Here is a 43,814-nt window from a genome sequence, read left to right as displayed (position 1 = left end):
CGCGCGGACGGGCCGCAGGCCCCCCGCGCGCCGGGTCCCGGGCGAAGCCCGGGAAAACCGCCAGCGCCTCAGCCATCCATCGCCGCCAGCTGCCGCGCCTGCGCATCCGAGACCAGCGCGTCGATCACCTCGTCGAGGTCCCCCGCCATCACCTGGTCGAGCTTGTAGAGCGTCAGGTTGATCCGGTGATCGGTCACCCGGCCCTGCGGGAAATTGTAGGTCCGGATCCGCTCGGACCGGTCGCCCGAGCCGACCTGCGCCTTGCGGTCGGCGGCCATGGCATCGGCCGCCTTCTGCCGCTCCAGGTCGTAGAGCCGCGCGCGCAGCACGCCCATGGCGATCTCGCGGTTGCGGTGCTGCGACTTCTCGGAACTCGTCACCACGATCCCGGTGGGCAAATGCGTGATCCGCACCGCCGAATCCGTGGTGTTCACATGCTGCCCGCCCGCGCCCGAGGCGCGCATCGTGTCGATGCGGATGTCGGCGGCCGGGATGTCGATGTCCACCTCCTCGGCCACCGGCAGGACCGCGACCGTCGCCGCCGAGGTGTGGATGCGCCCGCCCGATTCCGTCTCGGGCACCCGCTGCACCCGGTGGACGCCGCTCTCGAACTTGAGCCTTGCGAAAACACCATCGCCCTCGATCCGCGCGGTCACTTCCTTGACGCCGCCCAGCTCGGTCTCCTGCAGGTCCACGATCTCCAACCGCCAGCCGCGGGCCTCGCAATGGCGGGTATACATCCGCAGCAGGTCGCCCGCGAACAGCGCCGCCTCCTCGCCGCCGGTGCCGGGACGGATCTCGATCATCGCGGGGCGCGCGTCGGCCTCGTCCCTGGGCAGAAGCGCCAGCTGCAACGCCGCTTCGGCCTCGGGCAGGGCCGCGCGCAGGCGGGGCAGCTCTTCCTCGGCAAGGTCGCGCATCTCGGGGTCCGCGAGCATCGCCTCGGCCTCGGCGATATCGTCCACCAGCTGCCGCCAGCCCGCGATCTGGGCCACGACCGGCTTCAGCTCGGCATAGTCCCGGCTGATCCGCGCGATCTCGCCCGTGGCAGCACCCGCGTTCAGCTTCGCCTCGAGATACTCGAAACGGTCGGTGATCTGGCGCAGGCGATCCTCGGGCAACATGGGCGTCACGTGACGCGGCAGGGCCGCGCCGTCAAGAGCCGTCAGGGGCTTGTCAGGGGCTTGTCATGCCGCGCGCACGACTGATCCAGCGGTCCACGCGGGCCGCGTTCACGCCCATGTCGGAATAGCCGAAGCGCGCGCGCGAGTAGATCTCGACCCGCGTGCCCTGCGCCACCGGCACCAGTTTCACCGAGATCGCATCGGGGTAGCCCATCAGCCGCGAGCGGACGACATAGGTCATGTGCCCCTCGGCGACCGCCCCGCCGATCAGCACGGCGCCCTCCGCCGTCGCCACCGCGTCGATGCGCGCGGCCATCACGTCAGGGGCCGCGTCGAAGACGGGCGCACGGTCGCCCAGGCGCAACTCGTAATTGGGGCTGGCGGGCGGCGTGACCGTCGCCGGGTCCACGTGCCAGGTCTCGGCCGGCATCGAGACGTTGCGAAAATAGACCCCCGCGCCGATCACGGCGAGGACGAGAAGGACGAGGAGGACGGCAAGACCGATCAGGATACGCATGCCTCTCTAGGTCGGCGCTTCGCCGTCCGCCGTCAAGAGCGCATGGGCCGCGGCGCGCGCGATGATCCGCTCTTCGTCGGTCGGCATGACAAGGATGGGCACCCGGCCCGCATGGATCTTCGCGGCCTGCGCGGCGTTGCGCGCGGCGTCCAGCTCCAGCCCCAGGAACCCCAGCCCCTCCAGCGCCTTGGCCCGGACGGGGGCCGCGTTCTCGCCGATCCCCCCGGTGAAGACCAGCGCGTCGAGACCGCCCAGCGCCGCGGCAAGCGCGCCGATCTCGCGCTTCAGGCGGAAGGTGTAATAGGCAATCGCCTCCGCCGCCTCGGGCGCGTCCGAGGCCAGAAGCACCCGCATGTCGTGAGTGATCCCCGACAGGCCCCTGAGGCCGCTTTCGGTGTAGAGCAGCGTCGTGATCTCGGTGGCGCTCATACCCTGTTCCATCAGGTAGAGCACCACCCCCGGATCGAGCTGGCCCACCCGCGTGCCCATCGGCATCCCGTCGAGTGCCGAGAACCCCATCGTCGAGGCGACCGAGCGCCCGCCCCGCATCGCGCAGAGCGAGGCGCCGTTGCCCAGATGCGCCACAATCACGCGGCCCTTGGCCAGGTCGGGGTGATCGGCGGCCAGCCGCCCGGCGATGTGGTCGTAACTCAACCCGTGAAACCCGTAGCGCCGCACGCCCGCCTCGTAGAAGCGGCGCGGCAGGGCGAAGGTGTCGTTCACCCACGGGTGCCCCCGGTGAAAGGCGGTGTCGAAGGCTGCGACCTGCACCGCGCCCGGAAAACCCGCGAGCGCCGCGCGCACACCGGCGAGGTTGTGGGGCTGGTGCAGCGGCGCAAGCGGCGAGAGCGTGTCGAGATACGCGACCAGCTCCGCCGTCAGCACCCGCGGCCCGTCGATCTCGGGCCCGCCATGCACCACCCGGTGCCCGACCGCCGCGATGGGGCGTCCCGCCATCAGGGGCGCGAGGGCCTCGAGCAAGGCGGCAAGCCCCGTCGCGTGATCGGCCGGGCCGATGGCGGTCACATTGCGGTCGCCGCCCGCCTCCACGATCAGCCGGGCCTCCGCGCCCAGCGCGTCGATCTGTCCGCGCGCCTGTTCCACCGGCTCGGGCGCGGCGGTGTAGAGCCCGAACTTGATCGAGCTGGACCCCGCGTTCAGCGTCAGGATCAGGCTCATCGCTGAGTTTCGGCGTAAAGCGCCGCCACCGCGCAGGAGGCGAGGCGCGCCTTGTCGTCATCGGCGCGGCTGGTGAGGATCACCGGCACCTGCGCGCCCATCACGATCCCCGCGGCCTCGGCATGGGCGAGAAAGGTCAGCTCCTTGGCGATCATGTTGCCCGCCTCCATGTTCGGCGCGACGAGGATGTCGGCCCGCCCCGCGACAAGCCCCGTCAGCCCCTTGGTGCGCGCGGCCCCCGGATCGACGGCGTTGTCCATGGCAAGCGGCCCGTCCACCAGACCGCCCGTGATCTGGCCCCGATCCGCCATCTTCGACAGGATCGCGGCATCGAGCGTCGAGGGGATCGAGGGCGTGACGGTTTCCACCGCCGAGAGGATGCCGACCTTGGGCTGCTCCAGCCCCAGCGCGCGGGCAAGGTCGATGGCGTTCTGCACGATCGAGACCTTGCACGCGAGATCCGGCGCGATGTTGATCGCGGCATCGGTCACGAAGAGCAGGTGGTCGAGCCCCGGCACATCCATCACGAAGACATGGGAGAGGCGGCGGTTCGTCCTCAGCCCCGTCTCCTTCTTCAGGATCGCATGCAGAAGCTGATCGGTGTGCAGATGCCCCTTCATCAGCGCCCGCGCGCGCCCCTCGTGGACCAGGGCGACCGCGCGCAGCGCGGCGGCGCGGTGGTCGGGAATGTCGATGATCTCGATCCCGGTGATGTCGGCCCCGGCCTCGACCGCGGCGGCGGCGATCTTGACGGGGCAGCCGACGAAGACCGGGTCGATCAGCGTATGGTCGCGCCCCAGAAGCGCGCCCATCAGCGCGTCGGGGCTTTCGGGACAGACGACCACGGTCGGCAGCGCCGGCAAGGGCTCGGCCCGCGCCAAGAGCGCGTCGAAATGGCGGTGCGACTGCACGATCAGGCCCGGCACCTCGACCCCGTCGAAGCGGCGCGCGGCATCGGGGGCTTCGACCACGGCCTCGCCCTCGGCGATGGGGCCCGCGGGGCCGTCGACCCAGGTCTCGAGGCGCACGGCGCGGCCCGCGAGCAGCTCGGCGACGCGGACACCCGCGGTCAGCGTCTCGCCGGCGTGGGCGCGCCCGACAAAGCGCAGCGCCTGCGACAGGTAGAGCGTGCCCGGCCCCGGCAACTGGTTGCCCAGAACGCCCGAGATCAGCGCCGCCACCCAGGCCGAGGGGGCAACGGCCTCGACCCGGCCATCGCCGTCGCCGTCCCGGTCGGGCAGGTGCATCGGGTTCAGGTTGCCGCTGGCATGGGCGAAGACATGGAGATCCTCGGCCCGGCAGAGGCGGGTCACGCGCGCCTCCTGTCCGACCCTGAGATCGGCGTGGGGGGTGCTGGTCAGAACGGTCATCGCTGTCCTTCGGGCTGCAGGTCCGGTGGGGACACCCTAGCGGTTCGAGATGAAAGAAACTTGATCCATGTCAGCCCGTCAAACCGGGGTTGCGCCGCGGCGGTCACACGGATTTCACTTTACTTGCAGCCGCAATCGGCGCATACGGGGGCCGCTATCTCTACTCTATCGACCCCTGTCTTTGCCCCAAACGGCCAAGCTTGTGCTCTCGATCTTGCATGGGTGACGCCGAAGCTGCCGCATGTCGCGGGCAGCGACACAGACAGGAGACACGGATATGGCCACCGGCACCGTGAAATGGTTCAACACCACCAAAGGCTACGGCTTCATTGCGCCCGACGGCGGCTCGAAGGACGTGTTCGTCCACATCTCGGGCGTCGAGCGTTCGGGCCTGACCGGCCTTGCCGACAACCAGAAGGTCAAGTTCGACCTCGAAAAGGGCCGTGACGGCCGCGAAAGCGCCGTGAACATCGAACTGATGTAATCGGTCCCTCCGGATTACGGCAAAGGGCGTGCCATCGGCACGCCCTTTTTCGTTCCGAACGGGGCGCGGCAAAGCCCTTGCAAGGGCTTTGAACCGGCTTTTGCAAAAGCCGGACCAGAGCCTTGCAAGGCTCTGGCCACGGTCTTGCAAGACCGTGGGCGCGCTCAATGATTGTCGCGCGGCAGATCGCGGGCGATCCGCTGGTAAGCCGTCGCCAGCTCCAGGCACCCGCCCTGGGCCAACTGGCCCACGTGGCTGCGGTAGATCTCCTGCCAGGGGGTCTGGTGCGTGATCTCGGGCGGTCGCCACGCATCGCGGCGGGCCTGCCATTCGGCCTCGTCCACCAGCGCGTCGAGCGTGCCTGCGTTCAGGTCGAGCCTAACAATGTCCCCCGTCCGCAACAGCGCAAGGCCGCCCCCCACCACCGCCTCGGGCGAGGCGTTGAGGATCGAGGGGCTTTCCGAAGTGCCCGACTGCCGCCCGTCACCGACCGTGGGCAAGTGCCGGATGCCCGCGCGGATCAGCGCATCGGGCGGCTGCATGTTCACCACCTCGGCCGAGCCGGGGTAGCCCACGCAGCCCACGTTGCGGATGAAGAGGATCGTGCGCTCGTCGATGCCTAAAGCGGCGTCGTTGATGCGGTCGTGGTAATCCTCGGGGCCTTCGAAGACCACCGCGCGGGCCTCGAAGACGCCGCCTGTCAGGAAGCGCGCGCGGAAATCCTCGGAGATGACGCTGGTCTTCATCAGCGCGGAATCGAAGAGGTTGCCGTTCAGCACGACAAACCCGGCGTTCTCGCGGAGCGGCTGGTCGAAGGGGCGGATCACGTCGTGGTCGCGGCTGCGCGCGCCTGCCAGCGCCTCGGAGAGCGGCAGGCCCGAGGCGGTCATCACCGAACCTTCAAGCTGGCCCGCGGCCATAAGCTCGCCCATCACCGCCGGAACCCCGCCCGCGCGGAAGAACGACTCGCCCAAGTAGGCGCCCGCCGGCTGCATGTTCACCAGAAGCGGCAGCTTCAGCCCGTGCGCCTGCCAGTCGGTGACATCCAGTTCCACCCCCATGTGCCGCGCGATGGCCTGCAGATGCGGCGGCGCGTTGGTGGAACCGCCGATGGCGGTGTTGACCTTGATCGCGTTGAGGAAAGCCGCGCGGGTCAGGATGTCGGAGGGCTTCAGGTCGGCCTCGACCATCTCGACGATGCGGCGGCCGGTGAGATAGGCCATTTCCATCCGCTCGCGGAAGGGCGCGGGGATCGCCGCCGCCCCCGGCAGGGTCATGCCCAAGGCTTCCGCCAGCGCGTTCATGGTCGAGGCCGTGCCCATCGTGTTGCAATGCCCCAGCGAGGGCGCCGAGGCGCAGGCGCGTTCCATGAACTCGTCGTAGTCGATCTTGCCCTCCGCCAGCAGGCGGCGGCTTTCCCAGATGATCGTGCCCGAGCCCGCGCGCTTGCCCTGCCACCAGCCATCCGTCATCGGCCCGCCGTTCAGCGCGATGGCGGGCAAGTCCACGGTCGCCGCCCCCATCAGCATGGCAGGCGTTGTCTTGTCGCAGCCCGTGGTCAGCACGACCCCGTCGATGGGGTAGCCGTGCAGCACCTCGACCAGCGACAGGTATTGCAGGTTGCGGTCCAGCGCCGCCGTGGGCCGCTTGCCCGTCTCCTGGATCGGATGCACCGGGAATTCCATCGGGATGCCGCCCGCGTCGCGGATACCCGCCTTGATCCGGTCCATCAGGAAGACGTGGATCTTGTTGCAAGGCACAAGGTCGCTGCCGGTCTGGGCGATGCCGATGATGGGCCGTTCGGATTGCAGCTCCGCACGGGTGAAGCTCTGGTTCTGGTAGCGCTCCAGGTAAAGCGCGGTCATGCCCGGGTTGTTGGGATTGTCGAACCATTCCTGGCTGCGATAGCGGCGGTTGGCGCGGGTGTCGGACATGGAGTGTTCCATATAGTGAAACCAAGGGCCGAATAATGAGACGGCGTGTGACAGTCCTAGCGGAAGCGCCCCCTCCCCCTCAAGGCAAACAATCGGCGCGGGCTTGAGGCAGGTCAAATCATCCCGTCCGCACCTGTGCGAGATATACCAAGACAGGACAGGCCATGCCCCAGACCGTTTTTCGCACCGAGGACCTGAGCAAGGTTTACGACACCGGCGAGATCAAGGTTCACGCGCTCGCGGGCGTGGACCTCGAGCTTTACGGCGGTGAATTGTCGGTTCTGCTCGGCCCATCGGGCTCGGGCAAATCCACGCTTCTGAACATTCTCGGCGGGCTCGATCACGCCAGTTCCGGACGGGTCTGGTTCCGCGATCTGGAGCTGACCGACCTCGGCGACCGGGCGCTCACGCGCTACCGGCGCGACCATGTCGGTTTCGTCTTCCAGTTCTACAACCTCGTCCCCTCGCTCTCCGCGCGCGAGAACGTGCAGCTTGTCACCGACGTGGCCCCCAAGCCCATGCGCGCCGAGGAGGCGCTGGCGCGCGTCGGCCTGACCCACCGGCTCGACCATTTCCCGGCCGAGTTGTCGGGCGGCGAGCAGCAGCGCGTCGCCATCGCGCGCGCCATCGCCAAGCAGCCCGAGGTGCTGCTCTGCGACGAGCCCACGGGCGCGCTCGACAGCAAGACCGGTGTCGCGGTGCTCGAGGTGCTGCGGCAGATCAACGATGATCTGGGCACCACGACGGTGGTCATCACGCATAACGCGGGCATCCGCGCCATGGCGCACCGGGTCATCAACTTCGCCGACGGAAAGATCGCGGGCGTCGAGGTGAACGAGAGCCGCCTCGCCCCCCATGAGATCAGCTGGTGAGGGCGGCGATGCAGGCGATCGACATCAAGCTCCTGCGGGATTTTCAGCGCCTCTGGCTGCAGGGGCTGGCCATCGCTCTGGTCCTGGCCTGCGGGGTGGCGATCCTGCTGACGGCGGTGGGCATGCACACCGCGCTGACCGAGACGCGCGACGCCTATTACGAGCGCAACCGCTTCGCCGAGGTCTTCGCCGAGGCCCGCCGCGCCCCCGACCGGCTGATGTCCGAGATCATGGAGATCCCCGGCGTGACCGGGGCCGAGGCGCGGGTGCAGGGCTTTGCCGTGCTGGACCTGCCGGAGCGGGTCGAGGTGGCGATGGGGCAGATGCTGTCCTGGCCCACGGGCGGTGACCCGCTTCTGAACGTCCCGATCCTGCGCGGCGGCGTGCCGCCCGTGCGGCCGGGCGAGGTCATGGTCACCACCGCCTTCGCACGGGCCAACGGCTTTGCCATCGGCGATGTCTTCCACGCCAACCTCAACGGCCAGCGCCGCGCGCTGACCATCACCGCGACGGCCCTCAGCCCCGAGTTCATCTACACCATCGGCCCCGGCGCGCTGATGCCCGACAACGAGGGCTTCGGCATCATCTGGATGCCCGAGCCCGAGATGGAGGCGGCCTTCGACATGGCGGGCGCATTCAACCATGTCGCCCTGCGCCTGACCGCCGACGCGCGGCTCGAGGAGGTGAAAGACGCGCTCGACCTGCTGCTCGACTCTTACGGCGGGCAGGGCGCCTATGGGCGCGATCAGCAGATGTCGGATGCCTTCGTCTCGGCCGAGATCGACCAGCTGCGCGGCATGGCGATGGTGGTGCCGCCCATCTTCTTCGCCATCTCCGCCTTTCTCGTCGGCATGGTGATGAGCCGGATCGTGGCGCTCGACCGGGCCGAGATCGGACTGTTGAAGGCGTTGGGATATTCCGATGTCGAGATCTCGCTGCATTACCTGCTGCTGGCCGCCCTCATCGCCGTGATCGGCGTGGCGCTGGGATGGGCGGGGGGCACGATCCTTGCGCGCGGGATGGCGGCGCAATACGCGGAATTCTTCGAGTTCCCTTACCTGATCTTCCGCGTGCCGCCCTGGGTCTACGCGATGTCGGGGCTGGCCGCCCTTCTGACCACGATGGCGGGTGCCCTGCGCGCCGCCCTGATGGCCGCGCGGCTCGCCCCTGCCGTCGCCATGCAACCCCCTGCCCCGCCGGTCTTTCGGAAGACGCTGGCCGACCGCGCGATGGCCGCGCTGCAGCTGAAGCAGACCACGATCATGGTTTTGCGCAGCGTCATCCGCTGGCCCCTGCGCAGCGCGTTGACCGCGCTGGGGCTGGGCGCCGCCACGGCCTCGGTCATCGCGTCGGGGTTCATGTTCGACGCGCTGACACGGATCGTCGACCTCGCCTTCAACCAGTCGATGCGGCAGGACGCGATGATCCTGTTTGCCGAAGACCTGCCGGAAACCGCGCTCGCCGACGTGGCGGCCCTGCCCGGCGTGCTGAAGGTCGAGGCGATGCAGGTCCATCCCGCGACGCTTCGCAACGGGCCGCTGGAAAAGCGCGTCTCCATCGAAGCGCGCGCCGTCGGCGCGGAATTGTCCCGCGTGATCGGCGCGAGCGGCAAGCCCATCGACCCGCCGCCGGGCGGCATCCTTCTGTCCGACCGGCTGGCCGAGCAGCTGGAGGTCGGTGTCGGCGACGTGCTGGAGGTCGCGTTCATGACCGGTCGCCGCGAGACGCACGAGCTGGTCGTGGCGGGGCTGGTGGAGCAGTATTTCGGGCTGGGGGCCTATGTCGAGATCGGCACTCTCGACCGGCTGTTCCGGCGCAGCCCGCAGGTCTCGGTCGCCAATGTGCTGGTCGACCCCGCACAGTTGCCCGCGCTGCACGCGGCGCTGCAGGAGACGCCGATGCTGTCGGGGCTGATCGAGATGAACGAGAACCGCGCCAGTTTCGAGGATACGATCAGCGAGAACGTGGTGGTGGTGAACACGGTCTATGCCGCCATCGCCATCCTGATCACGGTGGGCGTCGCCTATAACGGCGCGCGCATCCAGATGTCGGAGCGCGCGCGCGAGTTGGCGAGCCTGCGCATCCTGGGCTTCACGCGGGCCGAGGTGAGCCAGGTCCTCGTGGGCGAGACGATGCTGCTGGCGCTGATCGCGCAGCCCTTGGGCTGGCTGCTCGGCGCATGGATCGCCCATGCGCTGACCAACAGCTTCACCTCGGACCTCTATGCCATCCCGCTGGTGCTGGAACCGGCGAGTTTCGCATGGGCAAGCCTGGTGGTGCTCTCCGCCAGCTTCGCCTCGGTGATGATTGTGCGCCGCCGCATCGACCGGATGGACCTGGTGGCCGTCATGAAGACACGGGAGTAACGGATATGGTCTGGACCACGCGAACGATCGGACTGTCGCTGGCGGGTGTCGCCGTGCTGGGGGGGCTGGCCTGGGTCGCCTTCCGCGAGGACCCGGTGCCGGTCGATCTGATCGAGGTGGCGGCGGCCCCGATGCAGGTGACGATCGACGCCGACGGGCGCACGCGCATCCGCGACCTTTACGAGGTGGCAGCCCCCATCGCGGGCACGGCCCTGCGCGCGCCCGTCGCAGTGGGCGACCCCGTGGTCGCGGGCGAGACGGTCGTCGCGCGGGTGGAACCCGCGACGCCCACGCTGCTCGACGCGCGGTCCCGCGCGCAGGCCGAGGCGGCCGTGGCCGAGGCAGAGGCGGCGCTTGCCGTCGCGCGCAGCGAGTTGACCCGCGCCGAGGAGGAGGAAAGCTTTGCGCGGCTCCAGTTCGAGCGGACACAGACGCTGGTCGAACGCGGGGTGTCCACGGTGACCCAGCTCGAGACGGCGACGCAGGGATTGGCCGTGGCCGAGGCCACGGTCGCCGCCGCCCGGTCGCGGATCATCATGGCCGAAGGCACGCTCGACCGCGCGCGCGCGGCCCTCCTCGGCCCCGAGGGCGGCGAGAACGGCGGGGACTGCTGCGTCGCGCTGACCGCACCCGCGGACGGCGTCGTGCTGTCCATCGCCACGATCAGCGAGCACCCGGTGCAGGCCGGTGCGCCGCTGGTGACCCTCGGCGACCCCGCCGAGCTGGAGATCGTGGCCGATCTCCTGTCGTCGGACGCCGTGCGCATCGCGCCGGGCACCCACGCGATCGTCGAGCGCTGGGGCGGGCCGGACCCGCTCGAGGCCGTGCTGACCCGGATCGAACCCGCCGCCGAAACCCGCGTCTCGGCGCTTGGCATCGAGGAGCAGCGCGTCGACGTGATCTTCGACATCGTGACCCCGGTCGAGGCACGCCCCGGCCTCGGCCACGGCTTCTCTGTCTTCCTGCGCGTGGTGGAGTGGGAGGACGAAAGCGTCCTGCAAGTGCCGCTCGGCGCACTCTTCCGGAGGGGCGAGGGCTGGGCGGTCTTTGTCGTGGCCGATGGCGTGGTCGAGGAACGCGCGGTGACGCTGGGCCAGCGCGGCGCGCGCATGGCGCAGGTGCTGGAGGGGCTTGCCGCAGGCGAGCGGATCGTCACCCATCCGAGCGACGCGGTGGCCGATGGCGTGACGGTGGTGGACCGGCGCGACCTGTGACAGGCGCGCGGTAAGGCCCTTGCAAGGGCCTTACCCAGAGCCTTGCAAGGCTCTGGGCAGCGTCTTGCAAGACGCTGGTGGCGCTTCAGATCAGCGGCAGCGCGCGACGGACGAGGTCGTCGAGTTGATCCTCGTGGCCCTTGGCGTAGGCCTTCAGCTCCGCCCGCATCTCCGGCCCCCAGAAATCCTTGAGGTGGCCCGCCACCCGCTCGGCCTGATCCTGGCCCGGCTGGCTGCGGAAGAAGGTGGCGATCTGGTTGGCCATGCGGCTCAGCTTGTCAGGCGACATCGGTCTCTCCCGTGACGATCCGGTGGGTATGGGTGAAAGCCTCGATCCGGCGGCCACGGGCAAAGGCGGCGACGGTCAGCCCCGCGCCCTCGGCCAGCCTGAGAGCATGCGCCGTCGGGGCGGAGACGGCGATCAAGGCAGGGCAGCCGGCCAGCACGGCCTTCTGCACCATCTCGACCGAGACGCGGCTGGTGATCACGATGGCGCCGGAGGCAGGGTCGATCCCGGCGCGCAGCAGCGCCCCGATCAGCTTGTCGAGGGCGTTGTGGCGGCCCACGTCCTCGCGCGCCAGAACGATGCCCTGCCCCGGCACGTAGAAGCCCGCGGCATGGACCGCATGGGTCAGGTCGTGGAGCGGCTGGTGGGCGCGCAGCGCCTCGGCGGCACCCGCGGCCTCACCGGCGTCGAGCACCAGCGCGCCCGTGACGGGCGGCAGATCGCGCAACGCCTCTTCGAGGCTTTCGATCCCGCAAAGCCCGCACCCCACCGGCCCCATCATCGCGCGCCGCCGTGCGCCAAGCGCCTCGGCCGCTTCCTCGGCGATCCAGAGCCGCGCCTCGATACCCTGATCGGCTTCGATGATCTCGACCCGCTCGACCTGGTCAGGCCGGGCATAGCCCTCGGTGAAGGCGAAGCCGCGGGCGAAATCCTCGAGGTCGGCGGGCGTGCACATCATCACCGCCTGCGTCGTGCCGTTGCAGGTGACGGCGACCGGCACCTCCTCGGGCAGCGCGCGGGTGACCTCCCGCGCGCCGTCGGGGCCGAGGGCCGTGGCCCTTATGGACCGGCTGGGCGTCATTCCGCCGCCGGCAGGATGCGGCGCGAGAGCCGCGCCTGTTCCTCGTAGCGGTCCTGCCAGTCCGAGGGGCCGTTCGACAGGCCCACCTGCACCGCCGTCACCTTGTATTCCGGGCAGTTCGTGGCCCAGTCCGAATGATCGGTGGTGATCACGTTGGCCTGCGTGCCCGGATGGTGGAAGGTCGTGTAGACCACGCCGGGGCTGACCCGGTCGGTCAGATGCGCGCGCAGCGAGGTTTCGCCCGACCGGCTGGCGAGCTTGACCCAGGCCCCTTCCGTGATCCCGCGCACCTCGGCGTCATGGGGGTGGATCTCCAGCACGTCCTCGGCATGCCAGACGGTGTTGGCCGTCCGCCGCGTCTGCGCGCCGACGTTGTATTGCGACAGGATCCGCCCCGTGGTCAGCAGCAGCGGGAAGCGCGGGCCGGTCTTTTCCTCGGTCGCCACGTATTCGGTGACGATGAAGCGGCCCTTGCCGCGCACGAAGCCCTCGACATGCATGATAGGCGAGCCCTCGGGGGCCGCATCGTTGCAGGGCCACTGAACGGACCCGCGCTCCTCCAGCATGTCATAGGTGACATGGGCGAAGCCGGGGGTCGTCGCCGCGATCTCTTCCATGATCTGCGCGGGGTGGGTGTAGTGCCATGCGGGCCGCCCCTCGGCCTTCAGGATCGCATTGGCGAGCATCTGGGTGATTTCCCAGTCGGCATAGCCGTTGCGGGGCTTCATCACCTCGCGCACGCGGTTGATGCGGCGCTCGGCATTGGTGAAGGTTCCCTCCTTCTCGAGGAAGGTGGAGCCGGGCAGGAAGACATGGGCGTAATTCGCCGTCTCGTTCAGGAAGAGGTCATGGACGATGACGCATTCCATCGCCGCCAGCCCCGCCGCGACATGCTTGGTGTCGGGATCGGATTGCAGGATATCCTCGCCCTGGCAGTAGAGCCCCTTGAACTGCCCGCCCACGGCGGCGTCCAGCATGTTGGGGATGCGCAGGCCCGGCTCGGGGTCGATCTCCACGCCCCAGGCGCTCTCGAAGATCGCGCGCACATCGGCGTTCTTGACATGGCGATAGCCCGGCAGCTCGTGCGGGAAGGAGCCCATGTCGCAAGAGCCCTGCACGTTGTTCTGCCCGCGCAGCGGGTTCACCCCCACGCCCTCGCGCCCGATGTTGCCGGTGAGCATGGCAAGGTTGGCGATGCCCATGACGGTGGTTGAGCCCTGGGAATGCTCGGTCACGCCCAGCCCGTAGTAGATCGCCCCGTTGCCGCCGGTGGCATAAAGCCGGGCAGCGGCGCGCAACTCTTCGGCCGGGACGCCGGTGAGCATCTCGGTCATCTCGGGCGAGTGGCGGACATCCGAGACGAACTCGGCGTATTCCTCGAACTCGTCCCAGTCGCAGCGCGTGCGGATGAAGGCCTCGTCATAGAGCTTTTCCGTCACGATCACATGCGCCAGCGCCGTGACGACGGCCACGTTGGTGCCGGGGCGCAGCGCGAGGTGATGGGCCGCCTCGATATGCGCCGATTTCACCAGGTCGATCCGCCGCGGGTCGATGACGATCAGCTTCGCGCCCTGGCGCAGCCGCTTTTTCAGCCGCGAGGCGAAGACCGGGTGCCCGTCGGTCGGGTTCGCGCCGATGATCACGGCGACATCGACATGCTGCACGCTGTCGAAATTCTGCGTCCCCGCGCTGGTGCCGAAGGTCTGGCCGAGGCCGTAGCCCGTGGGCGAATGGCAGACCCGCGCGCAGGTGTCGGTGTTGTTGTTGCGGAAGACCGCGCGCGTCATCTTCTGCACGAGATAGGTTTCCTCGTTCGTGCAGCGGCTCGAGGTGATGACGCCCACCGATTTGCGCCCGTGTTTGTCCTGGATCGCCCGGAACTTGTCGGCGGCGAAGCCGATCGCCTCTTCCCAGCTGACCTCGCGCCAGGGCTGGTCGATGGTCTCGCGGATCATCGGGTTCAGGATGCGCTCGGAATGGGTGGCGTAGCCATAGGCGAAGCGGCCCTTGACGCAGCTATGCCCGCGGTTGGCGGCCCCGTGCTTGTAGGGGGTCATGCGCACCAGCTCATCCCCGTTCAGCTCGGCCTTGAAGGAGCAGCCAACCCCGCAATAGGCGCAGGTGGTGACGACCGAGCGCGTGGGCGTGCCCAGCTCGATCACCGATTTCTCCTGCAAGGTCGCGGTCGGGCAGGCCTGCACGCAAGCGCCGCAGCTGACGCAATCGGACGACAGGAAATCGTCGCCCGCGCCGCCCGCCGAGACGCGGCTCTCGAACCCGCGGCCTTCGATGGTCAGGGCAAAAGTGCCCTGCACCTCTTCGCAGGCCCGAACGCAGCGGTTGCAGACGATGCATTTCGACGGGTCATAGGTGAAATAGGGGTTGCTGTCGTCCTTGGGCAGCCACTCCGGATTGGCCTCTCCGCTGGTGTTGCGGGCGGCGAAATGGCTGCGCATGCCGTCCTCGGGGGCCTCGTACCGCACGTCGCGCAGGCCGACCGCGCCGGCCATGTCCTGCAGCTCGCAATCGCCGTTTGCCGCACAGGTCAGGCAGTCGAGCGGGTGGTCGGAGATGTAGAGCTCCATCACACCCTTGCGGATCTTCTTCACCTTCTGCGACTGGGTGCGCACGACCATGCCGGGGGCCACCGGCGTGGTGCAGGAGGCGGGCGTGCCGCGCCGCCCCTCGATCTCGACGACACAGAGGCGGCAGGAGCCGAAAGCCTCCAGGTTGTCGGAGGCGCAGAGCTTTGGGATGGACATGCCCAGCTCGGCCGCGGCGCGCATCACCGATGTGCCCTCGGGCACGGTCACCTCGAAACCGTCGATGGTCAGCGTGACCGGCGCGCCCTGTTTCGCGGGCGTGCCCATGTCGCGGTCATTGTCCCAGGGAATGATGAAATCTTTCATTCTGCGGCCTCCCGTGCCACGGCGAATTCCTCGGGGAATTGTTCCAGCGCGCTCATCACCGGGTAGGGCGTGAAGCCCCCCAGCGCGCAGAGCGAGCCGTCCTTCATGGTTTCACACAGATCGACCAGAAGCGGCACGGCGCTGCCGTCGCCCTGCGCGATGCGGTCGATGGTCTCGACGCCGCGCACCGCGCCGATGCGGCAGGGGGTGCATTTCCCGCAGCTTTCCACCGCGCAGAACTCCATGGCGAAACGCGCCATGCCCAGCATGTCGGCGCTGTCGTCGAAGACCACGACGCCGGCGTGACCGATCAGCCCGCCCTGCCCGTCAAACTCCTCGTAGGCGAAGGGCGTGTCGAATTTCGCGGGCGCGAAATAGGCACCGAGCGGCCCGCCGACCTGCACCGCCTTGACCGGGCGACCGCTGGCCGTGCCGCCCGCGATGTCGTTGACCAGCTCGCCCAGCGGCATCCCGAAGCCGGTCTCGAAGAGCCCCCCGTGCTTGACGTTGCCCGCGATCTGCACCGGCATCGTGCCCTTGGACCGGCCAAGGCCGAAACCCGCGTAATGCGCCGCGCCCTTCTCGAAGATCACCGGAACGGTGGCGAGCGAGATGACGTTATTGACGACCGTGGGCCGCCTCATGAACCCCTCGAGCGCGGGCAGCGGCGGCTTGGCGCGAACCACGCCGCGCTTGCCCTCGAGCGAGTTCAGAAGGCTGGTTTCCTCGCCGCAGACATAGGCCCCCGCGCCCACGCGGATCTCGATGTCGAATTCATGTGATGCATGAAGAACGCGCCCGAGGATGTTGTTTTCACGCGCAATTTCCACCGCTCGGCTCATCACCTCGATGGCGTCGGGATACTCGGACCGGATGTAGACATACCCCTTCGTCGCGCCCACGCCGAGGCCCGCGATCACCATCCCCTCGATCAGGGTGAAGGGGTCACCCTCCATGATCATGCGGTCGGCGAAGGTGCCGCTGTCGCCCTCGTCGGCATTGCAGACGATGTATTTCCGCGGGGCCTGCGCCTTTTGCACCGTCTCCCACTTGATGCCGGTCGGGAAACCCGCGCCGCCACGGCCGCGCAAGCCACTCTCCTTGACCTCGGCGACGATCCCCTCGGGACCAAGCTCGATGGCGCGGCGCAGACCGGCGAGGCCGCCATGCGCCTCGTAGGCGGCAAGGTCGAGCGGGTCGATCAGCCCGCAGCGGGCGAAGGTCAGGCGGTTCTGGCGGGCGAAGAAGGGGATGTCTTCCACGCGGCCGAGGCTTTCGACGCTGCCGTCGAGAATGCCCGCGACATCGCCCGGCGCAACCGGGCCATAGGCGCGGCGCTGGCCGTTTTCCTCAATCTCGACAAGGGGTTCCAACCAGATCATGCCACGGGTGCCGTTGCGGATGACCGCATGCCCGGCCGCCTCGAAGGCGGCGGCGACGGCATCGGCACCAAGCGCGCGGGCGGCGGCGTCGCGCGGGACGTAGACCTTCATGCCGAGACCTCCGCCAACAGGGCGTCGGCCTTCGCCCGGCCCTTCAACGCGCCGTCCACCATCGCGGCGGGGCCGCAGGCGCAGAGGCCAAGGCAATAGACCGGTTCCACCGTCACGCGCCCATCGGGCGTGGTGCCGTGCCAGTCGAGGCCCAGTTTCGCCAACACCGCCTCGGAGAGCGCATTGGCGCCGACCGCCTGGCAGGCCTCGGCCCGGCAGATCTTGACCACATGAACTCCGGCGGGCTTGTCCCTGAAATCATGGTAGAAACTGATGACACCATGCAGTTCCGCGCGGGTGATGTTCAGCGCCGCGGCGATGGGCGCATGCGCCTCGGCGGGGACATGGCCGTAGGCCGCCTGCAAGGCATGCAGGATCGGCAGCAGCGGACCTTCGAGATGAAGATGGGCCGCGATGATCGTGTCGATCTCGGGCGTCGGGGCGGCTTTGGTCGTCATGGCTTGCTCCGGAACTCTGCCCGCAGCATCGCAGCGATTGATCGAAGATCAATATCGCCTTTCCGTTGGTTGATTTGAAATCCGAATGGAACAGGCGCGACCATCCTCGCCCCGCAAGCGACCTTTTCCGCGATGTCAGCCGCCCAGGTTGCCCGCCTCGCGCAGGAGCGCGTCCAGAACCGGGGTGTGCGGCTCGCGAAAGGGCGCGACGAGGCCGACGGTATGGGCCACGTGTCCGCCCGTGATGGGCACGATCGACAGATGTTTGCCCGAGGCTAAAAACCGAGCCATGTCAGAGGGTAAGACGGTGACCCAGCCGCCCTCTTCGACATGGGCGGCCAGAACGACGGTCGAGTTCGATTCGACCAGCGCCTCGGGGGTCACATCGGCCTCCATGAAGCATTGGTTGATGATCCGCCGGTTCTGCATGTCGGGGGTCAGAAGGCACAGCTTTTCGCCCGACAGATCGGCCCATGTCACTTCGCTTTCCAGCGCAAGCGCGCTGTCGGCGTGGCAGACCAGCGTGTAATGCTCGGTGTAGATGGGGGCGGTGGTGACGCGGCCCAAGGGTTCGTTGTCGAGGTAGGAAATCCCGGCATCCACTTCGAGATTTTCCAGCATTTTCAAGATCTCGGAGGAGTTCCGCGACAGGATCGTGAAGCGCACGTTCGGATGCGCCTCGGCGAAGCGCGCCGAGAGCCGGGCGGCCCATGTGAGCGCCGTGGGGATCACCGCCAGCCGCAAATGGCCGGACAACCCGTGGCGGCTGACGCGCATCTCCTCGCGGAAGGCGCGGCTGTCGCTGACCAGCCTGCGCGCCCAGACCAGCGCGCGCTGCCCCTCGGGCGTGAGCCCTCCGTAGCGCGAGCCGCGAAAGATCAGCTGGACGCCCAGCTGCTCCTCGAGCTGCTTGATGCCGGTCGACAGCGTCGGCTGCGTGATGCCGAGGCTTTCGGCGGCGCGTCCGAAATGCCCCTCCTTGGCGACGGCGATGAACATTTCGAGCTTGTTGATCATGCGCCAAGGATCGCAATCGAGGGCACATCAATCAATCGAATTCTTCAATCGTGCAGCCCGGCCTCCCGCAGGCGGCGTGCGATCTCGGCGATATGGGCGGGGCCCGTCTCGCAGCAGCCGCCGACGATGGTCGCGCCCTGTCCAACCCAGGCCATGACGTGATCGGCGTAGATCTCGGGCCCCATGTCGCGCCGGGCGGTCAGCGTGTCCGAGGTCGGACGGTTCTCGAGGAACGCCTTGGTGATCATGGTGAAGCCGTTGGCATAGGCCCCGAAGGGCAGGCCGGAGCGCGCGAAAACCTCGAGCGCGGGGGGCATCGCCTCGGGCGCCGAGCAATTGGCGAGCACCGCCGCCGCGCCGCCGCCGTCGAGGATCGGCAGCAGGTCGGCCACCGCCTCGCCCGAGCGCAGGCGCGTGCCGTCCTCGTCATCCAGCGTGGCCGACAGCCAGACCGGCAGGCCGGTCGCGGCGGCTGCCGCCCCGGCAAGCGCCGTTTCGGCATGGCTGAGCGAGGCGACGCTTTCGAACAGCACGAGGTCCGCGCCCGGCGCGACCATGCGCACCATCTCGGCGTAAAGCGGCACGGCGGTGGCCGCGTCGGGGTGCAGTTCGGGCCGGTAGGTCGCGGCGAGCGGCCCGATGGAGCCCGCGATGCGGCCAGCCCCATGCGCGTCGCGCGCGGACTGCGCCTCGGCCAGGGCGGTGGCGTGGAGCGGCGCGAACAGGTGTTCCAGCCCGTCGGGCGCAAGCCTGTCGCGGTGGATGGCGTAGGTGTTCGTCGTGGCGATGTCGGCCCCCGCGGCGAAGTAATCGGTGTGGATGCCCTGCAACAGGCCGGGGTGATCCATCATCGCGCGCGTCGACCACAGCGGCGTGGGCCGGTCACCGGCGCGCGCCACCATCTCTTGCCCGATGCCGCCGTCCAGTAGCGTGACGCTCATGTGTCCTCCAGTCCGCAGGGGGTGCCGAACTTGCCTCGGCGCGATGTTTTCGGCCCGACGCGTCTTGGATTCGCGCCGCCGATCCGGTTAACATCTCGCAAAGGTTTTGTAAGGGGTATGGCGGGTATGGCTACCTTTGTTCTGAACGGCGTGACACTTGCGCCTGATCCGGTTTTTCAAGTCGTTTTCGAAGCGGCGACGCAGCTTACCATCGTCTTCTCGGACGAACGGCTGCTGACATATGAATATTCGACCGAAGAGACCAATCCGGGCTTCCTGACACTGGATCTTGCCGAGGCCTCGATCCCCGAGGCGTTCTTCCCCGACAACACCCAAACGATCCCGCCCGACGTCAATTCCTTCGGCACGCTCAGCCCGTATGGGCAGGATCAGGGCAACGCGACCTTCTTCTTCGAGGTCACCTACCGCGACGCTGAAGATGCCGAACAGACCGCCGTCCTGCTGTCGATCTTCGTCGAGGGTGAGACGCCCGAGCAAGACCGCGATCACGTCTTCGTGCTGTCCAGCTCGGACCCGGACCTTGCCATTCCGAACACGCCTGCAGCCTTCGCCGCCTTCTTCGGCAGCCTCGAGTCCGTGGCCCCCGTCACGAGCGGCCCCTTCGCGCCTGGCGCACCGATCGACTTCGACGCGATCTTTGGGCCGACTCTGGACAGCTTCAGCGACCAGGACACCTGGAGCGGCTTCGACTTCGGCGAGTATTTCGACGGCGGCGCGGGCAATGACAGCCTGAGCGGCGGGGGCGGTGCCGACGTGATCGTCGGCGGCGCGGGCAACGACACGATCGACGGCGGCAGCAGCCTGGACGAGGACGACCGCGAACACGTCGATGCGGTGGCCTACGTGCTGGAGGGCGGGCCGAACGGCGTGACCGTCAACCTCGGGACGAACAGCGCGACCGACAGTTTCGGCAACACCGATGAGCTGACCAACATCGAGGCCGTCGCGGGCACCGATTTCAACGACGTGCTGATCGGCGATGACGGCAACAACATCTTCGCAGGCGGCGATGGGGCCGATCTCATCGACGGCGGCGGCGGGTTCGACGAGGTGGATTACGAATTCCTCGGGCAGGACGGCATCGGCGTCGAGGTCGACCTCGAGAACGGGTTTGCGGTCGACAGCTGGAGCAACACCGACACGTTGCAGAACATCGAGGACGTCTTCGGCACCCCCTTCGACGACACGATCATCGGTGACGCGGGCGACAACGTCCTGAGTGGCGGGGTCGGTGACGACGAGATCTCGGGCGGGGCCGGCAACGATTTTCTCATCCCCTCCGAAGGGGCCGGGGACCTCGACACGGTCGATGGCGGCGACGGGCAGGATACGCTGCGCTTCTTCGACTCCTACCTGAACGAGGATTTCTTCTTCGTCATCGCGCCGAACGGGGATTCGACGATCTCGAACGGGATCGACACGGTGATCGCCTCCAACATCGAGGTGCTTCAACTGAACGACGCGAGCTTCGCGCTCGAACTCGGCACGACCGGGAACGACAGCTTGAGCGGGGGCAGCATCGGGGCCGTTCTGCTGGGGCTCGAGGGCGATGACCTTCTGACCGGAACCGAGAACCCCGACGTGCTGATCGGCGGCGCGGGCAATGACACGCTGATCGACAATGGCGGTGACGACCTGATCTTCGGCGACGAGGGCGACGACCTGATCATCGGCACGACCGGCAGCGACTACTATGACGGTGGCGACGGGTTCGACACGCTGCGCGTGGATGTCTCGGCGTTTTCGCCGGGTCTGTTCACCATCGAGGCGAACCTGGCCACCGGGATCTTCGGACAGCTGGGCAACCCGACGAATGCCGACGAGCTGCTGGACATCGAGGCGATCCAGATCGTCGGCGGTCTTGACGCCGTGATCACCGGGGATGCGGCCGACAACCTGCTCGAGGGCGGTTCGGGCGATGACACGATCTCGGGCGGCGCGGGCGACGACAGGATCATCCACACGGGCGGCGATGACAGCATCGACGGCGGCGAGGGCACCGACACGCTGCGGTTCTTCTCCACGCTCGAGGATGTCGGCTTCATCATCGACGATTTCGGCAATTCGACGTTGAGCAACGGCACGGACACGATCACCGTGACCGGCGTCGAGGTGCTGGAGCTGAACGACGCGACGTTGGAACAGGTGCGCGGCACCGAAGACGCCGACACGCTGAACGGCGGCGCGAACGGGGCGGTGCTGCTGGGTCTGGGCGGCGACGACCTGCTGACCGGCACGGCTGAGTCCGACGTGCTGTTGGGCGGCCTCGGCAACGACACGCTGATCGATACGGCGGGTGACGACCTCCTCGTGGGCGGTGACGGCGACGACCGGATCGTCGCGCTGACCGGCAACGACGCCTACATCGGCGGCGACGGGCACGACACGCTCGTCGTCGATGTGAGCAGCTTCGCCGCTGGGGCTTTCGTCTACGAGTTGGACCTGTCCACCAACTTCGCCGGCGCGCAGGGCAATCCGAACGGCGCCGATGAGGTCTACGAGATCGAGGCGCTGGAGTTCACCGGCGCGATTGCCGCCAACGTGATCGGCGACGCCGCCGACAACTTCTTCTCGACCGGGTCGGGCGATGACACGATCTCGGGCGGGCAGGGCTTCGACTGGATCGAGGGCGGCGCGGGCGATGACGTGATCCGCGGCAACCTGAACGCCGACACGATCTACGGCGGCGACGGGTTCGACACGCTGTTCGGCAATTTCGGAAATGACCTGATCTATGGCGGGGCCAATGCCGACAGCATCTACGGCGGCGACCGGGATGACGAGCTGCATGGCGAGGCAGGCACCGATTTCGTGGTGGGCCAGGTCGGCAACGATACGATCTACGGCGGCGACGGCTTCGACACGCTGCGCGGCGGCGCGGGCGACGACCTGCTTTACGGCGGGGCACAGTTCGACCTGATGCAGGGCGGTCTCGACAATGACACGCTCTACGGCGAGGGCGGGGCCGACCAGATGTATGGCAACGTCGGCAACGACCTGCTCGACGGTGGCGACGGGCAGGACGGTCTCTTCGGGGCGGCAGGGGCGGACACGCTGATCGGGGGGGCGGGCGATGACCGGCTCTTCGGCGGCCGCGACGGCGACCTGATCGACGGCGGCACCGGCAATGACACGATGTTCGGCGGCTTCGACACCGACGTGTTCGTCTTCGGCCTGACCCACGGCGCCGACGTGATCCGCGATTTCGACGCGGATGGCGAGCGGATCGACGTCTCGGCCTTCGCCCTCGAGCTTGCCGACCTGACCATCACCGCGGCCGGGGACGGCGCGGTGGTGACCGGCGTCGGCGCAGGGGTGCTGGTGACCAGCGCGCAGGGTTCCATCCTGCTGGAAGGGGTCGTGCTGGGCGATATCGGCGCGGATGACTTCCTGTTCGGGGCCTTCGACTGATCCCCTTGACCGGCGCGCCGCCCTCTACCCGGGGTGGCGCGTCCAGCCTCGCGCGGCAGTCGTCTTGACGGATCGCGCGGGGGCGGTTACCCACCGCGTCAGAGGCGGGCATGGTGAAATGGTATCACACGAGCCTTCCAAGCTCTTGGTGCGGGTTCGATTCCCGCTGCCCGCTCCAGCCTCTCCCCTGCCCCGTCACGCCGCGAGCGGTTCCACCAGCACGGCCCCTTCGGCCCGGTTCGAATTGACGCGCGCGTCCACCCGCCAGCGGTCGTAGTAGCCTTCGGGTGCGGGCTGCATCAGGGGGGCGGCTTTCTCGCCCGTCTCGCCCAGCCAGCGCGCCCAGTCCGTCGGCGCAAGGCGCACGGGCTCTCGGTGGTGGGTCGCCGACATCCAGTCGCTTGCCCCCGTGGTGACGATGGCGACGGTCGTCATCGGCTGGTCCCCCTTCGTCCAGTCCTGCCAGATGCCCGCGAAGACCAGCGGCGCGCGGTCCTTCGGCACGAAATACCACGGCAGGCGGTTGCCCGCGTCATCCTTGGTCCATTCGTAGAAACCGGTGGCGGGCACGAGGCAGCGGCGCGCGCGGACGGCGGCGCGAAAGGCGGGCTTTTCGGCGATGGTCTCGGCGCGCGCGTTGATCAGGAGGGGGCCGTCGGTGGGGGTCTTGTACCACTGCGGCACGAACCCCCAGCGCATCGGGCGCAGCCGCCGCCCGCCCTGCCCCGCGGTCACCACGGCCACGGGATGCGTCGGGCAGATGTTGTAGCGCGGCACCGGCGGCAGGTCGTTCGACGGCGCAGCCTCGAACAGCCGCGCCATCGCGTCGTTGGGGTGGGTCATGGTCATGCGCCCGCACATGGGCGCAGTCTAGCCCGCCCGGTCAGCGTCCGTAAACGTGGGTCCGGGCGATCTTTTCCGCATCCTCGCGGAAGATGCCAAGGTCCAGCGCCACGTCGAGCGGCAGATTGGCGATCTCGCGGGCGGTCCGGTGATAGGCCGCACGTTTCGCGGCGGCGCTGCGCAGGCGGGTGATGATCGAGGTCATTCAGGCGGCTCCTTTCGGGATTGGCGTTTCGTCTCTCGTGAGCAGAATGTGGTAGCGCTAACGCGTTTCACAATTGACGGTTTTCCAAAGCCGCCTTGCTCTTGCTGCATGGCAGCAAAAAGGCCGGCGCGGGGATGCCGCGCCGGCCTCGGGATGATGTTCTGAGATGCTTATTCCGCGGTCGAGATCCGGCCGTCGGTGTAGGGCGTGTAGGGGCTGTTCTCGCCGATATAGGTGGCGGCGACCTCTTCGAGGCCGGGGCCGAAGTCATAGGCGTTCACGGCGTCGCGCGCGAAGACGGAATAGCCGTCGCCGCCGCCACGCATGAAGTTGTTGGACACCACGCCATAGGTCGCCTCGGGGTCCAGCGCCTCCCAGGTGCCGCCCATGTCGACCTCGGCCGAGACGATCCGGCTGCCCGGCTCGGCCGCCGGGTTCCACACGAAGCGCAGGCCCGAGACCTGCGGGAAGCGGCCCGCGCCTTCCTCGACCTGGCTCACGCCGTTCTCGAGCGCGGCCAGCACGCCCGCGCCGGTCAGCTGGAAGGTCGCCAGCGTGTTCTGGAACGGCAGCACGGTGAAGACCTCGCCCATCGTCACCTCGCCCGCGTCGATCGAGGCGCGCAGGCCCCCGCCGTTGGCGATGGCGATCTGGATGCCCTGGTCGGCCACGCGGTCGAGCATCGCGTCGGCGACAAGGTTGCCCATCGGGCATTCCATCGCGCGGCAGACGCTGCGGTCGCCCTCGATGAACTCCACCGTTTCGCCCACGACCTCGCCCATCATCTCCTCGATCGGGCCGGCCAGCTCGGCCACGCGGGCGGCGATGCCCTCGTCCGGGGTCACGCTCGCGTCAAGGAGCATGGTGTTGCCCTCGGCATAGAGCACTTCGCCCGCGTCGTCGAAGGTCACCTCGAGATGGCCGAGGTATTTCGAATAGGCATAGGCCTGCACGATGGGGACCATCATGCCCTCGGGGTTCGAGATGAAGGTCGGATAGGGTCCGTCGCGGTCGGGGTCGTCCTGGCTGAGATAGGTGTGGGAATGGCCGCCCACGATCACGTCGATGCCGGTCACGGCCTCGGCGATGCGGATGTCGGCGGGCAGGCCCACATGGGTCAGCGCGATGATGATCTCGACGCCCTCGGCGGTGAGCGCGTCGACATCGGCCTGAAGCGCCTCGACCTCGGCCTCGAACGCCACGCTCTCGCCCGGCGAGGAGATTTCCTGCGTGTCGAGCGTCAGCGCCGAGACGATGCCGACCTGCGTGCCGTTGACGTCGAGAACGACGGTATCGCCGACGCGGCCGTTCAGCGTGGGGTCCTGCGTGACGTCGAGATTGCCCGAGACGACCGGAAAGCTGACCGCGTCGAGCAGCGGCAGCAGCCCCTCGGGGCCGTTGTTGAACTCGTGGTTGCCGAGCGCCATGGCGTCGAAGCCGATGGCCTCCATGAACTCGCCCGCCGCGGCCCCGCGGTAGGTGGTGAAGAACAGGCTGCCCTGGTACTGGTCGCCCGCGTCGAGGACGATCACGTTCTCGCCCGCGGCCTCCAGCTCGGCGCGGATCTGGTTCACCGCGGTGGCGATGCGCGCCACCCCGCCGAAGCATTCGCCCGCGGCGTCATCCTCGGCCGGGCAGGTGCTGTCGAAGCGGTTGATCGGCTGGATGCGGCTGTGCAGGTCGTTGATGTGCAGGATATGCAGCGTGGTCTCGGCCGCGGCCGGTGCGGCCATGCCGAGCCCCGCGAGGATCGCGGTGGAGCCGAGGATTCTCGAAAGCATGACATTTTCCTTTTGATGGGATTCCCTGTCGAAAGTGTTACCGCCCGAATGTGACAAGTAAAGCAGCCTGCAGCGGGCGGATGCCGCCGGGACGGGCTTGACGACGCGTCAGCGGCGGGCAATGGGAAGACATGCACATCTACAAGATCCTTCGGCCCGAAGACTGGGCAGAGCTTGAACGGCTGGGTGAGACATCCGGCGCCCCGGTGGACGTGGCGGATGGCTTCGTCCACTTCTCCACCGCCGGGCAGGTGGCCGAGACGGCGGCGAAGCATTTTTCGGGTGAAGAGGGCCTGATCCTTGCCGCCTTCGACGCAGGGGCGCTTGGCGAGGCCCTGAAGTGGGAGGTGTCGCGCGGGGGGGCGGAGTTCCCGCATCTCTACGCGCCCCTGCGCCGGTCGGACGTGATCTGGCACGCGCCCCTGCCGCTGGTCGGCGGGGTGCATGTCTTTCCCGAGGGGATGTGACCGCGATGTGGGAACGCTTCGGCCTGTCGGTGATGCAGCGGATGGAGCCCGAGCGGGCGCATGGGCTGGCGATCAAGACGTTGCAGACCGGGCTTCTGCCCGCGCCGGGGCCGGTGACCTCGCCAAGGCTGGGGGTGGAGCTGGCGGGGATGGCCCTGCCGAACCCGGTGGGCTTGGCGGCGGGGTTCGACAAGAACGCGGAAGCCGTGGGGCCGCTCTCGCGCGCGGGCTTCGGTTTCATAGAGGTGGGGGCGGCCACGCCCCTGGCCCAGCCCGGCAACGCGAAACCGCGGCTCTTCCGGCTGACCGAGGATCGCGCGGCGATCAACCGCTTCGGCTTCAACAACGAGGGGATGGAGGCCATCGCGGCGCGGCTTGACGCCGCGAAGCCCGCGGTGCCCGTGGGCCTGAACCTCGGCGCGAACAAGGAAAGCCGCGACCGCGCGGGCGATTTCGCGCGGGTGCTGGCGCGCTGCGGGCCGCATGTGGATTTCGCCACGGTCAACGTCTCTTCGCCCAACACCGAGCGGCTGCGCGAGCTGCAGGGGCGCGCGGCGCTCGAGGGGCTGTTGGCCGGCGTGATGGAGGCGCGCGCCGGGCTGGCGCGGCCGATCCCGGTGTTCCTCAAGATCGCGCCGGACCTGACCGGTGACGAGCTGGCCGAGATCGCCGAGGTGGCGCTTGGCTCGGGCGTGGCGGGGATCATCGCCACCAACACGACGCTCTCGCGCGAGGGGCTCGCCAGCCGTCACCGCGGCGAGGCGGGGGGGCTGTCGGGCCAACCGCTCTTCGAGGCCTCGACACGGGTTCTGGCGCGGCTCTACCGGTTGACCGGGGGGCGGCTGCCGCTGATCGGCGTGGGCGGCGTGTCGAGCGCCGAACAGGCCTGGGAAAAGCTGCGCGCGGGCGCCACCGCCGTGCAGCTTTACACCGCGCTGGTCTATGGCGGGCTGACGCTGGCCGCGCGGATCGCCGAGGGGCTGGATCAGCGCTGCGCCGCCGAGGGCGTGGCGCGGATCGGCGATGTGACGGGCACGGGGGTGGACGCGTGGCTCTGACGCTCTGGCACAACCCGCGCTGCGGCAAGTCGCGCGCGGCGCTGGCGTTGCTGACCGAGCGGGGGCTTTCGCCCGCGGTGCGGCTGTACCTCAAGGAGCCGCCGACGGAGAGCGAGATCGTCGAGCTGCTTCGGATGCTGGAGATCCCGGCGATCGGGCTGGTGCGGACCGGGGAGCGTCTGTTCCGCGATCTCGACCTGGCCGACGGCGGTGACACCGCCCTTGTCGCCGCCATGGCCGCCCATCCCATCCTGATCGAACGGCCGATCCTTGTCGCCGGAGATCGCGCGGTCATCGGGCGACCGCCAGAAAGGATCCTCGACCTCCTCTGACCCCGAAGGGGGCTTTGCCGCGCGTCTCGGCCTGCGGCCTCCGTCAGCGACGGCGGTGGCACCGCTGACGCGGTGCGGGTGCGCCCGGTTTTCCTCGGGGTGGTGCGGAGCGCTGAGGTCGGGGATCCGTATTTGGGGGAAGATGAAGGCGGGTGCGGGTCGCTTCAGCGGGCCGCGTCGCCTTCGAGGGCGGGGTAGCGCAGGGCGAGGGTCAGGCCGCGCAGCGCGAAGAAGCCGGTCAGCGCGGCCCAGAGGCCGTGGTTGCCGAAGGCGGGCATGAGGAACGCGACGAGCAGGGCATAGCCCGCAAAACTCAGCGCCATCATGTTGCGCATGTCGCGGGTGCGGGTCGCGCCGATGAAGATGCCGTCGAGCATCCACGAGGCGCAGCCGATCAGAACCGCGAGCGCGATCCAGGGCAGGAAGGCGCGGGCCTCGGCCCGGACGCCCTCGGCGTTGGTCATCAGGTCGATGAGCGCACCGCCTGCGAGCGTGAAGGCCAGCGCCAGCGCCGCGCAGGTGCCCAGCCCCCAGAGGCTTGTCAGGATCGCCGCGCGCCGGATGCGGTGGCGGGCGCGGGCGCCCACGGCCTGGCCCACCAGCGCCTCGGCGGCGAAGGCGAAGCCGTCCATCGCGTAGGAGGTGACGTAGACGAACTGGATCAGCACTTGGTTCGCGGCCAGCGTCACGTCGCCGAAATCCGCCCCGAAGAAGAGGAAGGAGGAGAAGCCGAGCAGCAGCAGGACCGAGCGGATCAGGATGTCGGTGTTCACCGCCGCCATGCGCCACAGGATCACCCGGTCGAAGATGCGCGCCCAGTCGCGCCATGCGGGCACCGCGAAGGCGCGGCGGCAGAGCCAGAGGCCGAGGATCAGCCCCGACCATTCCGCGAGGAATGTGGCGAGCGCCACGCCCTCGACGCCGAGGTCGAGGCCGAGGACGAACCAGATCGAGAGCGCCGCGTTCAGCCCGTTCTGCCAGAGCTGCAGGGCGAGAACCGCGCCCGTGCGTTCCTGCGCGATGAGCCAGCCCATGATGCCGTAGATCGCTATGGCCGCGGGCGCCGAGAAGATGCGCACCTGAAGATAGGCGCGCACGAGGCTTTCGACCTCGGGGCTGGCGGGCGAGAGCCAGAGGGCGGCGGCGAAGATCGGCATCTGCAAAAGCATCAGCGCAAGGCCGGCCGCGCCGCCGATCAGCAGGACGCGGGTGAGCAGCGCCGCGACCTCGGCCCGGTCGCCCGCGCCCAGCGCCTGAGCGGCAAGGCCCACCGTGCCCATCCTGAGAAAGCCGAAGACCCAGTAGATCGAGGTGAGGATCACCGCGCCGAGGCCGACGGCCCCGATGGGCGCGGGGTCGCCCAGCTGGCCCACGACGGCGGTGTCGACCACGCCCAGAAGCGGGATCGTCGCGTTCGAGAGCACCACCGGCAGCGCGATCTTCAGCACGCGCCGATGCGTCAGCGGCGCGCCTGCTGCGGTCTCAGCCATCGCGGGACGGCATCAGGAAATGCCCCGTGGCCTGCGCGAAAAGGCGCTGGCGCTGGTCCTGCCAGGCCTCGACATGGACGCTCGCATAGCGTCGCCCCTGCCGGTTCACCCGCGCCCGTGCATAGGCGTCGCGCGGCAGGCCAGAGCGCAGGTAATCGACGGTGAAGTCGATGGTCTTGGGCAGGCGCGGCAGGGTCTCGGGCGTGAGCCGGTCGGGGTCGATGCGCCCCTCCTCCACATCGTCCCAGAGCATGTTGAAGCTCAGTTCCATGATCGCCGTCACCTCGAGAAACGAGGCGATGGCCCCACCGTGCAGCGCGGGCAAAAGCGGGTTGCCGATCAGCTTGTCGTCGTAGTTCAGCACCGCGGTCAGCTCGTCCCCGCGGCGGTCGAAGCTGACGCCGAGAAAGCCGATATAGGGCACCGCGCCGACAAGGGCCGCGAGCGTGCGGTCGCGGCGCTGCTTGATGACGGCGACGGGTTCGGGGGGGCGTCTGGTCATGCGGTGCCCCCTGCCCCGGCGCGCGCGACGGTGAAGGCGCCCGTGGCGGTGGCGACCGGGCGGTCCTCGTCCGCGTCCCAGGCCGTGGCGCGCACGAAGGCGACAGAGCGGGTGAGATGGTAGCACTCGGCGCGCGCGGTGATGCGCTCTCCGGGGGCGGCGGCGCGCATGTAGTCGATGCGCAGGTCGATGGTGGCGGTGCCCGCCAGTGCCTCGGGGTGGCTCATGACGGCGGCCCCGCCACAGGTGTCCATCAACGCGGACACCGCGCCGCCGTGGATCACGCCGCCCCTGGGGTCGCCGACAAGAGCGTCCGACCAGGGCATCGAGATCACCGCGACGCCGTTGCCGATCTCTTCGAGACGCATCTGCAACGCCCGCGAAAACGGGATCGCTTCGATGAACTGCCGCGCGATGCGGGCCTTGTCCTCGGGGTGGGTGGTCATCCCTGCCGTCCTTGTGCCTTGGCTGCCAATCTCTCCGCTGGCCGCGGCGGGCGCAAGGGCGCGTGGGGCATGAGGCGCGCGAAGAGCACGAGGGCGCGCTTTTCCCGGCGCGTCATGCCCGGTATGATCGGTGCGGGTGGACAGCTGCGAGGGACCCGATGCGAGAGGAAACCCGCCTCAGCTTCAAGGAGATGTGCGCGCGCTTCGAGGTGACGCCGCGCACGCTCAGGCATTACGAGTATATCGAGCTGCTCTTTCCCGAGCGGGAGGGCCGCGCGCGCTTCTACGGCCCGCGCGAGGTGGCGCGGATGACGCTGATCCTGCGCGGGCGGCGCTGGGGCTTCGCGCTCGAGGAGATCCGGCAATGGCTCGAGATGTATGATGCCGACCCGCAGGGCGGTGCGCAGCGCGAGGCCTGGCTGGCGCTGGCCGACCGTCAGCTGTGCGAGCTGCGCCAGAGGCGCGCCGAGCTGGACGAGATCATCGACGAGCTGCAGGGCATGCGCGACAGGACCGAGGCCTCCTGGAGCTGACCGTCCGGGCGGCCTGCGGATGCGTCGCGGACCGCGCGTGACGATACAAAGTTGCGCTTTCCCCAGCGTCACCTTTGCTGACGTTTCGTCAAGCATCAAAGTGACGTGACGTCCTGTTTACGTCAACGTCATGCAACCTTGTAAACTGGTGAGCGACTCGCACATCAGGCAGGCCAGACACCCAATGTTCGACATGGACGATCCGATCATGACCGACGACGTGATGACCATCCGCCAGATGTGCGACGCCTACGAGGTGACGCCGCGCACGCTGCGTTTCTATGAGCAGAAGGAACTGCTTTTCCCGATCCGCGAAGGGCAGAAGCGGCTGTTCACCCGGCGCGACCGGGCGCGGCTCAAGCTGATCCTGCGCGGCAAGCGCTTCGGCTTCAGCCTCGAGGAGATCCGGCAGCTGCTCGATCTCTACTACGTGGGCGACCAGCAGGAAACACAGCTCAGCCGCACGCTCGACATCGCGCGCGACCGGCTGACCGACATGGAGCGCCAGCGCGCCGAGCTGGACGCGGCGATCGAGGATCTGCGAAGCCAGATGAGCCTGGTGGAGGACATGCTCGAGACCCGCGGCAGCGCACGCGACGCGGCCGAGTGACGCGACAGGACCAAGACCAGGACGTTTCGGGAGGACGACAATGCCCAGCTACACCGCCCCCACCAAGGACATGCAGTATATCCTGCACGATGTGCTGAAGGTGACCGAGGCCGGCATCCCCGGCTACGCCGAGATCGAGCGCGACTTCACCGCCGCCATCCTCGAGGAGGCGGGCAAGCTGGCCTCCGGGGTGCTCGCACCGCTGAACCCAGTCGGCGATACCGAGGGCTGCCGGATGGAGAACGGCGTGGTCTACACGCCCACCGGCTTCAAGGAGGCCTTCGCGCAGATGAAGGCGGGCGGCTGGCCCGGCATCGACATGCCCGAGGAGTTCGGCGGACAGGGCATGCCCTACGTGCTGGGCACCGCGGTGGGCGAGTATTTCTCGTCGGCCAACCAGGCCTTCATGATGTACCAGGGTCTGACCCACGGCGCGGCCTCGACGATCCTCGCCCATGGCACCGAGGCGCAGAAGGCGACCTATCTTCCGAAAATGGTCGCCTGCGACTGGACCGGCACGATGAACCTGACCGAGCCGCATTGCGGCACCGACCTCGGGCTGATGCGCACCAAGGCCGAGCCGCAGGACGATGGCAGCTACAGGATCACCGGGCAGAAGATCTTCATCTCGGCCGGCGAGCATGACATGGCCGAGAACATCGTCCACCTCGTGCTGGCCAAGATCCCCGGCGGCCCCGAGGGGATCAAGGGCGTCTCGCTCTTCATCGTGCCCAAGTTCCTCGTGAACGAGGACGGCAGCCTCGGGCCGCGCAACGGCGTCTCCTGCGGCAAGATCGAAGAGAAGATGGGCATCCACGGCAACGCCACCTGCGTGATGAACTACGACGGGGCGACCGGCTGGCTGCTGGGCGAGGAACACAAGGGCATGCGCGCGATGTTCACCATGATGAACGAGGCGCGGCTGGGCGTGGGCATGCAGGGTCTGGCGCAGGCCGAGATCGCCTTCCAGAACGCGCTGGCCTATGCCAGGGACCGGCTGCAGGGCCGCGACGTGACCGGCCCCGCGAACCCGAACGGCCCGGCCGACCCGCTGATCGTTCACCCCGACATCCGCCGCAACCTGTTGGAGCAGAAAAGCTTTGCCGAAGGCGCGCGCGCCTTCATCCTCTGGGGGGCGACGCTGATCGACCGCGCCCATCGCGGGCAGGATGCCGATGCCGACGGGCTGATCTCGCTGCTGACGCCGGTGATCAAGGGCTTCCTGACCGACAAGGGCTTCGACATGACGGTGCAGGCCCAGCAGGTCTACGGCGGGCATGGCTACATCGAGGAATGGGGGATGTCGCAATACGCCCGCGACGCCCGGATCGCCATGATCTACGAAGGCGCGAACGGCGTGCAGGCGCTCGACCTCGTGGGCCGGAAGCTGGCAGCCGACGGCGGCAAGCACGTCATGGCCTTCTTCGACCTGGTAAAGACCTTCTGCAAGGAGGCGGGCGAGACGGACGGCATGGCCGAGTTCGTCGAGCCGCTCAAGCGCGCCTCCAAGGATTTGCAGGCCGCCGGCATGTATTTCATGGCCGAAGGCATGAAGAACCCCAACGCGGCGCTCTCGGGCAGCTATGATTTCATGCACCTCTTCGGGCATGTCTGCCTCGGGCTGATGTGGGCGCGCATGGCCGAAACCTCGCTCAAGGCGCTGGCCGAGGGCACCGAGGATCCGGTGTTCCACGAGACGAAACTGGCGACCGCGCGCTTCTACATGGCCCGCCAGTTGCCGATGACGGCGACGCATCTGGCGCGAATCCAGTCCGGCGCCGAACCGGTCATGGCGCTCGACGCCGCGAATTTCTAAGGTCGGACAGGGCGCGGCGCGGGAGGGCGCCGCCCCGACACCGGCCCGAGGGAGGGGACATATGCCAAAGCGCCTGCGGCTCACGCGCCGCCCCAACATCGCCATGAGCGAGGACGGCTATCGCAAGCTGCGCAGCCTCGCACAGGAGGCGGGGCTCGATGACGGGGAATTCCTGTCCTTCCTCTTCGAGCATTGGGGCAGCGTGATCAACGAGGAGAAATTCGTCGCCCGGCTGCGGCTCTTCAACTCCGAACTGGAGGAGCGCAAGCGATGAGCCACCGGCACACCAGCCCCGCCATCCGCCCGGTGTCAGCTGTCGGGCAGCCGTATTTGGAGGAAGATGAAGCCGGGGGTCCAGCGCCCTGCCCGGTCGAGTGTTCCCCAGCGGCGTCCGGACACCGAGGGGCGCTGCACCACCGGACAGGGCGCCTTCACCTTCCGCGGTCATCGGCTCGGCAGCCTGTACCGCGCCCTCATCGTGGCACGTTAACCTTAACAAGTCGTTACGAGCCTTCATCTTCCTTCAAATACGGCGGCGACCAAGGTTGGCGCTTGCAGAACCAGGGGTAAGCGCGATGACCAACACACTGTATTGCTTCGGAGAATCGGGCAATGCCTACAAGGCGGCGCTGGCGCTGGAGCTGGCCGGTGTCGACTGGACCCCGCGCCATGTCGATTTCTTCAACGGCGAGGCGCGCGGCCCGGAGTTCCGGGCGATCAACCCGATGGGAGAGGTGCCGGTGCTGGACGCGGACGGGCTGATCCTGACGCAGTCGGGGGTGATCCAGGACTGGGTGATGGCCGAGACCGGCAAGCTCTGCGGTGACGGGTCGGCGGCCACGCGCCGCGAGATCCTGCGCTGGACGATCTTCGACAACCAGAAGGTCTCGGGCCAGGCCGGGCCCTTGCGGTTCCTGATGAACTTCCTGCCCGAGGACAAGCGCCCGACCGAGGTGATCGGCTTCATGGCGGGCCGCCTCAAGGCGGCGCTCATGGTGCTGGAGGGCGAACTGGCCGGCCGTGACTGGCTGGCGGGCGACATGCTCACCTGCGCCGACATCTCCTGCGCGGGCTATCTCTTCTACGAAGAGCCGTTCACCTTCGACCGCGCCGACTATCCGGCGATCGACGCCTGGCTCGCCCGTATCGCGGCGGTGCCGGGCTGGAAACACCCCTACGCGCTGATGCAGCGGGCCTTTCCCGCCACCTGACCGGAGACGACAGATGACCGACGCCTATATCTACGACGCGATCCGCACCCCGCGCGGCAAGGGCCGCAAGGACGGCGCGCTGCACGAGGTGACCGCGGCGCGGCTCTCGGCCTTCACGCTGAACGCCCTGAAGGAGCGCAACGCGCTTGACGGGCACGCAGTCGAGGACGTGATCTGGGGCAATGTCACGCAGGTGATGGAACAGGGCGGCTGCCTTGCGCGGACCGCCGTTCTGGCCTCCGACCTCGACGAGCGCATCCCGGGGCTGGCGATCAACCGCTTCTGCGCGAGCGGGCTCGAGGCGGTGAACCTCGCCGCGAACCAGGTCCGGGGCGGCGCCGGTGCCGCCTATATCGCGGGCGGGGTCGAGATGATGGGCCGCGTCGCCATGGGCAGCGACGGGGCGGCCATCGCGGTCGATCCCTCCATCGCCATGGAGAGCTATTTCGTCCCGCAAGGCATCAGCGCCGACATCATCGCCACCGAATACGGGTTCTCGCGCGATGACGCCGACGCGCTGGCCGTCGAAAGCCAGAGGCGCGCCGCGCAGGCCTGGGCCGAGGGGCGTTTCGCCGGGTCCGTGGTGCCGGTGACCGACATCAACGGGCTGACCATCCTGGAGCATGACGAATACATGCGCCCCGGCACCGACATGCAGACGCTGGGCAGCCTCAAGCCCGCCTTCAAGGAGATGGGCGAGATGATGCCCGGCTTCGACCAGGTCGCGCTGATGAAATACCCCCATCTCGAGCGGATCGAGCATATCCACCATGCCGGGAATTCCTCGGGCATCGTGGACGGGGCGGCGGCGCTTCTGATCGGAAACCGGGAGTTCGGGGAGAAATTCGGCCTGACACCGCGCGCGCGCATCCGCGCCACGGCCAAGATCGGCACCGATCCCACGATCATGCTCACCGGCCCCGTGCCCGCGACCGAGAAGATCCTCGCCGACAGCGGCATGGCGATCTCGGACATCGACCTGTTCGAGGTGAACGAGGCGTTTTCCTCGGTCGTGCTGCGCTTCATGCAGGCTTTCGACGTGGATCACGACCGGGTCAACGTGAACGGCGGTGCCATCGCCATGGGGCACCCGCTGGGTGCGACCGGCGCGATGATCCTGGGCACGCTGCTGGATGAGCTGGAGCGGTCGGGCAAGGGCACCGGCCTTGCGACGCTCTGTGTCGCCTCGGGCATGGGGGCCGCCACGATCATCGAGCGGCTGTGATGCGCATGTCCCCTGCGCCGCGGTCCGAGAGGCCTCGCGTCACCTTGCAACCGCTTACATTGACAATCGATGACATCGGATCAAAAGTGCCGCGCGAGTGGTATCGGGGTCCAGCCCGATACGGAGTAACGGTGTCGGGGAGGTCAGCCCATGGCGAAGGAGATCTACCAGCAAGCCGTGGACGCGATCAACGCGGCGATCCTGGCCAGGGACCTCGCGGCGCTGCATCGGCGCATCGCCCTGCCCTTGCTGGTGACCACGAACACCTCGCAGCTGATCATCACCACGATCGAGGAACTCGATCTCATCCTGTGCGACTACCATGCGCAGTTGCGCAAGACCGGCGTGACGCAGTATCGGCGCACCTGCCTGAAGGCGGCGTTCCAGCCGCACGACCCGGACATGATCGTCGGCGTTCACCGCTCGGAGATCATGGCCAACGCGCGTTACGTGGTGGCGCCGTTCCTGTGCCATGTCGCGTTCATGAAGATCGGCGGCCTGTGGAAGGCGGTCTGGGAACAGGCCGCGTTCGACGAGCGCGACTTGCAGATGCTCAACCCCGAGATGGTGCGCAAGCAGAAACAGGTCTACGCGGCCCTCGCGCAGCGCCGCGCGGTTTGCAGGTCTCCGGGTTGACAACACTCCGAAAGGAACGCGTTTCTCGGGCCGCAAAAGCCAGCCCAACGCATGCCATACGCGGTTCGAACATCATGCCCTTTCGCTTGTATCAATCTCACCTCGACACGGTTTCCCGCGCGGTGCTCGAAGGGGACCTGGCGACGATCCTGCAGCACATCGCGCTGCCCAACATGATGTCGACCCGCACCAAGCGCGTGGTCGCCACCTGCCCCGAGGAGATGGACGTCATCGTCTCGGACATCCGCGCGCAATTGCTGGCGCGCAACGTGACCGAGTTCCGCCGCACCTGCATCGAGGCCGATTTCGTCGCGGGCGTGCCCGACATGATCGTCGGCCGCCATCGCACCGAGGCGCTGTCGCACGGGGTGCCCGTCCTGCCGGAATATGCCGGCAGCATGGCCATGATGCGCATCAACGGCACGTGGCAGGGCATCTGGCTCGACACCGATGCGGATGATCTCGCCGTCACGATGCTGAGCGCGGATTTCATCGAGGCGTCGGACCGGGTCCGGCGCGCTGTCGAAACGGGCGGGCCGACAGGGCAGCCCCCCATGAAGGGACCGGACCAATGACCGATTTCACGATGGAAAAGGGCGCCGACGGCGTCGCACTCATCACCTGGGATCTTCAGGACAAGTCCATGAACGTGCTGCGCCGCGAGGCGATCGGCGTGCTCGAGGCGCTGGTCGACGACGCGCTGGCCGATGATGCGGTCAAGGGCATCGTGATCACCAGCGGCAAGGACAGCTTCGCCGGCGGCATGGACCTGAACGTTCTGGCGACCATCCGCGAGGAGGCGGGCGAGGACCCGGCGCAGGCGCTCTTCGACTTCACCATGGGGGCGCATCGCTTCATGCGGAAGATCGAGCGCGCGGGCATGGACCCCAAGACCAACAAGGGCGGCAAGCCCGTGGCCTGCGCCATTCCCGGCACCTGCGCGGGCATCGGCACGGAACTGGCGCTCTGCACCCATCGCCGCTTCATGGCCGACAACCCCAAGGCCCGGATCGGCCTGCCCGAGATCCTCGTGGGGCTGTTCCCCGGCGCGGGCGGCACCACGCGCTATTCGCGCATGGTCGGCGCGATGGCCGCGGCGCCCGTGCTGCTCGAGGGCAAGATGCTCGAGCCCAAGGCGGCGAAATCGGCGGGCCTGATCGACGAGGTCGTGCCGGCGGACGCATTGCTCGCGCGGGCGAAGGAGTGGGTTCTGTCGGCGGGGGACGCCGATATCGTCAAGCCCTGGGACCAGAAGGGCTGGAAGATGCCCGGCGGCGCGCCCTATCACCCGGCGGGCTTCATGACCTTCGTCGGCGCAAGCGCGATGATCAACGGCAAGACCAAGGGCGTCTACCCGGCGGCCAAGGCGCTGCTCTCGGCGGTCTACGAGGGCGCGCTGGTCGATTTCGACACGGCACTCCGGATCGAGGCGCGCTGGTTCACCTCGATCCTGATGAACCCGTCGTCCTCGGCGATGATCCGGTCGCTCTTCCTCAACAAGGAGGCGCTGGAGAAGGGCGCGAACCGCCCCGAGGCGCCCGATCAGCGGGTCAAGAAACTGGGCGTCATCGGCGCGGGCATGATGGGGGCGGGGATCGGCTATGTCTCGGCCAATGCGGGCATAGAGGTGGTGCTGATCGACGCGGCGCAGGAGGCCGCCGACCGCGGACGCGCCCATGCCGAAGGCATCCTCGACAAGGGGATGAAGCGCGGCAAGGTCACCGAGGCGAAGAAGGCCGAGGTGCTGGGCCGGATCACGGCGACGACCGATTACGCCGCTTTGGAAGGCTGCGACCTGATCGTGGAGGCGGTCTTCGAGGACCCCGGCGTGAAGGCCGAGGTCACGCAAAAGGTGCTCGCCGCGGTCGGCCCCGACTGCATCTTCGCCACCAACACTTCGACCCTGCCGATCACCGAGCTTGCCAAGGCCTCGGACAATCCCGAGCAGTTCATCGGCATCCATTTCTTCAGCCCGGTCGACAAGATGGCGCTGGTCGAGATCATCAAGGGCAAGGCCACGGGCGACCGCGCCGTCGCCAAGGCGCTCGATTTCGTGCGCCAGATCCGCAAGACGCCCATCGTGGTGAACGACGCGCGCTTCTTCTACGCCAACCGCTGCATCCTGCCCTACGTCAACGAAGGCGTGCGCATGGTGCAGGAGGGTGTCGCGCCCGCCCTGATCGAGAACGCGGCCAAGCTCGTGGGGATGCCGCTTGGCCCCCTGCAGCTGACCGACGAAACCTCGCTCGACCTTGGCGCCAAGATCGCGCGGGCGACCAAGGCCGCCATGGGCGAGGCCTATGACGACGCGGCCGACGCGGTGATCTTCGGCATGGTCGAGGCAGGGCGGCTCGGCCGCAAGTCCAAGGCGGGTTTCTACAGCTACGACGAGAGCGGCAAGCGGCTGGGCCTGTGGGACGGGCTTGCCGAGCACTACCCCGTCAGCCCCGAGCAACCGAGCCTGACCGAGGTGCAGCATCGCCTGCTGTTCGTGCAGGTGCTGGAAGCCGTCCGCGCGCTGGAAGAGGGTGTGCTGACCGACATCCGCGAGGGCGACGTGGGCGCGATCCTCGGCTGGGGCTTCGCGCCGTGGTCGGGCGGCCCCTTCAGCTGGCTCGACATGCTCGGCACGCCCTATGCCGCGGAACGCTGCGACCAGTTGGCCGAGGCCTACGGGGACCGCTTCGCCTGCCCCGCGCTGCTGCGCGAGATGGCGGAAAAGGGCCAGGGCTTCTACGCCCGCTTCGGCACCGGGGTGGACAGCAAGGCCGCGTGACGCGGGGAAAACTGCAGTTTTCCCCTACGAAAAACTGCAGTTTTTCGCGCGCGTCGCGCTGACCTACCCCACCCGGCAGGCGGCCAGCGCCGCCTCGTCCGGGTTCAGGCCAAGGCCCGGAGCATCCGGCACCACAAGCCGCCCCTCCGTCATATCGGGCGGGCGCTCCATCAACAGCCGCGCGATGCGCGCCTGCGCGCGGTGCAGTTCGACCGACCCGCCGGTCATCGCGCCGCACATCCACTGCAGGTTGACGATGTCCCAGCCCCCCGCGGGCGAGACGGCGCAGCCCTGCGCCGCCGCATCTTTCGCCACCGCCAGCGCCGCGCCGATGCCGCCCACGAAGACCGCGTTGGGCTGGATCACGCGCACCCCCGCCTCAGCCAAGAGCGCGAAACGGTCGGCGCTCTGCTCCATCTGCCCCGCGCCCAGCGGCACGATCCCCTCGGCGGCCAGAGCCGCCAGCGCGCGGCGGTCGTTGCCGCGCACGGGTTCCTCGAGAAAGGACAGGCCCACCCCCGCAGCACCGCGGGCGAAGGCCAGCGCAGCTTCGACATCCCAGCCGCAATTGGCATCGGCGATCAGCGCCGGGCCGTCGCCGATGGCCGCGCGCACCGCCGCGAGGCGGGCAAGATCCTCGGCCACGCTGCGCCCCTTGGCGGCGACCAGCACCTTGACGCCTTGCGCCCCCGCCGCGACCTCGGCCGCGCAGGCGGCGACCAGCGCGTCGGTGTCGAGCGCGGGAAAGCCGCAGGTCACATCGACCGGAGCGGAGGGGCGCGCGCCCCCCAGAAGCGCCGCCACGGATTTCCCCGCGCGGCTCCCGGCAAGATCCCAGAGCGCGATGTCGAGCGCCGAAAGCGCCGAGACCACGACGCCCGTCATCCCGCGCGGATTGAGCTGCCGCATGAGGTCGGGCATCGGCCCTTTGCGGCCTAGCGCCTCGGCCACGGCCCCGTTCAGCAGATGCGCCACCTCGGCCGCGCAGAAGCGCCCGGTGAAGCCGTGGCCCGTTGCGCCCTCGGCATCGGTGACGGTCAGACGGACAAAGGTGAAACTGTCCTCGCCCGCATAGGGCGCGGGATCGCCCGGCGCGGCCCCCGCCCGGTGGACCGAGGCGGCAAGGCGCAGGGGAAGGCGCGGGGCGGGCGGGGGTGTCGGCGTCATGGGCAAAGGTCCGGTTGCGGGTGGCTCTACGGGCAGCCTAGCCCGCTGCGCGGCGGGCCGCGATCCTCCTCTGCGACGCTTCGTCAACCGGGCTGGCCCCGGCCCCTGCCCCGCCTAGCTTTGCCGCCATGGTCAAACCGCCCGGACATATCGACCGCCTTCTGACGCTGATCGGCGGCGTCCTGACAGCCCCTTGGCGCGGCGCGCGCTTCTGGGGCGCGCTGGCCTATGGCGCGCTCTGCCATTCCGTCTTCGCCGTCGCCGTGCTGGCGATGGTGCTCGCCATGGGCTTCGGGATGAGCGAAAGCCTCGGCCGCGTGCCGTGGCCCTGGGGCATTGCCGCGAACGCCGCTCTGCTGCTGCAATTCCCGCTGGCCCATTCCCTGCTGCTCACCCGCCGGGGCGGCGGCTGGCTGTCACGCCTCCTGCCCCATGGGGGCACGCTGGCCACCACGACCTACGCGATCATCGCCTCGGCGCAACTGCTTGCGCTCTTCGCGCTCTGGACGCCCTCGGGCGTGATCTGGTGGCGGGCCGAGGGCGCGGCGCTGTGGCTGATGCTGACGCTTTACGCCGGATCGTGGCTCCTGCTGATGAAGGCCAGCTTCGACGCGGGTGCCGAGGTGCAATCGGGCGCGCTGGGGTGGATGTCGCTGGCCGCGGGGCGCAAGCCGGTCTTCCCCGACATGCCGGAGACGGGCCTTTTCCGCGTGATCCGGCAACCGATCTACGTGGCTTTCGCGCTGACCACATGGGCGGTGCCGGTCTGGACGCCCGATCAACTGGCCGTGGCGCTGACGCTGACGGCCTATTGCCTGCTTGCCCCCATCCTCAAGGAACGCCGCTTCGCCGCCCGCTACGGCGCGCGGTTCGCGGCCTACCGCGCCCGCACGCCCTATGCCCTGCCGCGCCTGCGCCGCCGTCGTGACGCACCACGCCCCGGCGAAGGGACTACTTGACCGCGGCAAGCGTCCTTCTCCCCTTTCCTTTTCTTGCGCCCCTTGCCATGAGTTGCGACAGAAGCTTGCGCAGGAGGGGCAGATCATGGGCTGGATGAAGGACGAGACCGGGCTGGAGAAGCGCGCGGCCAATTACGTGGCGCTGACACCCCTCAGCCACCTGGCCCGCGCCAACCGCATCTTCACCGACCGCACCGCGCTGGTCGACCGCGGCACGCGGCGCAGCTACGCAGAGCTTCACGCGCGCACCAGCCGCCTCGCCTCGGCACTGGCCGCCCGCGGCGTGACCCCCGGCGACGTGGTCGCCGCCGTGCTGCCCAACACCGCCCCCCACGTCGAGGCGCATTGGGGCGTGCCCGCCTGCGGCGCGGTGCTGAACTCGATCAACATCCGCCTCGATATCGGAACGATCTCCTACATCCTCGACCATGGCGAGGCCAAGGTGGTGCTGGTCGACACCCAGTTCCTCGGCGTGGTCGAGGAAGCCATGAAGGTGCAGGAGGCCGAGGATTTGCCGCTTGTCGTCGAGGTGCCCGACGAGGAAGCGGGCTACCACGCCTCGGGCCGTCACCTGACCTATGAGCAACTGCTGGCCGAGGGCGACCCGGAGTTCGACTGGATCATGCCGGTTGACGAATGGGAAAGCCTTGCGCTCAACTACACCTCCGGCACCACGGGGCGTCCCAAGGGCGTGGTCTATCACCACCGCGGGGCCTATCTGATCACCATGGGCACGCCGATCAGCTGGCGGATGACGCTTTATCCGTCCTACCTGACCATCGTGCCGCTGTTTCACTGCAACAACTGGTGCCATGTCTGGACCATGCCCGCCGTGGGCGGCACCACCGTCTGTTGCCGCGACATCACGGCCAAGGCGATCTACGACGCCATCGCCGACGAAGGCGTGACCCATTTCGGCGGCGCGCCCATCGTGCTGAACATGCTGGTGAACGCCAAGGAGGCCGACCGCCGCGCCTTCGAGCACGTGGTCGAGGTCTTCACCGCAGGCGCGCCCCCCGCCCCCGCGACTCTGGCCGCCATCGAGACGATGGGCTTCAACATCACGCAGGTCTACGGGCTGACCGAGACCTATGGCCCGGCGACGGAATGCACCTTCAAGGACGAAGAGTGGGGCGCGCTGACGGGCGAGGACCGCGCCGCGGTCAAGGCGCGGCAGGGCGTGCCGATGCCGAACATGGACCACATCACCGTGATGGACGCCGAGACCATGGAGCAGGTCCCGATGGACGGCGCCGCGCTGGGTGAGATCATGATGCGCGGCAATTCCGTGATGAAGGGCTATTACAAGAACCCCCGCGCCACGAACGAGGCGTTCCGCGGCGGCTATTTCCACTCGGGCGACATCGCCAAGCAGCACCCCGATACCTACGTCCAGATCGCCGACCGCGCGAAGGACATCATCATTTCGGGCGGCGAGAACGTGTCTTCGGTCGAGGTCGAGGGCGTCTTGATGCATCACCCCGCCGTGCTGCTGTCCGCCGTGGTGGCCAAGCAGGACGAGAAATGGGGCGAGGTGCCCTGCGCCTTCCTCGAGCTGAAGGAAGGGGCCAGCGTGACCGAGGAAGAGATCATCGCCTTCGCCCGCCAGCGCCTTGCCGGGTTCAAGACGCCCAAGCATGTCGTCTTCACCGAACTGCCCAAGACATCCACGGGAAAGATCCAGAAATTCGAGCTGCGCAAGGCGGCGGCCGAGCTGTGACGCAGCCCGCGCGCGAGCGTTGAGAAACGCGCCCGCGCGGGCTATGCTGCGCGCCAACCGGACCCGAGCAGCGCGCCCGCATGACAGCCCTTGAGCAATACAGCCGTCTCGAGGCGACAGGCCTCTGGCGCGAAGCGCCCGACGCGCAGCGCCGTGACGTGCTGGTGTCGCTGGGCGACGCCACGCTGATGATCTCGACCCAGTCCGAGGTCGCGCTGACCCATTGGTCGCTGCCGGCCGTAGCCCGGCTGAACCCCGGCCGCCGCCCGGCGCTTTATGCCCCCGGCGCGGACACGGAAGAGCGGCTCGAGATCGACGATCCCGACATGATCGCCGCCATCGAGACCGTGCGCGCCGCCATCGACAAACGCCGCCCGCATCCCGGCCGCCTCAGGCTGTGGATCAGCGGCGGGATGGCCGCGCTGGTCCTTGGGCTTGCCGTGTTCTGGCTGCCCGGCGCGCTGACCCGGCAGACCGTCGCCCTTCTGCCCGAGGCCAGCCGCGAAGAGATCGGCAACCGCCTGTTGCAGGAGATCGGGCGGCTGGCCGGGCCGATCTGCACCAGTCCCCGCGGCTCGACCGCGCTCAACCGGCTGGCGCGGCGCAGTTTCGGCGAGGACGCGCCGCGCGTCGCGCTGCTGCCCTCGCCCATCCCCGACACCCTGTCGCTGCCCGGTGACATCCTTGTCGCCAACGCGGGCCTTGCCGAGGATTACGAGACGCCCGAGGTGCTTGCCGGCTACCTGCTGGCCGAGGATGTGCGCCGGGACCAGACCGACCCGATGCTGCGGCTGCTGACCGAGGCGGGGCTTGGCGCGACCCTGGGCCTTCTGACCACCGGCCAGATCGACGAGGCGGCGCTGCACGCCCATGCCGCGACGCTTCTGTCGCGCGAAGCGGCACCGGTGACCGAGCCGCCCCTTCTGGCACGGTTCGAGGCGGCCGGGATCTCGTCGCAGCCCTACGCCTTCGCCCGCGACGTGTCGGGCGAAACCGTGCTCGGCCTGATCGAGGCCGACCCGATGCGCGGCGCAGACACGGCCCCGCTGCTGGGCGATGCCGACTGGGTCAGCCTGCAGGACATCTGCGGGCGCTGACGCGGTTCAGGATCGTGCGCGGGCTCAGGCCAAGGCGCAGGGACAGGCCAAGGCTCAGGGCCGGATCACGGTCACCAGGGCCGGCGTCACCTCGGCCGGGCGGTTGGCGCGGGTGAAGACCGCCCGGAAGCCGCGCGGCGGCGGATCGGTGACAAGACGGCGCGGCAGCGTGTTGGTCCAGACCTGTTCCATCTGCCGCTGGCCGCTGGCCGTCCCCAGCCCGCGATGCGGGTTGATGCGGCCGTCCTCCCACGCCGCGCGATACCCTGCGGGCGGGTTGACCGCGTAGCGCACCACCTGCGGGGTGGCTCCCTGCAGCGCGCTGGTGCGGTCGATGCCGCGGGCCGCGTCGCCGGGATGCACCGCCTGCGGACCGCAGCGCGGGTTCGGGCCGGTGAAATAGCCGCGCACATCGGCGGGCAGGTTCGGACAGGCCCCGGTCGCCGCCGGTGCTGTGGGCATCGGCCGCGCGGTCGTGGCCATGCTGCGCGGCTGCGTGGCCATCGGGCGCGGCGTGGTGGCGACGCTGCGCACGGCGGGCT

General features: G+C 68.6%; 39 protein-coding genes, 1 tRNA gene and 1 pseudogene. 21 read left to right on the top strand and 20 right to left on the bottom strand.

Annotation, left to right across the window (positions count from 1 at the left end):
* Positions 1-68: 68 nt before the first annotated feature.
* From prfA to QQK83_RS11415, 4 genes are read right to left on the bottom strand one after another with little or no spacing between them, the layout of a single operon-like run.
* Positions 69-1,124, bottom strand: coding sequence for a peptide chain release factor 1 (prfA, locus tag QQK83_RS11430; protein ID WP_284264332.1), 1,056 nt, complete (start codon positions 1,122-1,124; stop codon positions 69-71).
* 52 nt (positions 1,125-1,176) lie between these two features.
* A complete protein-coding gene (locus QQK83_RS11425; RefSeq protein ID WP_284264331.1) occupies positions 1,177-1,641 on the bottom strand; it encodes a DUF1499 domain-containing protein in 465 nt (154 codons plus the stop codon).
* Positions 1,642-1,647: 6 nt separating this feature from the next.
* The gene (locus QQK83_RS11420; protein WP_284264330.1) at positions 1,648-2,820 is read right to left on the bottom strand and encodes an acetate/propionate family kinase; all 1,173 of its coding nucleotides are present in this window, start codon (positions 2,818-2,820) and stop codon (positions 1,648-1,650) included.
* Positions 2,817-4,190: a bifunctional enoyl-CoA hydratase/phosphate acetyltransferase gene (locus QQK83_RS11415; protein ID WP_284264329.1), complete on the bottom strand. Its 1,374-nt coding sequence runs from the start codon at positions 4,188-4,190 to the stop codon at positions 2,817-2,819. Before QQK83_RS11415 ends, QQK83_RS11420 begins: the two co-directional genes overlap by 4 nt.
* 277 nt (positions 4,191-4,467) lie before the next feature.
* Between QQK83_RS11415 and QQK83_RS11410 the strand changes: the two genes are divergently transcribed.
* Positions 4,468-4,674, top strand: a complete 207-nt coding sequence (locus QQK83_RS11410) for a cold-shock protein (RefSeq protein ID WP_109670163.1) — start codon at positions 4,468-4,470, stop codon at positions 4,672-4,674.
* Between the two features lie 164 nt (positions 4,675-4,838).
* On the opposite strand, the gene QQK83_RS11405 is transcribed toward QQK83_RS11410, so the two are convergent.
* Entirely contained in the window at positions 4,839-6,608 is a 1,770-nt protein-coding gene (locus tag QQK83_RS11405; RefSeq protein WP_284264328.1) for an IlvD/Edd family dehydratase, read from the bottom strand.
* A 164-nt stretch (positions 6,609-6,772) separates the two neighbouring features.
* On the opposite strand from QQK83_RS11405, the gene QQK83_RS11400 reads away from it, so the two are divergent.
* From QQK83_RS11400 to QQK83_RS11390, 3 genes are read left to right on the top strand one after another with little or no spacing between them, the layout of a single operon-like run.
* Positions 6,773-7,480, top strand: coding sequence for an ABC transporter ATP-binding protein (locus tag QQK83_RS11400; protein ID WP_284264327.1), 708 nt, complete (start codon positions 6,773-6,775; stop codon positions 7,478-7,480).
* An 8-nt stretch (positions 7,481-7,488) separates the two neighbouring features.
* Complete coding sequence (locus QQK83_RS11395) at positions 7,489-9,846, top strand: ABC transporter permease (protein ID WP_284264325.1); 2,358 nt, start codon at positions 7,489-7,491, stop codon at positions 9,844-9,846.
* 5 nt (positions 9,847-9,851) lie between these two features.
* Positions 9,852-11,060, top strand: a complete 1,209-nt coding sequence (locus tag QQK83_RS11390) for an efflux RND transporter periplasmic adaptor subunit (RefSeq protein WP_284264324.1) — start codon at positions 9,852-9,854, stop codon at positions 11,058-11,060.
* Positions 11,061-11,145: 85 nt separating this feature from the next.
* On the opposite strand, the gene QQK83_RS11385 is transcribed toward QQK83_RS11390, so the two are convergent.
* From QQK83_RS11385 to QQK83_RS11355, 7 genes are all read right to left on the bottom strand, one after another.
* Entirely contained in the window at positions 11,146-11,349 is a 204-nt protein-coding gene (locus QQK83_RS11385) for a formate dehydrogenase subunit delta (protein WP_284264323.1), read from the bottom strand.
* A complete protein-coding gene (fdhD, locus tag QQK83_RS11380; protein WP_284264322.1) occupies positions 11,339-12,148 on the bottom strand; it encodes a formate dehydrogenase accessory sulfurtransferase FdhD in 810 nt (269 codons plus the stop codon). The genes QQK83_RS11385 and fdhD overlap by 11 nt, the downstream gene beginning before the upstream one ends.
* Positions 12,145-15,057, bottom strand: a complete 2,913-nt coding sequence (fdhF, locus tag QQK83_RS11375) for a formate dehydrogenase subunit alpha (RefSeq protein ID WP_284264320.1) — start codon at positions 15,055-15,057, stop codon at positions 12,145-12,147. Before fdhF ends, fdhD begins: the two co-directional genes overlap by 4 nt.
* On the bottom strand, positions 15,054-16,550 hold the full coding sequence (locus tag QQK83_RS11370) for an NADH-ubiquinone oxidoreductase-F iron-sulfur binding region domain-containing protein (protein WP_284264319.1): 1,497 nt from the start codon (positions 16,548-16,550) through the stop codon (positions 15,054-15,056). The genes fdhF and QQK83_RS11370 overlap by 4 nt, the downstream gene beginning before the upstream one ends.
* Positions 16,547-17,008 (bottom strand): formate dehydrogenase subunit gamma, encoded by a 462-nt coding sequence (locus QQK83_RS11365; RefSeq protein WP_284264318.1) that lies wholly within the window; start codon positions 17,006-17,008, stop codon positions 16,547-16,549. Before QQK83_RS11365 ends, QQK83_RS11370 begins: the two co-directional genes overlap by 4 nt.
* Before the next feature lie 135 nt (positions 17,009-17,143).
* Positions 17,144-18,025 carry a LysR family transcriptional regulator gene (locus QQK83_RS11360; protein WP_284264317.1) on the bottom strand — a complete coding sequence of 294 codons (882 nt, stop codon included), beginning with the start codon at positions 18,023-18,025 and terminating at the stop codon, positions 17,144-17,146.
* A 44-nt stretch (positions 18,026-18,069) separates the two neighbouring features.
* Entirely contained in the window at positions 18,070-18,966 is an 897-nt protein-coding gene (locus QQK83_RS11355; protein ID WP_284264316.1) for a homocysteine S-methyltransferase family protein, read from the bottom strand.
* Positions 18,967-19,092: 126 nt separating this feature from the next.
* On the opposite strand from QQK83_RS11355, the gene QQK83_RS11350 reads away from it, so the two are divergent.
* Together QQK83_RS11350 and QQK83_RS11345 are read left to right on the top strand one after the other, a co-directional pair.
* Entirely contained in the window at positions 19,093-22,398 is a 3,306-nt protein-coding gene (locus tag QQK83_RS11350) for a calcium-binding protein (protein WP_284264315.1), read from the top strand.
* A 104-nt stretch (positions 22,399-22,502) separates the two neighbouring features.
* Positions 22,503-22,576 (top strand) — tRNA-Gly (locus QQK83_RS11345).
* Between the two features lie 17 nt (positions 22,577-22,593).
* On the opposite strand, the gene QQK83_RS11340 is transcribed toward QQK83_RS11345, so the two are convergent.
* The 3 genes from QQK83_RS11340 to QQK83_RS11330 all read right to left on the bottom strand — a co-directional run bounded on the left by QQK83_RS11340 (position 22,594) and on the right by QQK83_RS11330 (position 25,227).
* A complete protein-coding gene (locus QQK83_RS11340) occupies positions 22,594-23,259 on the bottom strand; it encodes an SOS response-associated peptidase (protein WP_284264314.1) in 666 nt (221 codons plus the stop codon).
* 22 nt (positions 23,260-23,281) lie between these two features.
* Positions 23,282-23,446 (bottom strand): hypothetical protein, encoded by a 165-nt coding sequence (locus tag QQK83_RS11335; RefSeq protein ID WP_284264313.1) that lies wholly within the window; start codon positions 23,444-23,446, stop codon positions 23,282-23,284.
* 170 nt (positions 23,447-23,616) lie between these two features.
* Complete coding sequence (locus QQK83_RS11330) at positions 23,617-25,227, bottom strand: bifunctional metallophosphatase/5'-nucleotidase (protein ID WP_284264312.1); 1,611 nt, start codon at positions 25,225-25,227, stop codon at positions 23,617-23,619.
* A gap of 131 nt (positions 25,228-25,358) precedes the next feature.
* Here QQK83_RS11330 and QQK83_RS11325 point away from each other — a divergent pair, with 131 nt between their 5' ends.
* Genes QQK83_RS11325 through arsC form a run of 3 tightly spaced genes read left to right on the top strand, consistent with a single transcriptional unit; the run spans position 25,359 to position 27,084 of the window.
* Positions 25,359-25,694 carry a DUF952 domain-containing protein gene (locus QQK83_RS11325; protein WP_284264311.1) on the top strand — a complete coding sequence of 112 codons (336 nt, stop codon included), beginning with the start codon at positions 25,359-25,361 and terminating at the stop codon, positions 25,692-25,694.
* Positions 25,695-25,699: 5 nt separating this feature from the next.
* Positions 25,700-26,752, top strand: a complete 1,053-nt coding sequence (locus QQK83_RS11320) for a quinone-dependent dihydroorotate dehydrogenase (protein WP_284264337.1) — start codon at positions 25,700-25,702, stop codon at positions 26,750-26,752.
* On the top strand, positions 26,743-27,084 hold the full coding sequence (gene arsC / locus QQK83_RS11315; protein WP_349816229.1) for an arsenate reductase (glutaredoxin): 342 nt from the start codon (positions 26,743-26,745) through the stop codon (positions 27,082-27,084). The genes QQK83_RS11320 and arsC overlap by 10 nt, the downstream gene beginning before the upstream one ends.
* 164 nt (positions 27,085-27,248) lie before the next feature.
* On the opposite strand, the gene QQK83_RS11310 is transcribed toward arsC, so the two are convergent.
* From QQK83_RS11310 to QQK83_RS11300, 3 genes are read right to left on the bottom strand one after another with little or no spacing between them, the layout of a single operon-like run.
* Entirely contained in the window at positions 27,249-28,574 is a 1,326-nt protein-coding gene (locus QQK83_RS11310; RefSeq protein WP_284264310.1) for an MATE family efflux transporter, read from the bottom strand.
* Positions 28,567-29,076 carry a PaaI family thioesterase gene (locus QQK83_RS11305; RefSeq protein ID WP_284264309.1) on the bottom strand — a complete coding sequence of 170 codons (510 nt, stop codon included), beginning with the start codon at positions 29,074-29,076 and terminating at the stop codon, positions 28,567-28,569. The genes QQK83_RS11310 and QQK83_RS11305 overlap by 8 nt, the downstream gene beginning before the upstream one ends.
* Positions 29,073-29,522, bottom strand: a complete 450-nt coding sequence (locus QQK83_RS11300; protein WP_284264308.1) for a PaaI family thioesterase — start codon at positions 29,520-29,522, stop codon at positions 29,073-29,075. The genes QQK83_RS11305 and QQK83_RS11300 overlap by 4 nt, the downstream gene beginning before the upstream one ends.
* 158 nt (positions 29,523-29,680) lie before the next feature.
* Between QQK83_RS11300 and QQK83_RS11295 the strand changes: the two genes are divergently transcribed.
* From QQK83_RS11295 to QQK83_RS11255, 9 genes are all read left to right on the top strand, one after another.
* Positions 29,681-30,055 (top strand): MerR family transcriptional regulator, encoded by a 375-nt coding sequence (locus QQK83_RS11295; RefSeq protein WP_284264307.1) that lies wholly within the window; start codon positions 29,681-29,683, stop codon positions 30,053-30,055.
* 208 nt (positions 30,056-30,263) lie between these two features.
* On the top strand, positions 30,264-30,665 hold the full coding sequence (locus tag QQK83_RS11290) for a MerR family transcriptional regulator (protein WP_284264335.1): 402 nt from the start codon (positions 30,264-30,266) through the stop codon (positions 30,663-30,665).
* 40 nt (positions 30,666-30,705) lie between these two features.
* A complete protein-coding gene (locus tag QQK83_RS11285) occupies positions 30,706-32,481 on the top strand; it encodes an acyl-CoA dehydrogenase C-terminal domain-containing protein (protein ID WP_284264306.1) in 1,776 nt (591 codons plus the stop codon).
* Positions 32,482-32,542: 61 nt separating this feature from the next.
* Positions 32,543-32,755, top strand: coding sequence for a hypothetical protein (locus tag QQK83_RS11280; RefSeq protein WP_284264305.1), 213 nt, complete (start codon positions 32,543-32,545; stop codon positions 32,753-32,755).
* A gap of 301 nt (positions 32,756-33,056) precedes the next feature.
* Positions 33,057-33,692 carry a glutathione S-transferase family protein gene (locus QQK83_RS11275; RefSeq protein ID WP_284264304.1) on the top strand — a complete coding sequence of 212 codons (636 nt, stop codon included), beginning with the start codon at positions 33,057-33,059 and terminating at the stop codon, positions 33,690-33,692.
* Positions 33,693-33,705: 13 nt separating this feature from the next.
* Positions 33,706-34,917 (top strand): acetyl-CoA C-acetyltransferase, encoded by a 1,212-nt coding sequence (locus QQK83_RS11270; RefSeq protein ID WP_284264303.1) that lies wholly within the window; start codon positions 33,706-33,708, stop codon positions 34,915-34,917.
* Positions 34,918-35,067: 150 nt separating this feature from the next.
* Entirely contained in the window at positions 35,068-35,553 is a 486-nt protein-coding gene (locus tag QQK83_RS11265; protein WP_284264302.1) for a hypothetical protein, read from the top strand.
* Between the two features lie 86 nt (positions 35,554-35,639).
* Entirely contained in the window at positions 35,640-36,128 is a 489-nt protein-coding gene (locus tag QQK83_RS11260; RefSeq protein WP_284264301.1) for a hypothetical protein, read from the top strand.
* Positions 36,125-38,329, top strand: a complete 2,205-nt coding sequence (locus QQK83_RS11255; RefSeq protein WP_284264300.1) for a 3-hydroxyacyl-CoA dehydrogenase NAD-binding domain-containing protein — start codon at positions 36,125-36,127, stop codon at positions 38,327-38,329. Before QQK83_RS11260 ends, QQK83_RS11255 begins: the two co-directional genes overlap by 4 nt.
* A 63-nt stretch (positions 38,330-38,392) precedes the next feature.
* On the opposite strand, the gene QQK83_RS11250 is transcribed toward QQK83_RS11255, so the two are convergent.
* Positions 38,393-39,496, bottom strand: a complete 1,104-nt coding sequence (locus tag QQK83_RS11250) for an enolase C-terminal domain-like protein (RefSeq protein WP_284264299.1) — start codon at positions 39,494-39,496, stop codon at positions 38,393-38,395.
* Positions 39,497-39,624: 128 nt separating this feature from the next.
* Here QQK83_RS11250 and QQK83_RS11245 point away from each other — a divergent pair, with 128 nt between their 5' ends.
* The 3 genes from QQK83_RS11245 (at position 39,625) to QQK83_RS11235 (ending at position 43,272) form a co-directional block, all read left to right on the top strand.
* Positions 39,625-40,455, top strand: coding sequence for a methyltransferase family protein (locus QQK83_RS11245; RefSeq protein ID WP_284264298.1), 831 nt, complete (start codon positions 39,625-39,627; stop codon positions 40,453-40,455).
* 85 nt (positions 40,456-40,540) lie between these two features.
* A complete protein-coding gene (locus QQK83_RS11240; protein WP_284264333.1) occupies positions 40,541-42,175 on the top strand; it encodes an AMP-binding protein in 1,635 nt (544 codons plus the stop codon).
* A gap of 80 nt (positions 42,176-42,255) precedes the next feature.
* On the top strand, positions 42,256-43,272 hold the full coding sequence (locus tag QQK83_RS11235; protein WP_284264297.1) for a hypothetical protein: 1,017 nt from the start codon (positions 42,256-42,258) through the stop codon (positions 43,270-43,272).
* A 54-nt stretch (positions 43,273-43,326) separates the two neighbouring features.
* Here QQK83_RS11235 and QQK83_RS11230 read toward each other — a convergent pair.
* A pseudogene (locus tag QQK83_RS11230) lies at positions 43,327-43,814 on the bottom strand (hypothetical protein); the annotation flags it as partial.

Origin of the sequence: Roseicyclus amphidinii, from assembly GCF_030163755.1 — a bacterium.
Taxonomy (GTDB): domain Bacteria; phylum Pseudomonadota; class Alphaproteobacteria; order Rhodobacterales; family Rhodobacteraceae; genus Roseicyclus; species Roseicyclus amphidinii.
This window is presented reverse-complemented; position numbering and strand designations above follow the sequence as displayed.

Coding starts and splice junctions, on each gene's coding strand:
- prfA (WP_284264332.1), bottom strand. CDS start 1,124: ATGTTGCCCGAGGATCGCCTGCGCCAGATCACCGACCGTTTCGAGTAT.
- QQK83_RS11425 (WP_284264331.1), bottom strand. CDS start 1,641: ATGCGTATCCTGATCGGTCTTGCCGTCCTCCTCGTCCTTCTCGTCCTC.
- QQK83_RS11420 (WP_284264330.1), bottom strand. CDS start 2,820: ATGAGCCTGATCCTGACGCTGAACGCGGGGTCCAGCTCGATCAAGTTC.
- QQK83_RS11415 (WP_284264329.1), bottom strand. CDS start 4,190: ATGACCGTTCTGACCAGCACCCCCCACGCCGATCTCAGGGTCGGACAG.
- QQK83_RS11410 (WP_109670163.1), top strand. CDS start 4,468: ATGGCCACCGGCACCGTGAAATGGTTCAACACCACCAAAGGCTACGGC.
- QQK83_RS11405 (WP_284264328.1), bottom strand. CDS start 6,608: ATGTCCGACACCCGCGCCAACCGCCGCTATCGCAGCCAGGAATGGTTC.
- QQK83_RS11400 (WP_284264327.1), top strand. CDS start 6,773: ATGCCCCAGACCGTTTTTCGCACCGAGGACCTGAGCAAGGTTTACGAC.
- QQK83_RS11395 (WP_284264325.1), top strand. CDS start 7,489: ATGCAGGCGATCGACATCAAGCTCCTGCGGGATTTTCAGCGCCTCTGG.
- QQK83_RS11390 (WP_284264324.1), top strand. CDS start 9,852: ATGGTCTGGACCACGCGAACGATCGGACTGTCGCTGGCGGGTGTCGCC.
- QQK83_RS11385 (WP_284264323.1), bottom strand. CDS start 11,349: ATGTCGCCTGACAAGCTGAGCCGCATGGCCAACCAGATCGCCACCTTC.
- fdhD (WP_284264322.1), bottom strand. CDS start 12,148: ATGACGCCCAGCCGGTCCATAAGGGCCACGGCCCTCGGCCCCGACGGC.
- fdhF (WP_284264320.1), bottom strand. CDS start 15,057: ATGAAAGATTTCATCATTCCCTGGGACAATGACCGCGACATGGGCACG.
- QQK83_RS11370 (WP_284264319.1), bottom strand. CDS start 16,550: ATGAAGGTCTACGTCCCGCGCGACGCCGCCGCCCGCGCGCTTGGTGCC.
- QQK83_RS11365 (WP_284264318.1), bottom strand. CDS start 17,008: ATGACGACCAAAGCCGCCCCGACGCCCGAGATCGACACGATCATCGCG.
- QQK83_RS11360 (WP_284264317.1), bottom strand. CDS start 18,025: ATGATCAACAAGCTCGAAATGTTCATCGCCGTCGCCAAGGAGGGGCAT.
- QQK83_RS11355 (WP_284264316.1), bottom strand. CDS start 18,966: ATGAGCGTCACGCTACTGGACGGCGGCATCGGGCAAGAGATGGTGGCG.
- QQK83_RS11350 (WP_284264315.1), top strand. CDS start 19,093: ATGGCTACCTTTGTTCTGAACGGCGTGACACTTGCGCCTGATCCGGTT.
- QQK83_RS11340 (WP_284264314.1), bottom strand. CDS start 23,259: ATGTGCGGGCGCATGACCATGACCCACCCCAACGACGCGATGGCGCGG.
- QQK83_RS11335 (WP_284264313.1), bottom strand. CDS start 23,446: ATGACCTCGATCATCACCCGCCTGCGCAGCGCCGCCGCGAAACGTGCG.
- QQK83_RS11330 (WP_284264312.1), bottom strand. CDS start 25,227: ATGCTTTCGAGAATCCTCGGCTCCACCGCGATCCTCGCGGGGCTCGGC.
- QQK83_RS11325 (WP_284264311.1), top strand. CDS start 25,359: ATGCACATCTACAAGATCCTTCGGCCCGAAGACTGGGCAGAGCTTGAA.
- QQK83_RS11320 (WP_284264337.1), top strand. CDS start 25,700: ATGTGGGAACGCTTCGGCCTGTCGGTGATGCAGCGGATGGAGCCCGAG.
- QQK83_RS11310 (WP_284264310.1), bottom strand. CDS start 28,574: ATGGCTGAGACCGCAGCAGGCGCGCCGCTGACGCATCGGCGCGTGCTG.
- QQK83_RS11305 (WP_284264309.1), bottom strand. CDS start 29,076: ATGACCAGACGCCCCCCCGAACCCGTCGCCGTCATCAAGCAGCGCCGC.
- QQK83_RS11300 (WP_284264308.1), bottom strand. CDS start 29,522: ATGACCACCCACCCCGAGGACAAGGCCCGCATCGCGCGGCAGTTCATC.
- QQK83_RS11295 (WP_284264307.1), top strand. CDS start 29,681: ATGCGAGAGGAAACCCGCCTCAGCTTCAAGGAGATGTGCGCGCGCTTC.
- QQK83_RS11290 (WP_284264335.1), top strand. CDS start 30,264: ATGACCGACGACGTGATGACCATCCGCCAGATGTGCGACGCCTACGAG.
- QQK83_RS11285 (WP_284264306.1), top strand. CDS start 30,706: ATGCCCAGCTACACCGCCCCCACCAAGGACATGCAGTATATCCTGCAC.
- QQK83_RS11280 (WP_284264305.1), top strand. CDS start 32,543: ATGCCAAAGCGCCTGCGGCTCACGCGCCGCCCCAACATCGCCATGAGC.
- QQK83_RS11275 (WP_284264304.1), top strand. CDS start 33,057: ATGACCAACACACTGTATTGCTTCGGAGAATCGGGCAATGCCTACAAG.
- QQK83_RS11270 (WP_284264303.1), top strand. CDS start 33,706: ATGACCGACGCCTATATCTACGACGCGATCCGCACCCCGCGCGGCAAG.
- QQK83_RS11265 (WP_284264302.1), top strand. CDS start 35,068: ATGGCGAAGGAGATCTACCAGCAAGCCGTGGACGCGATCAACGCGGCG.
- QQK83_RS11255 (WP_284264300.1), top strand. CDS start 36,125: ATGACCGATTTCACGATGGAAAAGGGCGCCGACGGCGTCGCACTCATC.
- QQK83_RS11250 (WP_284264299.1), bottom strand. CDS start 39,496: ATGACGCCGACACCCCCGCCCGCCCCGCGCCTTCCCCTGCGCCTTGCC.
- QQK83_RS11245 (WP_284264298.1), top strand. CDS start 39,625: ATGGTCAAACCGCCCGGACATATCGACCGCCTTCTGACGCTGATCGGC.
- QQK83_RS11240 (WP_284264333.1), top strand. CDS start 40,541: ATGGGCTGGATGAAGGACGAGACCGGGCTGGAGAAGCGCGCGGCCAAT.
- QQK83_RS11235 (WP_284264297.1), top strand. CDS start 42,256: ATGACAGCCCTTGAGCAATACAGCCGTCTCGAGGCGACAGGCCTCTGG.